Source organism: Pseudomonas sp. QTF5 (genome assembly GCF_000512695.2).
Taxonomy (GTDB): Bacteria; Pseudomonadota; Gammaproteobacteria; order Pseudomonadales; family Pseudomonadaceae; genus Aquipseudomonas.
Genome location: NZ_AZRW02000019.1, coordinates 57,452 through 99,947, shown reverse-complemented (window position 1 = coordinate 99,947; position 42,496 = coordinate 57,452). Strand labels below are relative to the sequence as shown.

Genomic DNA, 42,496 nt, shown 5'->3' with positions numbered 1-42,496 from the left:
CTGCGAAAGCTTAGTGGGCGATCGCAGGGGGCGGCGGGGGTAGCCATTTCATTATTTGATCTCCGGCGTACACAAAATCCATGTTCACTGGAGACCCCATGTGGGAGCGAGCCTGCTCGCGATGGCATCAGCACAGACACCATCACATCAACCGAGCACCACCTCACACATCGGATTTCTGGCGTACACAAAACCCATGCTCACTGGAGACCCCATGTGGGAGCGGGCTTGCTCGCGAAGGCGCTAGTCGCAACACCCAAAACCTCAAGCCCACCACTAACTGAGCACCACCACCCCACCCGGCAATTCAGTGCATTTGGCCCCATACGCATCGCGAATCAACAACGCCACCCCCGCCAGTTGATCCAGGCTGAAACGGGCCTGAACCTTGCGCTTGCCTAACTCGCTGTTGAGCAGCAGCAACATACCGGGGCGGTAACGGTTGATCTCGTCGATCACCGTCGACAGCGTAGCGTCGTTGAACACCAGTACTTGCTGGCGCCAGGCAATCACCGCCGAGGTGTCGACCGCTTGCGGCGTGCCGACTCGCTGGGCGTCATAGGTCAGTTGCTGGCCTGATTCCAGGCGAATGCCGCGCCCCTGCACATCGACCTGCAACGCGCCGTCCAGACAGGTAACGCATACGCTCTGATCGGTATTGCGCAGATTGAACCGCGCCTGACTCGCACTCAACCACCCTGCCCCGGCCTGAACCTTGAGCGGCGCCTGAGCACGGGTCAGGACTTCGACTTCGCCGCTGACCAGTTCGAAATTGCGCTCGCCATCGGCACTGTCACGGCGATTGATCCGCGTCTGGGTGTTGAGCTCCAGGCTCACGCCGTCCGCCAGATCGACCCGCCGCTGCTCGCCGACTTCAGTGATGTAGTCAGCGCCCAGCCCGGAAAAACCGCCCGGCACGGTGCCACGAATCAGCAAGAACGCCGCGGACGCCGCGATGGCGCCGCCAAGAAACGCCCGACGGCCCAGATGCCGCGGCGCCTGCAAACCTTCGGCGGCGGGTTGCAACTGCTGCCACAACAGCTTGCTTTGCTCGAATGCACGGGCGTGTTCGGGGCTTTGCGCGCACCACTGGCGCAAGGCACGAGCATCGGCGACGGTCGCCCGGCCCGAGGTCAAAAGGATCAACCAGTCCTGGGCTTCGCTTTGCAGCCGGTCCTGGGGTGTCGCCTCAGGGAATGACATACGGAAGATGTTCAAGCGCGGGGGTACTCACGGATTAATCTGGACTCTTCTATCAAGACGGTTTTCCCGCGCCGGGACCGAACCGCTGAATGACTTTTCTTTCCAGGCGCGCGGCGCAATGGCCCAACGCAGCTTTGATTTCCTTCTCGACCATCCGTGTCGAAATGCCGAAACGCTGGGAGATTTCCAGGTGCGGCGCCTCTTCCAGGCGCGCGGCGATAAAGATCTTGCGCCGACGCGCCGGCAATTCGTACAGCGCTTTGAGCAGCGACTGAATTTCCTTCTGACCGCCCACCACCCGCGCCGGGTCGAGCGCTTCGTCGGACACCTGCAACAGCTCCTCCACCTCACTGCCGGTCAGCAACCGGGCGTCCGACTGGCGCCGGTCGGCAGCAATGTTCAGGGCCATGCGGTAGAGGTAGGCATTGGGTTGTGCGATGTTCGGCGGGGCTTCCATGCGGTCGACCCGCAGGTAGGTTTCGTGCAGGACGTCGTTGACCAGATCCTCCGAACCCAGGCGCCTGCGCAAGCGCACCTTGAAATCGTCATAGGACGTCAGGAACAACCTGACCATCGAACTTTGCCCGGTGTCTTTCATCCCCCGGAAACTCCTTCCCATTGTGTGCATTCCATGCGTTTTCCTGACGATTGCGGTAACAAAAGCAGCGTGACCGGCTGGCCAAGAGAGCTGGGCGCCGGGCGTTCTATTCTGAGGTTGCGTAAACTTTCCACCAGCGCCGAGTCGCGCTGGATGTCACCTGTGGAACTGACCAGGCGGCTGTACTGCACCACACCGTCACGACCGATCCACAGTTGCAACAACGCCCGAAAACTGCCCGGCCGGGTCAAAGGCGAGCGGCACAAACGACGTTCGAGCGCCGTTTGAATCGCCGTCGCATAACTGCCGCCCGCAAGTGGCGCATTGTTTGCGACTGTGCCTGACACCTCGGCGACCTGCGCCACCTGCAAGGTGAACGCATCCGCTCGGGCATACCGCGCCATCAGCCCGCTGCCACTGAGCATCAGACTCAACGCATCGGTAGCATTCAAGTGTCCTTTCACGGCGACCGAACGACGACCGCGGGTCAGCTGGCGATCCACCAGAACGGCCATGCCGGTGGAGCGACTGAACCGTTCAAGCGCGCTGGCCAATGCCTGGGCCGGGATGTCCAGTTCCAGCGGTGTGCGCGGATCGACGGGACCTGCGGACACTGCCGATGACATCAACCAAAACAGCAACGCCAGGCAAGCCTGGCGAACGTGAGTCATTAAAACCTGGCGCCCGTCCCTGGCTCTGCCTCGCTGCACGGCTGACGTACCCCTGAAAACCGTCATCCTGAGGGCTGTATATGAATCTGATGTGACGGCCGGTGCAAAAAAACCATCACGCGCCGTTAAAGCGCTTTGCTCTAGACTCACGCTCCAGAGCGGCCCCTTTGTGGCCGGCCAGGAGGCCTTCAATGAAACATCTATCGAGCCTTGCAGCGGGCGTGTTGCTGATGACCGGGCTGTCGCTGACCCAGGCTGAACAACCGCTGGGTTGCGTCGAAGTGACGGTCGGTGGCTACAAGGCGCCGGACTACAACTGCCTCAGCCAGCAGATGGGCAACAACCCCGAGGGGGCTGCCGCTGCGCAGAAAAATCAGCAGGCGATGAACGTACCGATCAACAAACGGCCGCCCCATCAGTTGGGCCTGGCCACACCGGCCGCCACCAGCACGCGCATGGGCAATACCTTTGGCACATCAGTGAAACCGCAGCGACCGGCGCCGGCGACCGGGACTTCGCCGCTGCTCAATGGCAGGTGATCGGTCACTGCATGGCAGGTGAGATCTTCAAGCCTGCCTGCATCTGTGGCGAGGGGGCTTGCCCTAAATGCCAGTCAGTTAAGCTGTAGAACCTGTGGGAGCGGGCTTGCTCGCGAAGACGGCGGCACAGTCAACATTGATGTCGCCTGACACAATGCCTTCGCGAGCAAGCCCGCTCCCACATGGATTGCGGTGAGCCCCCCTCGCCATAGGTGAGACTCCTCATTGATCAATCACTAGGCATTTGCCGAAAGCTCACCGCCAGGCGATTCCAGCTGTTGATGGTGCTGACCGCCATTGTCAGGTCGACCAGTTCGCCTTCGCTGAATTGCTCCCGGGCCTGAGCGTAAACGTCGTCCGGCACTCGGCTTTCCGAGAGCAGGGTCACCGCTTCGGTCCAGGCCAGGGCCGCCCGCTCCCGAGGGTTGAAGAAGTTGCTGTCGCGCCAGACCACGATCCCATACAGCCGGCGATCGCTCTCGCCGAAGCGGCGCGCGTCCACCGAGTGCATGTCGGTGCAGAAAGCGCAGCCATTGAGCTGCGAGGCGCGGATTTTGATCAGGTTCAACAAGGCCGGTTCAATGCTCAGATCGCGGGTCAAGGCCTCCAGGGCAATCATGGCTTTCATCGCTTTGGGGGATGCGCTGTAGTAATCCAGACGGGCGTTCATGGGGCGACCTCATGGATCGAATCAGTGCCTCCACACTAGCCGCCGACGCCCCCGTGTTACAGACCCAATTCAGCGAAAAAGCCATGGACCGCCCGGCAGCAGGCCAATCGCAGGTTTTTCGCCCACGCAACTTCTGCACAGCCGTTCATGCGGGTAATCTGGCGCGACGCACAGTCGCCTCAACCGCCCCAGGAGCCCCGCCGGTATGGAACTTCATGTTGTCATCAACGGCCGCAAGGACCTGGCAGGCCAGTTGTACCGGCAACTGCGCGACGCCATCGAGTCCGGCCGCCTGACAGCCGGGACTCAGCTGCCGCCCAGCCGCTTGCTGGCCGAACAACTGGGGATTTCGCGCAAGACCATTTCCGACACGTATACGCAATTGACCTATGAAAACTTCCTCACCGGGGTGATCGGCAAAGGCACTTACGTCAATGCCCGGCCGGCAAAAATCGTCCGCAAGCAGAGCCATTCCGAGCTGGCGAGCTTTGAGGTCATCGAACGCTGGCGCAGCCTGCCGACATTCTTGCGCCACCCGACGCTGGAAGGCTCGCTGCGTTACGAGTTCATCGGTGGCGCCACCAGCAAGGGCCAGTTTCCGCAGGACGATTGGCGCCGCTGCACCTCCCATGCCTTGCGCCAGATTGCCGGTTCCAAAGGTTTCTATAGCCTGCCCGAAGGCCTGCCGGCGCTGCGCAATGCGATCGCACGGCACATAGCATTTTCCCGCGGGGTCAATTGTCAGGACGAAGACGTGGTGGTGTGCAACGGCGCACAGCAGGCGCTGGACCTGATTTCCCGAGTGCTGACCCAACCGGGCGGCCTCGTTGCCATGGAAGATCCCGGCTACCCGCCAGCGCGCCTGTTGTTCGGGAGCCATGGCGCAACGGTGGTCGGCGTGCCGGTGGATGAGCAAGGCATCCAGGTCGAGCACATTCCCGACGGTACCCGGCTGATTTACGTCACCCCGTCCCACCAGTTCCCTTTGGGCATGCCCATGAGCCAGCCCCGCCGCGAAGCCCTGCTCGCAAGGGCATACGAGCTGGGGGCGATCATCATCGAAGACGATTACGACAGCGAATTCCGCTACGAAGGCCGGCCCACTGACTCTTTGCAAAGCCTGGATCAGCGCGGCATCGTCGCCTACGTCGGCACGTTCTCGAAGACCTTGTTGCCGGAGCTGAGGCTCGGGTACGCGATTTTGCCGCCAGCGATTCTCGAAGCGGTGATCCGCGCCAAGCAGCTCACCGACCTGCACACCTCTACCCTGCCCCAATGGGCCCTCGCCAAGTTCATCGCCGAAGGCTGTCTGCTCAAGCACATCCGGCGCTGCCACACGATTTACGCCGGGCGCCGTGAACGGATCCTGGCGCGCATGGCGGGCGACCTTTCGCCGTGGTTTGAAGCGGTGCCGACCACGGCCGGGTTCCACATGGCGGCGCTGTGCAAGGTCCCGGTCGATATTCCATTGGTGATCGAATTGGCAAAAAAAGTCGAAGTGGGGCTCTATGCCCTGGACGACTTTTTTTACCAGCAAGCGCCGCGGGCCGGGCTTTTCCTGGGGTTCGGCGCGATCGAAACCCTGGACATCGACATCGCCCTGGACCGGCTAAGGGACATTTTGCAGCAGCTCGGCTGAGGGATTGGTCTGCGGCTTTATCCGGTGATTGGCTATTGGCGGTCTGGGGGTGCAGGCCTATCCTGATTGGGCGTTATCCCTCAATGAGCAGGATTCGTCCGGCCTGATTCAGGAGTGTGAGCAATGTCCAACGAAGTGATCAACACCGTAAAGGTGCAGGCCGCCACCGGCCGCTCGGATGAGCTGGGTAAGCAACTGCAAAAGATTGTCGAAACCCTGCGCGAACTTCCGGGCTGCGATTCCTATATGGTCGACCGCTGCCCCGAGGACGACACCCGCTGGACGGTCAGCGCCCGCTGGCAATCGGAAGCGGCCATGCACGCGCATTTCAACTGCCCCGAAGTGCAAGGCTTTATCGGCCTGATCGACAGCCGACTGGCCAATGCCGTCGACTTCAACAGCTTTCCGATCGTCTGACAAACACCTGTGGCGAGGGAGCTTGCTCCCGCTCGTCTGCGCAGCAGACGTAATCCGGCGAACGCAGTCTGCCTGATCCTGCGCGCCCACCGGTTTTGGGGCCGCTTCGCAACCCAGCGGGAGCAAGCTCCCTCGCCACAGTTCATCACCCTTTAGCCCTGCGCACTCTGTGATTGGTCCCCTCACCTTCCCGAAAATTGGCCGTTTGATTGCCCGATAGCGCGGCTTACTGTGGTCGCTGACGACTCACCACCTCAGGTAATCAACCATGAAAACACTTCGTTTTTTTGCCGCTCCTCTCGCCGCCCTGACGCTGAGTGTTTCAGCCCCGGTATTCGCCCACGACACCGCTCCCCCTTCAGAAAAAGTCACCGTTCTGCAGGACCAGATGCTGAAAAACGCACCCGGCAAAAAAGCCTTGATGATCGAAGTCGATTACCAACCGGGCCAATCGTCCATCGCCCATAAACACCAGGGCACGGCCATGGCCTATGTGCTTTCGGGGGAGATCATTTCGCAAGTCAAAGGTGAAAAAGCGATTACCTACAAGGCCGGTGAGTTCTGGTACGAACCGGCCGGGTCGGAACATCTGGTCTCGAAAAACGCCAGCGCCACCCAACCCGCCAAGCTGTTGGTGTTCATGGTGTTGGCCCCGGATGAGAAAGTGTTGATTCCTTTGGAGAACTGATCGCGGAGGTGATGCTGATGGCCTCTTCGCGAGCAAGCCCGCTCCCACATTTGAACGTGGGTGTATGTGGAATATGTGCACAACAGAAATCTACTGTGGGAGCGGGCTTGCTCGCGAAAGAGCCCGACCAGACACCACAAAACCTTCAGACAAAAAAAAACCCCATCTCTTTCGAGACGGGGCTTTTTCATTCAACGCCTATCAGGCAGCCGGCTCCAGCTCGGCACTGGCAGTTGTGGTGGCAGTGGCAGGCACCACCGCTTGACCGCTCAACGCCAAGTCCAGCAGTTCACGGTTGGCCACCGCGTACATGGCGTAGTCAGTGCCGCTGGCGGCACGGATTTCCACCAGCATCGCGCGCCAGCGTTCGATCATGCCTTCGTGCTCTTCCATCCACAGCGCCAAGCGTGTTTCCACGTCCTGGGTGCCATCGCCCTGTTGCAGGACGGAGATGGTGATCGCACGTTGTTGCCAGTCGACATCGTCGCGGAACGCTTCACGGGCCAGGGCCTGCCAGTTGTTTTCAACTGGCAGGGCGCTGATCTGCTGCAAGTACCAGGTGATGTCCAGCGCGCTGCCCACGGCGAAGTAGGCCTTGGCCACATCCGCAGGATTCTGCCCGGTCACGTCGGAGGCCTCGATGATCGGCAGCAGCGTGTACAGGTGCGAGGTGCCAGCCACCATGCGCGCGAGCAACTCCGGCACACCGGCTTCGACGTACGCCTCATAGCGGGCCTGCCAGTTCTCGTGGATCTCGCCGCTCAGCAGTTCGTCGAGCTTGAGACCCAATTCCTTCAGATGCGGACCGAAGTGCGCGACGTCACGGGCAGCATTCTGCTCGTTGCGGCGGGCACGCAGGAACCAGCGCGTAGCGCGGCGGCCCAGACGCATCAGCTCATCCATCAGCTCCAGTTGAACGTCGGCCGAAACCTGGTAGTCCAGGGCTTCGATCTGACGGAACCAGTGCGGGAGGTGGAAGATGTCACGCACGATCACATAAGCACCGGCCACGTTCGCCGGGCTCATGCCGGTCGACTCTTTGAGTCGTTGAACGAAGGTGATGCCCATGTGGTTCACCAGATCGTTGGCGATCTGGGTGCTGACGATTTCACGCTTCAGACGGTGACGGCGCATGGCAGCGGAGAACTTGCTCACCAGCGACGGCGGGAAAGCGGTTTCCATGTCGCGCGTCAGGTAATCGTCATCCGGTACCAAGGAGTTGAGCAGCGCTTCCTTGAGGTCGATCTTGCTGTAGGAGATCAGCACCGACAGCTCGGCACGGGTCAGGCCATGGCCCGCCGCGACGCGCTCGTTGATCGCCTCTTCAGCCGGCAGGAACTCGATGGCGCGATCCAGCTTGCCGCGGCCTTCCAGATCGTTCATCAGACGCTTGTATTCGGCAATCCGCGGCAAGGCACGACGTGCCGCCAGGGACAGGGCCTGAGTCTGCTTATAGTTGTTGCCAAGCACCAGGTTACCGACTTCGTCGGTCATGCTCGCCAGCAACTGGTTACGTTGCTTGTCGGTCATGTCACCTGCGTGTACCACTTCGTTCAGCAGGATCTTGATATTCACTTCGTGGTCGGAGCAGTCCACACCACCGGCGTTGTCGATGAAGTCGGTGTTGGAACCGCCGCCATTGAGGCCGAATTCGACACGACCCAGTTGAGTCATACCGAGGTTACCGCCCTCGCCCACGACTTTGCAGCGCAGTTCGTTGCCGTTCACGCGCAGTGCATCGTTGGCCTTGTCGCCGACATCGGCGTGGCTTTCGGAGCTGGCTTTCACGTACGTACCGATACCGCCGTTCCACAACAGATCCACCGGTGCCTTGAGCAAGGCATTCAGCAGTTCGGTCGGGGTCAGCTTGTCCGCCTGAATGTCGAAACGCTCTTTCATCTGCGGGGAAATCGCGATGCTTTTTGCGCTGCGCGAGAAGATCCCGCCGCCTTCGGACATGATGCTGGTGTCGTAGTCCGACCAGGCCGAACGCGGCAAGTCGAACAGACGCTGACGCTCGGCGAAGCTGTTGGCAGGCGCAGGATTCGGGTCAATGAAGATGTGCAGGTGGTTGAACGCTGCGACCAGTTGCAGCTTGTCGGACATCAGCAAGCCGTTACCGAACACGTCACCGGCCATGTCGCCGACGCCCACCACAGTGATGCTGTCTTCCTGAACATTGATGCCGCGTTCACGGAAGTGGCGCTGTACGCCAACCCACGCGCCCTTGGCGGTAATGCCCATTTTCTTGTGGTCGTAACCGGCCGAGCCGCCAGAAGCGAACGCGTCACCCAGCCAGAAGCCGTAGTCGATGGCGATGCCGTTGGCGATGTCGGAGAAGGTCGCAGTGCCCTTGTCCGCCGCTACTACCAGGTACGGGTCATCGTCGTCATGACGCACGACGTTGGCCGGCGGTACCAGTACGCCGTCTTTCAGGTTGTCGGTGATGTCCAACAGGCCCGAGATGAAGATGCGGTAGCAGGCGATGCCCTCGGCCGCGATCTCGTCACGGCTGCCGCCCAGTGGCAGGCGACGCGGCAGGAAGCCGCCCTTCGCACCCACGGGTACGATGACCGAGTTCTTCACTTGCTGGGCTTTTACCAGGCCCAGGACTTCGGTGCGGAAGTCTTCTTCACGGTCGGACCAGCGCAGGCCACCGCGAGCAACGTTGCCGAAGCGCAGGTGCACGCCTTCAACGCGAGGCGAATAAACGAAGATTTCGAACTTCGGAACCGGCTTCGGCAGCTCTGGAATCTGGTGCGGGTTGAACTTGAAGCTGAAGTAGGACTTGTTCTGACCGTTGGCGTCGGTCTGGTAGAAGTTGGTCCGCAGGGTCGCTTTGATCAGGTCCAGGTAACGACGCAGGATGCGGTCTTCGTTCAGCACCTGAACATCGTCCAGTGCCGCCAGAATCGCGTGTTCCAGACGTTGCTGCTTGTCTTCCAGATCGTCAGTACCGAGCTTGCGCGCCAGGTAGAAACGGGTCTTGAACAACCGGGTCAACTCGCGAGCGATGTCGGTGTGGTTGTTCAGGGTGCTGGCGATGTAACCCAGGTCGAAGCCCAGGCGAATCTGCTTCATGTAACGCGCGTAGGCACGCAGCAGCGCCACATCGCGCCATGGCAGACCGGCGGTCAGCACCAGGCGGTTGAATGCATCGTTCTCGGCATCGCCACGCACGATGTGGACGAAGGCGTCCTGCAAGGTGTCGTTGAGTTGCTGGATGTCGAGTTCCAGGCCTTCGGCGGCAGTGAACGCGAAGTCGTGAATCCAGAATTCGCGGCCATTGTTGTGACGCAGGCGATACGGGAATTCACCCAACACGCGCAGGCCAAGGTTTTCCAGAATCGGCAACACGTCGGACAACGCCAGCGGCGTATCGGCGTGATACAGCTTGCAGTGCAGCATGCGCTGACCGGAGACCTGAGCCAGCGGCTGATAGAAGCTCATGACCAGCGGATTTTTTTCGTTCAGGCTCAGCAGGTGCTGCATGTCGACCACAGCCGAGTGGGCGGCGAAACGCTCGCGGTAACCGGCCGGGAAGCCTTTCGGGAAGTCGGCCAGCACGTTGGTGCCGCTGGCCTCGCCGAAACTTTCAACCGTCAGGCTCGCGTAGTCGTCCTGCCAGCTGCGGCAGGCCTGTACCACTTCTTTTTCCAGCAGCAGCGGATCGATGTCCAGACGATTCTTCGGATCGACCCGCAGAATCAGTTGCACACGGGCCAGCACGGACTCGGAGAAGAAAGTCCAGAACTCGCAGTCCGAGGCTTTCAGACGATCCATCAGCACTTGCTGGATCTTCTGGCGCACTTCGGTGGAATAGATGTCGCGCGGCACGTAGGCCAGGCAGTAGCAGAAACGGCCGTACGGGTCTTTGCGCAGGAACACGCGGATCTTGTTGCGTTCCTGGATCTGCACGATCGACATCACGGTGGCGAACAGTTCGTCCACCGGGGTCTGGAACAAGTCGTCGCGCGGCAACACTTCAAGCACCTGGGCCAGTTCCTTGCCCAAGTGAGCCTTGGCCTGGAAGCCCGAACGCTGTTCGATGATCTCGACCTTGCGACGGATGTAAGGAATGACCCGCACGCTTTCGCCATACACCGAGGAGGTGTACAGGCCCATGAAGCGGCATTCTTTAACGACTTTGCCATCGGCATCGATCTGGCGAATCGACACGTAATCCGGGTAAGCCGGACGGTGGACACGGCTTGGGTGTGCAGCCTTGGCGAACGACAGCGGGGTCGGTTCACGCAGGTAGTTGACGGCGTAGTCTTCGATGCGCAGATCATCGACGGTCAGGCCGGCGCGCAGCAGTTTGGTCAGGCCAAGGAACGAGTTCTGGTCATATTCGATGTGACCGCCGTTCTGATCTTCGCCCACCACGAATTCTTCGTAGCCCAGGAAGGTGAAGTGGTTGCCCACCAGCCATTCCAGGAAGCTCTTGATTTCGGACTTTTCGTCGGCGTTGATGATGAACCGGCTGTTGTCGATGCCTTCGATCAGCTCCTGGACCTTGGCTTTCATCGGTTCGAAATCGGCGACCGCGACGCGGACTTCACCGAGAACCTGCTCCAGCTCTTTGGTCAGGACGTTCAGTTCGGCCGTGTTGGCGCAACGGTCGATTTCCAGGTACATCAGCGATTCTTGCAGAATGCCTTCGCCCTGGGTGCCTTTCGGCAAGATTTCCAGCAGCTCACCCTTGCTGCCGCGACGCACGCTCAGCACAGTGGTTTGCAGGGTATGAATGCTGTAGCCGCGGCGGTTCAGCTCGGTACGCACCGAGTCCACCAGGAACGGCAGATCGTGGTGCAGCACTTCGACCGCGGTGTGGGTCGACTGCCAGCCGTGGCGTTCGTAATCGGGGTTGTAGACGCGCACTTGCGGATGCGCGTGATCGAAGCGCTCAAGCAGGCGCCACGCAGAAAGGGTGCAGCCGGCGAGGTCGGACAACCGACGCTGGGTCAGCTCGTCCAGGGAAATGATGCCGAAGAATTGTTCGGCGAACAGCGCCACTTGTGGCAGTGCCTGTTCACTGATGTGCTGCGCCAGTGCCGCTTGCAGTTGGTGCTGGAAGTCGGCTTTGCTGGCTGCGGTGAAGAACGCCATCTGTGGTACTCCGCTTGGGCTTGTTATTGATGGAAGCGTCGCGTGCAAACCCCTTTCGGGGCAATCCGTCACCCTGTTCCTGATTCTCGGGCAGAGGAAACAGGATGACAGGTGGGTGAAGCTGGACGAGACACTCAGGTCACATTCACCTTCCATTGAATGGGCATCTGCAAAAACGACTGCGCGACATATAGCGCAATGCCTTTACGGGTGCTCATCCGTAGCGCAGCTTAACGAGTGCGGCAAGGGCCGTGCTTGCAGCGCTGCGACATATTCGGTCATCGGCACGTAACTCGCGGCACGTGCCTTGAACAACACTAGCAGCCGTGTAGCAAAACGGGCGCTTTATGCCCGGTTTTACGGTACATGCGTGCCAAAAATGACCAGTAACACCCAGAATGTTCACGACACATCTTCTGACACTCAGCCGAGCAGAAATTCCCCGGGGCTGGCAGAATTGCTTTTTGTTACGTTCACCACGCTCGCCGAGCCAGGATTTTCCCATGCAAATGACAACTGACCTCTTGATCGTCAACCCGTGCGACGAAGAAGAAGACAACTTGGCCATGCTCTGCTGCACCAGCGCCGAGGGTGAAATGTTCCTGATGAGCCGCTTTCCGGACGAGGATGAGCTGGAGATCATCTTCCACGACAAGCCTTCGGCCCTCAACGGTGTGAAAGTCACCCTCAGCCCTGACCGCCTGCTGATCGAAATCGCCGCCGCGGACGTCGATGTGCTCGATGGTGAAGATTCGCTGGAAATCCTGCACAGCACCGATGCGGCGGACCTGGATGAAGTGGAAGAAACGCTGCAAAACATTCTCAAGGGGACGGGTACTTACATTAGCGAACTCTGATGGTGGCTGAACGGGCTCCTTCGCGGGCAAGCCTCGCTCCAGGTTTTGAGTCGGACACCCTATCGCGGCAGCCTTTGTACTGTAGGAGCGAGGCTTGCCCGCGAAGGCGTACGAAAGAACAGGCTATTCCTACGCGCTCTACAAACTTCCAACTAATCCCCCCATCCATTCCCGCACTTTGCACAAATGCTTACCCCCTACCCGCGAAGGTTTAAAGAATGGACATTTACAAAAAACAACTGGATTGCTTGCAACACAATGCAACGCAACGCAACGCAACGCAACGCAACGCAAGAAAATGACTATCAAACACCTGCACCAAGACCGCCAATGTAGACGAACAATATCTCACCCTCTAATACCAATAGCCAGTTCACTCAATGTTTTGTCGGGCTCATAACTAACAGAATGAACGGGCTTACTTAACGACTTATCCTTATTAACGCCAAAGTAATAACCCCGCCTTCTAACCTCACCAATTTTTAACTTTTTAAAAACTGGAGCAAAATTGGGGACTCTAACAACTCCTCTGTAACCCTTTACGGGAAGCCCCGTCAAATTCGAAAGCGATTGAGCGAAGGTAGGCCCTGCCGCTTGGGATTGCCAGTTACCAGCCGAGTTACACATCACCATGCGTAGGCTGTCATACCCATCAAAGGATACGCCTGATTTCATAGCTCTATCATAAAACTGCTTGGCATCAAGGTTCGCGCCATTACCGAACTGCACTCTCCCGTCTCCGGTTCCATGAGCTACAAAATTTAGCCTACGTCCTTTATTGGTTTCATCTACAAAGGAAATCACCCCCTTAGAAATCCTCGTTACATTGGATACAGGTTTCACGGGCATTCCTACAGATGCATATGGATTTTCCATTCCAACTAAAACCCTAGGAAAAACAAAAGGAAAACGAAAACTCAAACGAAAAGGAAAATGCCCTGAAGGGTCGCTCTGATTTATAGGATCACCAAGACAGTAGGTATATGCGTTCAATCCACCCTTATCAAACGGACTCAAACTATCAGGACTGTTAAATCGCATCAGCACCGGATTAAACGCCCGATAGCCATTGCCCAATAAATAATGCCCGGTCATCGGGTCCGGCCGTTGACCATTGAAACCCAACATACTGCTCAACCCGTTTTCCCGGGGACGATAACCATAGGGAGAGTAAGCGATGGCGTTCGGACTTTCCCCTTGGGTCACGTTTAGCACAGAACGCTGCAGGTCTGTGGCCAACAACGTGCTTTCAAGCCGACCGCTGACTAGCATCCGTTGCGCCAACAGCTGAACGCCGTGCTGGACGATTGAATGCCGTTCTACGCCTTGTAACTCCGTAACCAAATGGCTTTCACAGTAAAAGCGTTGAGAGCCGAGCCTGTCAGGCTCCCTATGAACGCTCAGTCGGTCCAGTGCATCGTATTGATAACGAGCGAGCAGTGTTTTCAGCTTGTTGAGCACGGGAAACTACTCCAATCAGCAAGACCAGGGAGGCTTGATTATCGAAGTGTTTCCAAGAGCCAGCTACTAGCAGAACTGTTAGGTGTTCAATACCTGATCAGGCCATGCCCGCCTGCCACAGCGATCAGGTTGAAATGTTCCTGATGAGCCCCTATCCGGACGAGGATGAGCTGGACTCTGGATGGTGAACCTTCGACGCTGAGCCCCACCCTGCTGCTGATCGAAATAGCTGCAGGGGATGCCGATGCGTTGAATGGTGATGATTCGCTGGAAATCATTCACAACACTAATGCGGGGGATTTGGCGGAGGTGGAAGAAACGTTGCGCAATACCCCGCGCTTGCGTTGGACGAGGTCCCTGTGAGCCGCCGCAGGCTGGGATCTTTTGGTTTTCGCCCTACCCAAGATACTTTTGAAACGCCGAATCCGAAAAAAACAACAAATCTCGCGCACCTCTTAAACACGTCAAACCATTGAAACAGAAACAATAAAGTAAAAAAAGCAACATAAACGCCAATTCCCACATCTTCATCCTACGTACCGACAAGACCTCACCCACATTCTCACCAGACCTTTCGGCTATCCGACCAGTAAACTCGCTGCTATTAATAAATCACTTGCGAAAAGAATATCGCAAGTGCGGTACTTACTTACGAGTACCGCTCAATCAATACAAGGAGTTAATATCATGGGTAAAAAGCGCACTGAGATAGGCCCTTGGGATGGCCTGCTACAGGTGAAAAGCACATCAAACGGCTTTTTGGCAACTGAAGCAATCTTTTTTGCCTCGCTAGCTAACTGACACTCGTTGAGACAGCACCTGTAAATAATGCCGAAAGGGCGCCCTTTCGGCATTCTAGAATCCTATGAGGCTCTATATGTCAGAACGTGAATTCTGCGCTTCCGCAGCATTGTTGAAAATTGAGAAAATCATCCACTCATTAGACTTGAAGGCCGTTACACGACATATCGATAGCGAAAAGCTTGTAGCTACCGCCGAACTATTTGACAACAATAATAACCTAATCGAATCTGGCGCAGGAAAAGGCCCCGAATCGCTCATCGGAGCACTAGCAGAAAGCATCGAACACTTCAGTACTTTTCAACAAAATACAAATAACCTGAGCATTCAGCGCTGCGATTTTATCACCAATCAAAAAGGGGCGGAATGCGACGGCTTTCTAATAGGCCTACCCTGTACAACTGAGTCAATCGAAGTCTTCAGACTCACAACATTTGATAAAGAAAAAACGCTTTTTGTGCCACGCATCCTTCTTTGCCCCAAGCTGGAGGGTAACTTGTGGCAATGTGCGAACATGCAATTTCTGTCTCGCTACTCCTCCAATTCCGGGATCGCATTTGGTTGCACCAAAGCCGAGGCACTGCTGCACGGAACTAACGAAGTGATCGAAAGACATATCCTGTCTAGTTTTTTTATGGCGATCTGTGGACTCGGCCCGACCATGAAACTTTATGCTCCCTCTAAAGCGCTCCTCGACAAAGCGCTACAAAGCAACCCTTACGCTTTGGCGCTGGCTGAAAAGCTGCAAATCATTATCATAAAGGATGTGTTGAACGTATATTTTTCTGTGGCATTCCCGAAATCCGGCCCTGGAGACCTCCATATCTCCCCTGTCGGTTCTGGCTGTTCGCTAGACATTTGCATTGCTGTTCAAAGAGCAATCACTGAACAATTTCAAGTCAACGCACTTTATGACGACTCACAAGAGGTGACCGATAGAAAAACACATGATTTCCTGGCAAGCTCAAACACACTTAAATCTCTTATAGATTTCGAACCTGTAAAAAATCTAAGCCTTCCCATACTCGATCTGCCATTGGCAAATTTTAGGAGCGTGCCATTGCAACTGACAACACTTGAGAAAAATTTATTCACTACTGGCAAAACTATTTATCACCGAGTTGTAGCCAAGTACGGCGACCATGGCATTGTTTGTCAGTCGTATATTCCCGGCCTCGAGCGTTTCAACATCATAAGAAATGGTTGCCTTGTTGCCCCACAGAGAATACTTAATCAAAAAGCAGGCTAAAAATATCAATAGGCGCCAGATGAAAACCCTCATTAAAACAGCCTGCAAAAAACATGCAACACTACTGACATCGACGATAGCCACGATAATAACGCTAAAGATCATAGCACTAGCACCGCCATTGCTTTTGGGGAAAGTGGTCGACGCGCTAAGCGCAGACAACCATGAAACAATTAATACACTACTATCTCTAACAGCGGCCTTTGCTATCGCTGGGTGCATCCAGGCGGTCGTTAATCCACTACAGATCTTCCTTTTATCCAAACTGGTGCAACAAGTTGTAATGAATGCCTCAATTGACTGGATTGCGCAACTCTTGCGCAAGGAATTCCTCCAGTTCAATTCCTGGCGCATCGGCCACTTTATAAAATCTGTAGAGCGCGGAATTACAGCGCATGAACAACTACTCACCTTCTTCGTGACCGTCGGATTTCCTTTGTGTCTGGAATTCCTGATCGTCGGAGGTGCTTTTGTTTATATGGGTGGCACAGGCATTTTCTTTTCGATGACTGCCCTCGGCGTCATCTACCTGTGCGTTGCTCATCGGATTATCAGATGGCGCCGAAAACACATTGATGCTGTCAACGAGCAAGAGGACGAACTAAGCGCTCTTCTGTTCAACACGCTGAATACAGGTAAATCGATAAAACTCGAAGGTGCGGAACTCACGGCAGCTCAGCCGTTGAACCGGGCTTTTGCGCAATACGCCAAAGCGGCCGTCACCGTGGCAAGCTCCGGCGGTTTCTTGAGTGGGTCAAAAGTTTTGTTTATGAGCCTTGCCACTGGAGGACTGCTTGGGTGGGGAGTCCTTGACCAGCTGTCTGGCGAGCCAAGTATCACTGTCGGGCAACTGGTCGCCATATTTTCCATTGCGGGCAGTTTTTTACTCAACATCACTGCGTTGACCGAAGGCTACCGGGTGCTGGACCAATTCCTCGCGGATCAACGTCGGCTCCAGCAACTATTGTCGTTGCCAAATTTTGATGACGATAACCGACAGGGCAACTCCATGCCCACGCAGAATTCGACACTGATGCTCGAACCCTGCGTTTTGACCGACGATGGGGTCCGCCGACTGTCCATCAAGAACGCCATCACGTTCAACCAAGGCGACTCGGTCGCCATCACCGGCCCAAGCGGCGCGGGAAAATCCACCCTGCTGCAAGTACTGGCGGGATTGAACGCTCCAGTAAGAAGGCACTTGAGCATTGATCACACACCGATATCCAGCCTGTCCGCCAAAACCCACTTGAGACTCCTCAGGTATTGCCCGCAGTCACCTCAGTTTCTGGAGGGAAGCTTTGACCGGTCAGTGCTGTTCGGCGTCGCCCCATCGCCAGACCTGAACCAGGCAATAACACGACTCAAACTCGAAGACATCGTCTCCAATCGCCACCTCACGGAAAACGCATCGAATATTTCAGGCGGCGAAGCTAAACGTCTGTCATTGCTGCGCCTGATCAACCGACCAGGCCGGTTCAACCTGTTCGACGAGCCCAGCGCATCGATCGAACCGAAGCTGGCCGACCCTGTGTGGGACTTGCTGTTCGACACTTTTGCCGAGCGCGGTCTAATTTGTGTCACCCATGATGTCCACCATTTGTATCGCTTTGATCGAGTCATTGTGATGCATGAAGGCGTGATTATTGGCGACGGTAGATGGTGCGATTTGGCCAACAAGACGGCAATCAATTCACTCCTGAGCGACCTTCAGCCTGAGGTGGGCGTTTAGTGTGCAAGCTCGTCCATTTGGATCACATGCTCCCAAAACAACCCGCCCCCCCTGTGGGAGCGGACTTGCTCGCGATGAGTTCGGATCAGGTACCGCCCCCCTCCTTACGAAAAATTAGACAATTGCTCTAATCATTTCCCGCACTTTGCACAAAATGCCGTTAGTCGCCGCCCCCCGCGATGGATTAAAGTAACGCCCCCAGCCCTGGCGTTATTCGAACGTCTTCGGCCACCCTTTCCAGGAACAGTCAATCGATGGAACATCGTGAAGCGCTGCTTGCGCTGCGAACCTTTCTTTCAACGCAGATTCTCGGCCAGGAAAAACTCATCGAGCGCTTGCTCATCGCCCTGCTCGCCGACGGCCACATGCTGGTCGAGGGAGCCCCGGGGCTGGCCAAGACCAAGGCCATCAAAGAGCTCGCCGAAGGCATCGAAGCCCAGTTCCATCGCATCCAGTTCACCCCCGACCTGCTGCCGGCCGACATCACCGGTACGGAAATCTATCGCCCGGAAACCGGCAGCTTCGTGTTCCAGCAAGGCCCGATTTTCCACAATCTGGTGCTGGCGGACGAAATCAACCGTGCTCCGGCCAAGGTCCAGTCGGCCCTGCTCGAAGCCATGGGCGAACGTCAGGTCAGCGTCGGGCGCAGCACGTACGATCTGTCGCCGCTGTTTCTGGTCATGGCCACGCAAAACCCTATCGAGCAGGAAGGCACCTACCCGCTGCCCGAAGCCCAGCTCGACCGGTTCCTGATGCATGTGAAAATCGGCTTCCCTGACGCCACCGTCGAACGGCGGATTCTGCAACAGGCTCGCGGCGAAGCGTTGCACGGCGAAACCAAGCCTGAGCGCCGGGTCAGCCAGCAGGCAATTTTCGCCGCGCGCAAGGAGATCCTCGGGTTGTACATGGCCGACGCCGTGGAGGAATACCTGGTGCAACTGGTCATGGCCACGCGCATCCCGGCCAAGTTCGACCCGGAAATGGCCGAATGGATCGCCTACGGCGCCAGCCCGCGTGGCTCCATCGCCCTCGACCGTTGCGCCCGGGCCCACGCCTGGCTCGCCGGTCGCGACTTCGTCAGCCCGGAAGACATTCAAGCGGTGCTGTTCGATGTGTTGCGCCACCGGATCATTCTTTCCTTTGAAGCCGAAGCTGCTGGCATCGACCAGGACCGGGTGGTCCAGCGGATTCTCGACGTCGTAGCCGTCGCTTGACCCCGATGAACTCCCTCCTGCCCCCCGAGCCGGGCATCCGTATCAGCCTCGCCGAGCTGATCGAGATGCGCCATCGCGTGCGTGAAGTACAGCTGTTTTCCACGCCGAGCCAGCGCAGCCCGCTGATCGGCCTGCACCACTCCAAACTGCGCGGGCGCGGGGTGGACTTCGATCAGGTGCGGGTCTATCAGGCCGGTGATGATGTGCGAAGCATCGACTGGCGCGTCACCGCCCGGACCCAGGAGCCTCATACCAAGCTATTCCATGAAGAACGCGAGCGGCCGATTTTCATCATGGTCGAACAGAGCCGCCGGCTGTTTTTCGGCTCGGGGCTGATGTTCAAATCGGTACTTGCCGCCCAGGCAGCGAGCCTGATTGGCTGGGCCGCGCTGGGCCATAACGACCGGGTCGGCGGGCTGGTGTTCGGCGACGACGAGCACTACGAGATCAAACCGCGACGCAGCAAGCAGAGCCTGCTGCAATTGCTCAATCGGCTGGTGCGGGTCAATCAGTCGCTGCACACCGAACGCGAGCCGGACCGCGACGCCTTCGGCATTGCCCTGCGCCGCACCCGGGAAGTGTTGCGCCCCGGCAGCCTGGTGATCGTGATCTGCGACGAACGCGCCTTGTCCGACAGCGCCGAACAGCAGCTGAGTCTGTTGTCGCGCCATTGCGACCTGTTGCTGCTGCCCGTGTCGGATCCGCTGGATCACGCCCTGCCCGCCGCCGGCTTGCTTCGTTTTGCCGAGCGCGGGGCGCAACTGGAACTCGACACGTTGAATTTCGATTTGCGCCAAGCCTATCGCGCACAAGCTGAAGCACGTATCGCCCGCTGGGAACTGCTGGCGCAGAAACTGCGGGTATTGCTGATGCCGTTGAGCACCCAAAGCGAAATGGTCGAGCAACTGCGCGAATACCTGAATCCGCAACGTCCGGGGAAAAGTCGATGAGCAGCGTCGATCAACTGCAACCGCTGATTTCCCCGCCACCGATCGGCTTCTGGCCGCCGGCGCCGGGCTGGTGGCTGCTGCTGTTGTTGCTGCCGCTGATCGGTTTCAGCCTGTGGCAGTTGCGCCGCTTCATTCCGAACAAGCGCCCCATTGTCCGCGCCGAACAACCGCTGGACCCGGTGCGCCTCGCCGCCCTGGCCGAACTCGCCCGGATGCCCAAGCCCTACGACGGCGCCCCGGCGGGAGCCTGGCTGCAGCAACTCAACGGATTGCTCAAACGTCTGTGCCGCAACCATTACCCCTACAGCCAGAGCCACACCCTTAACGGGCGCAAATGGCTGGCGTTCCTTGATAACCGCTGCCCGGCCGCCGGCCTCACGCGCTGGATGGTGCTGGTGGAAGGCGCCTACAAACCCGAATGCAAACTCGACGACAAGGCCATCGCTGGCCTGACTCAAGCCGTTGACACCTGGATTCGCAAACATGTTTGAGTTCGCCTGGCCGTGGATCTTCGCCCTGCTGCCACTGCCCTGGGTGATGCGGGTGCTGCTGCCGGTGGCCGACAGCGGCGAACCGGCGCTCAAAGTCAGCTTCCTCAACGACCTCGAAGGCCTGGCCCGCCGTCGCGCCCGGGCGAATTTGCCAGCGTGGCGTCAGCAAGCCCCGTTCATTTTACTGTGGCTGTTTTTGCTGATCGCCGCGGCGCGCCCGCAATGGCTCGGCGACCCCCTGCCGGTTGCCGCCAGTGGCCGCGATCTGCTGGTGGCGGTGGACGTGTCCGGCTCCATGGACTTTCCCGACATGCAGTGGCAAGGCGAAGACGTCAGCCGACTGTCGCTGGTGCAACATTTGCTCGGTGATTTTCTTGAAAGTCGCGACGGTGACCGGGTCGGCTTGATCCTGTTCGGCAGCCAGGCCTATCTGCAAGCGCCGCTGACCTTCGACCGACACACCGTTCGCGTGTGGCTCGACGAAGCGCGGATCGGCATCGCCGGCAAGAACACCGCGATTGGCGATGCCATCGGCCTGGCCCTCAAACGCCTGCGTCAACGCCCGGCACAAAGCCGTGTGCTGATTCTGGTCACCGATGGCGCCAACAATGGCGGCGAAATCGATCCGCTGACCGCCGCACGCCTGGCGGCCACAGAAGGCGTGAAAATCTACCCTATCGGTATCGGCGCCGATCCGGAGCAAAGTGGCACCCTGGGATTTCTGGGCGTCAACCCGAGCCTGGACCTCGACGAACCGGCCTTGAAAGCCATCGCCCAAGCCACCGGTGGCCAATACTTCCGCGCCCACGACGGCGAGGAACTGCAGGCGATCAAGCGCACCCTCGACAAACTGGAACCGGTGACCCAGCAACCCACGCAGGCCCGCCCGGCCCAAGCGTTGTATCACTGGCCTTTGGCGATGGCGTTGCTGTTGAGCCTGCTGCTGGTTGTGCGCGTGCGTTGGCCGGATAACCCGTTGCAACGGCTGTTAACCAAGGAGCTGTTTACCAAAGAGCGGTTTGTGCAAACGCAACGGCCCGACTGGCGTCAGCGACTCAAACGCCTGCGTCTGCGGAGGCGCCGATGATTGCGCTCTGGCCGCACTGGTTCCGCCCTTGGTGGCTGCTGTTGTTGCCGTTGCTGGGCTGGCTGCTCTGGCAACTCTGGCACCGGCAGAAACGCGCCGGCCGCTGGCAAATGATTCTGCCGCCGGCCTTCCATGCCGCGCTGCTCAGTGGTGGCAGCGGTCGCGAGAGCAAACTGCCGTGGGTTGCTCTGGGCCTGGCTTGGGTGCTGACCGTGCTGGCCCTGCTGGGGCCGAGCTGGCAGCGCGTCGAGCAAACCGGTCAGAAACCCGCTGATCCGCTGGTGATATTGCTTGAACTGACCCCGGAAATGCTCGCCACCGACGTGGCGCCGAACAGACTGGAACAGGCCCGGCGCAAACTGTTCGACCTGTTGCAAAACCGCAGCGATGCGCAGACCGCAATCGTCGTCTACGCCGGCAGTGCCCACACCTTGGTGCCGCTATCGGATGACCTGTCGACCAGCCGCAACCTGCTGGATGCGCTCAAGCCTTCGCTGATGCCCCAGGCCGGTCATCGTGCCGATCTGGCGGTGGCCAAGGCCTTGGCGCTGCTGGATCAGGGCGCCCTCGGCCAGGGTCGGATCCTGCTGATCGGTTCGTCGCTGACAGAACAGGAACGCCAAGGGATTCGTCAGGTGCTGGACGACAGGTCCACGCCATTTCTGATGCTCGGTATCGGCACCGCCGAAGGTGCGCCGGTCGCGCAGGACGACGGCAGCTTCCTCAAGGACGACCAAGGCGCGATTCTGCTGCCGCACCTGGACGGTCCCAGCCTGAAAGCCTTTGCCAACGGCTTGGGCGGACGTTATCGCCAGGCGCGTCTGGACGATGCCGACCTGCGCGGCCTTGGCCTGCTCGATGGCCCACGGGATCTGCGCAACGACGGCCAGACACTACGCCTCGACACCTGGGCCGATCAGGGTTACTGGCTGCTGCTGCCGCTGTTATTACTGGCCGCCTGTGCCGGGCGCCGTGGCTGGCTGTTCTGCCTGCCGCTGTTGTTCCTGCTGCCGCAACCGAGTCATGCCTTCGATTTCGAAGACTTGTGGCTGCGTCCCGACCAGCAGGGCCTGCATTTGCTCAAACAAAAGCGTCCGGCTGAAGCCGTGGAACATTTCGAAGATCCGCAATGGCAAGGCGTGGCGCTTTATGAAGCCGGCGACTACAGTGGCGCCGCCCAGCGGTTTGCCCAAGGCAGCGATGCCCACGCCCACTACAATCGGGGTAATGCCCTGGCCAAAAGCGGTGAGCTGGAAGCCGCGCTGGACGCTTACGATCAAGCGCTGGAACGTCAACCGGATCTGCGCCCGGCCTTGACCAACAAGGCGCTGGTGGAAAGTCTGCTCAAACAGAAAACCTCAGTGCCACCCGTCGAGCCGGATAAAACCGCCGATGGAGAAACCGAAACCATCACCCAGGAAACGCCGCCGGGCAGCGCCACCCAACCCAGCAATGGCGAACCGAAAACCGACGCCCAGCAGACCACTCCGGACGCCGAGCAGCCGCCCACGACGCCACCGCAACCGGGCGCCAATGAAGTCCCAGGCAGCGAGTTGGGGGATGAGCAAAGCACCACGCCACCGCGGCGCCCGGCCAGCGACATGCTCGAAGGCGAACAGCGCCAGGCGCTGGAACAATGGCTGCGCAAGATCCCGGATGACCCCGGCGAATTGCTCAGACGCAAATTCTGGTACGAACAGCAACAACATCAGGATCAGGAAAAAACTCGATGACCCGCTTCACCGCTTTCTTGCTCGCATTGTTGCCCGCCCTGTTGCTCTGCACCGTTCAGGCCCAGGCTGCGGAACTGGTCGCCAGCGTCGATCGCAGCCGCCTGAATTCCGGCGAGACGGTCGAACTGACCCTGGAAACCAGCGACGTGACCCAGTTCGGTAAACCCGATCTGACCCCGCTGGAGCCGCTGTTCGACGTGCGCGGCACCCGTCAGGTCAACCAATTGAACACCCTCAATGGCGATACCCAAGCGACCACCCGCTGGATCATCACCCTGCTGCCCCGGCAAAACGGCAGCGTGGTGATTCCACCTCTGCAACTGGGCGATGTCCAAAGCCAGCCGATTACCGTGCAGGTAATCGAGAGCGAAACCCAGGACAGCAGCAACACACTCGCGCCGGTATTCATCGAGGCCAGTCTCGACCAGAACAGCGTCTATGTGCAGGCTCAGGTGATCCTGACCTTGCGCATCTACCATTCGGTGTCGCTGTATGACGACAGCAGCCTGACCCCGTTGCAGATTCCCGATGCGCGCATCGAACAGCTAGGCGAGTCGCGCACCTACGAAAAAGTCATCAACGGATTGCGCCATGGCGTGATTGAAATGCGCTACGCGATCTACCCGCAGCACAGCGGTGAATTGACTATTCCAGCGCAGATGTTCAGCGCCACACTGGTCGATACCCTGCCGTCCCAGGACTCAACACCTCCAGGGCCGAAGCCGGGCAAGCTGATGCGCGTCAAATCCGCCGAGATCCCGTTGACGGTCAAGGCCAAACCCGGCACGTACCCGGCCGATGTTCCATGGCTGCCGGCCCGCAGCTTGAGCCTGAGCGAAAGCTGGAGCCCGGAACCGGATCTTGCGCAGGTCGGCGATTCGCTGACCCGCAGCCTGACCTTGAACGCCGAAGGCCTCGCCAGTTCGCAACTGCCACCGTTGCCCGCCACGGAGATCAACGGCCTGCGGCGCTACCCGGATCAACCGGTGCTGGGCAACCAGAGCAGTGAGCGCGGCTTGATCGGCAGTCGCGAGGACCGTGAAGCCCTGGTGCCGACCCGCACCGGCAACATTGAATTGCCGAGCGTTGAAGTGGTCTGGTGGAACACCTTCGAGGATCACCTGGAACACAGCAGCCTGCCGGCCCGCACACTACAAGTGGCGAGCAATCCGAGCCTGATCGTCGATACTCCGACGGGCAGCCCGCAGGTGATGTCCGGCGCCAACAACGAAGCCCTCTGGTGGTGGAAACTCAGCACTGTGATTCTGGCCTGCACCACCCTGCTGGGCTTCGGCCTCTGGTGGCGCGCCCGCTGGCAACCGGCGATCCTGCGTGCCGCGCAAACCGGCCCGAGCCCACGCACCTTGCTCGACGACCTCAAACGCGCCTGCCAGGCCAACGACTCCCACGCTACCCGCCAAGCCCTCGACGCCTGGGCCCGACAACAACCGGAGACCCTGGCCGACATGGCCGCGCGCTTCGTACCCTTGTCCGATGCCCTCGACGGTCTGAACGGCGCGCTGTACAGCGAAACCGGCCAGTATTGGCAGGGCGAAGATCTCTGGCGCGCGATTCGCGCGATCCCGACGGCCGAGGGGGTTCAAGACTTGGTCGGCGACACCGGGTTGCCACCGCTTTATCCGAAATAATCACCTCGCCACAGGTCTTTGGTTCGATCAGATCCATCGCGCCATCCCATGTGTTTGCCAGTAAACTCTCCCCTCTTTAGTCGCCACCATTTTCCTCGCGACCATCACCTTATTTCCTACGGAGTACGCCTTGCGTCTGTTTCACACCTCCGACTGGCACCTTGGGCAGAACCTGCACGGCCAGGAGCGCGATTTCGAGCACGCCTGTTTTCTTGACTGGCTGCTGCGCCAGATGAAACTCGACCAGCCCGATGTGCTGCTGATCGCCGGCGATATCTTTGACACGGTCAACCCGCCGGTCAAAGCCCAGGAACGCCTCTACGATTTCATCGTCAGCGCCCATGAGCAGCAGCCGTTGCTGACCATCGTGATGATCGCCGGCAACCATGACTCCGGCTCGCGGATCGAACTGCCTGCGCCGTTGATGCGGCGCTTGCGCACTCACGCCCTCGGTCGCGTGCTGTGGCTCGATGACGGTCAACTGGATGCCGAACGCCTGTTGTTGCCGTTGCCTGATGTCAGCGGCGAAATTGCCGCCTGGTGCCTGGCGCTGCCGTTCCTGCGCCCAGCCGAAGTGACCGGTGCGCAGTTGGGCGACAACTATTTGCGCGGTATCGGCCAGGTTCATGAATGGCTGATCGAAGCGGCCAACGCCAAGCGCAAGCCGGGTCAGGCACTGATCGCCATCAGCCATGCGCACATGGCCGGCGGTTCGGTGTCGGAAGATTCCGAGCGCAGCTTGATCATTGGTAACGCCGAAGCCCTGCCCGCCAGTCTGTTCGGGCCGAGCATCAGCTATGTCGCCCTTGGGCATTTGCACAAACCGCAGAAGGTCAACGGTGAAGAGCGCATCCGCTACTGCGGCTCGCCAATTCCGCTGTCATTTTCCGAAATCGGTTATCAACATCAGATTCTCGATATCCAGCTCGATGGCGAAACCCTCGTCAGCATCGAACCAAAACTGATTCCCCGAGCAGTCAATCTGCAACGCCTCGGCTCCGCGCCGTTGGCGGAGATCCTGCTGCAGCTGGCCGACCTGCCCAACATCGACCTGCTCGCCGACATCCAGCGCCAGCCGTGGCTGGAAGTGCGGGTCCGTCTCGACGAACCGCAACCGGACCTGCGCCATCAAGTGGAAACAGCGCTGCAAGGCAAGGCTGTGCGGCTGGTGCGAATTGCCGCCGAATACGCAGGCAATGGCAGCAGCGACGGCGTCGATGACGGCACAACCTTGATCGAACTGGATCAGCTTTCGCCCCAGGAACTGTTCAGCCGCGCGTGGCAGGACAACTACGGCAGCGAGGTCGACGAGCAAACGCTCAAGGACTTCGCCGAGCTGTTGCAAGACGTGCAGATGGAGAGCGAACAGCCATGAAGATTCTCGCGATCCGCCTGAAGAACCTCGCCTCCCTGGCTGGGCCTTTTGAAATTGACTTCACCGCTGAACCCTTGGCGAGTGCCGGTCTATTTGCGATTACCGGGCCTACCGGTGCGGGCAAAAGCACGCTGCTCGACGCGCTGTGTCTGGCGCTGTTTGGCGCCGTGCCGCGGCTGAACAACGCTCAAGCGTCCGCCAAAACTCCGGACGCCGATGGTGAAATCAGCACTGGCGACCCGCGTACGCTGTTGCGTCGCGGCACCGGTGAAGGCTATGCAGAAGTGGATTTTGTTGGCATCGATGGCCGCCGCTATCGCGCTCGCTGGGAGGCCAATCGCGCCCGGGAAAAGGCCGGTGGCAAGCTGCAAGCCAGTCGTCAGAGCCTGCGCGACATCGATCAGGATCAACTGCTCGCCAGCCAGAAACTTGAATTCAAAAGCCAGATCGAGTCCGTACTGGGCCTGAATTTCGAACAGTTCACCCGCGCCGTAATGCTGGCCCAGAGCGAGTTCAGCGCCTTCCTCAAAGCTGACGACAACGACCGCAGCGAACTGCTGGAAAAGCTCACCGACACCGCGCTTTACACCCGTCTCGGTCGTCGGGCTTTTGACAAGACCAAAGAAGCTCGCGAAACCCACAAGCTGTTGCAGGACCAAGCCACCGGGGTCACGCCGCTGTCGCCGGAAGCCCGGGCCGAACTCGATGAGCGTTTCAACGACGCTCAGCAGCAACTCAAGACCCAACAGGCGCAGCTCAAACAGTTGGAGTTGCAACACACCTGGCTCAAGGACCTGCGCCAGTTGCAGGACGCGCAACACAGCGCCACCGAGCAACTGCACTCCGCCCAGCAACACTGGAACAGCCTCGCCGGCGAGCGCTTGAAACTGACCCGCCTGGAGCAACTGGCCCCGCAACGGCATCAGTTCGCACGCAAAACCGAACTCACCGCCCAGCTCACGCCGCTGGCGGCGCAGATTCAGCAACACACGCAACAGCAAAGCGATCTGACCGAGCGACAGACTCAACTCGAACAGAGCCTGAGCACCGCCCAAACGGCGCTGACCCAAGCGCAAAGCCAACACGCCTCCAGCGCGCCCCTGCTGCGTCAGGCCTTCGAAGAGCAAAGCACCCTCGCCCGTCTGGTCAAGGACGCCAGCCTCAGTGCCGACCTCAAGCAGCAGGCGGAACTGGCGTGCACTCAGGGCCAGGGGACGATTCAGGGTTTGCTCGACCAACAGAAACAGGTCGCCGAACGGTTGCAGCGAATTGCCGGTGAGCTTGAGCAAAGCATCCACCTGGCGCCGCTGAGCGATGCCTGGAACGCCTACCGCGATCGCCTGCAACAACTGATGCTGATCGGTAATCGCCTGAACAAGGGCCAGACTGAACTCGCCGCCCTGGAGCAAAGCGCCGCCCGCGCCGCCGAGGAATTGGCCACCCAGCGCCAGAGCCTTGAGGTGCTGTACAAAGAGGCCGGCGCCGAGCCCGAAGCGGTGGCCGAGCAGATTCAGATCCTCGGCAGCCTGCTGCAGGACAACCGCAAGCAACTGCGGGCCTTTGAAGAGTTGACGCGACTGTGGGCCAGCCAGCAGGAACTGGACAAGCGCGGCGCCGAGCTGCAGCAGCGACAACTCGCCGCCCAGCAAGACCGCGATCGTCTGACCCAGGATGGCGTGAAGACCAAGGCAGAACTGAGCGTCGCCGAACAGACCCTGACCGTCACCCGCGAACTGCTGGAGCGTCAGCGTTTGGCGCGCAGTGCCAGTGTCGAAGAACTGCGTGCGCAGTTGCAGGACGATCAGCCGTGCCCGGTTTGTGGCAGCCCGGACCATCCTTATCATCAGCCTGAAGCCTTGCTGCAAAGCCTCGGCCGGCATGATGAAAGCGAACAGGCCAACGCTCAGAAAGCAGTGGACCTGCTCAAGGAAAAACTCACCGATCTGCGCGCCGAAGTCGGCGGTTTGATTGCTCAGCAAAAGGAATTGCTGCAACAGCAAGAACAGCTCGCGACTCAGCAACAAAGCCTGGCGCCGAGTCTGGAAGCGCATCCTTTGTCCGCTCAACTGTTGGCCCAGGACGGAAGCAAACGCGATACCTGGCTAACCCAACAAAGCAGCCAGTTGAACCAGAGCATCACGCAGGATGAACAACGGCAAACCGCCCTGCTCACCCTGCAGCAGGACGCCGCACGCCTTGCGCAACAACTGCGCAGCGCCGAAACGGCGAACCAACAGGCAACCCAACACCTGATCAACCAGCAACGCGAGTTGAGCAGCGATAGTAAACGCCTGGACGATGAGCTGGCGGCGTTCAGCACCCTGCTCCCGGCCGACACGCTGGAGGCCTTGCGCAACGAACCCGCCGCGACCTTCATGCAGCTCGACCGGCAGATCGCCCAGCGTCTGGAACAACTTGACCAGCAGCGCGATGAACTCGGCGAACAGCAACAACGTCAGCAGACGCTGGAGAAAGAACAGGACCGCCAGCAGACTCGCATTCAGCAACAGGAAGCTGCGCAGCAGCAGTTCACGGCGCTGGCCGGGCAGCAACAGGCTTGCCAGGAAAAACTGACGCAACTGCTGGGCGAACACGCCAGCGCCGAACAATGGCAGCAGCAACTGGATCAGGCCGTCGAACAGGCGCGCACTGCCGAAGCGACGGCCAATCAGGAATTGCAAACCGTGCGCACACGGCTAGTGCAATTGGCCGCTGAACTCAAAGCGCAGCAGGAGCGTTCGCAGGCGCTGGAAATCGAAGACCGCGAGTTGAGCGGCAAAATTGCCGACTGGCGCGCGCAGCATCCAGAGCTGGATGACGGCGGACTGGAAGATCTGTTGAGCGTCGACGACCAACACGTCAGCGAACTGCGTCAACGATTGCAGCAGAGCGAAAAAGCCATCGAGCAAGCCAAGGTGCTATTGCAGGAGCGGGATAAGCGCTTGCTCGATCATCAGGCGCAGCACAACGGCAATCTCGATACCGAACAACTGACCACGGCACTGGCCGAGCTGCAAAACCTGTCCGCCGCCAGCGAACATCGCTGCGCCGAATTGCGCGCAGAACAGACCGAGGATCAGCGTCGACAGAATGCCAATCAGGCACTGGCGCAACAGATTGCCGACGCCTACACCGAGTACCAGCGCTGGGCGCGATTGAATGCGCTGATCGGTTCGGCCACCGGCGACACCTTCCGCAAGATCGCCCAGGCCTACAACCTCGACCTGCTGGTGCATCACGCCAACGTCCAGTTGCGGCAACTGGTGCGACGCTATCGCCTGAAACGTGGTGGCAGCATGCTCGGGTTATTGGTGATGGACACCGAGATGGGTGATGAACTGCGCTCGGTGCATTCGCTGTCCGGCGGCGAGACGTTCCTGGTGTCGCTGGCGCTGGCGCTCGGTTTGGCGTCGATGGCGTCGAGCACGCTGAAAATCGAATCGCTATTCATCGACGAAGGCTTCGGCAGCCTCGATCCGGAATCCCTGCAACTGGCCATGGACGCCCTCGACGGTCTGCAAGCGCAGGGCCGCAAGGTCGCGGTGATTTCCCACGTGCAGGAAATGCATGAACGGATTCCGGTGCAGATTCAAGTCCACCGCCAAGGTAACGGCCTGAGTACGCTGGAGGTGAAATGAATACGCTGTATTCATTCCGCCGCTGCCCCTACGCCATGCGCGCACGCATGGCGCTGCGTTATTCAGGGGTTGCGGTGAATATCGTCGAGGTCAGTCTCAAGGCCAAGCCTGCCGAAATGCTCGCACTGTCGAGCAAAGGCACAGTGCCGGTGCTGAGTGTGGATGGGCGGGTGATCGATGAGAGCCTGGAAATCATGCGCTGGGCACTGGCGCAGAACGATCCGCAGGACTGGTTGCTCAAGGATGATCCGCAAGGACAGCAACGCAGCACCGCACTGATCGAAGAGAACGATCAAGTGTTCAAGGTGCATCTGAATCACTACAAGTACGCCGAACGTTATCCCGAGCAGCCGATGGCGTTTTACCGCGCCGAGGGCGAGGTATTCTTGCGCAAGCTGGATGAGTCGCTGGAGGGGCGTGACTACTTGCTGGCCGGGCATCCGAGCCTGACGGATGTCGCCCTGATGCCATTCATACGGCAATTCGCCCACGTGGATCGCGAGTGGTTCGGGCAGACGCCTTATGTGCGATTGCAGGCGTGGTTGCAGCGCCTCATCGAGTCAGACCTGTTCACCGGTGTGATGCAGAAATAACACCGCGCACTTGTGGCGAGGGAGCTTGCTCCCGCTCGGCTGCGTAGCAGTCGTAGATCAGCTGATGAAGGCTGTCTGAAACAATGAAGTGGCAGGTTTTGGGGCTGCTGCGCACCCCAGCGGGAGCAAGCTCCCTCGCCACATTAGGGTGGGGGTTCATGCCAATACTGCGCACATCCCCAACGCCGAGCAATCCACCTGGAACGGCCCGAAGAATTCGCCATTGAATTTGATCGGCGGATTACCCACCAACAGTTCCAGAGCCTTGGCCGTCTGAATGTTGTGGGCGATGTTGTGGTTGCATTCGATGGCCCGCGCCACCGACCCCGCCGAGCCCTGCCCGATCCCCAACAAAGAAGCACCATTGGTCATGAACGCCAGGAAGGCAATGACCCAGAGTTTGCGTCCTTTCATGCCCCCACCACTCCCGCCACGTCGGCATGATCGACCCTTAGGTTTTGCGCGCGGTGTTCGAATTGGATGGCGGGATAAGCGACCTGGATCGGTGCTTGAAGACTTTGTTGCGATTGAGCCGATAGGCTGATGACCAACACCATGGCCACGTAAAGACCGATGGCCAGGTAGGCGCCGTATTTGGCAGAAGTGATGATTGCGCTGGCCATGGTGTTCTCCGTGGGCATGTTTCAGTGCCCACAGAATCGATCAAAAAACAGAGGATAACTAGCGACCTTTATGCATAGTAGCTATCAGTTTTATTGATCATGAATCCAGCGTGTTTCAATCCTCGATGAAGCTCATCAAGCGCTCGCGGGCCGCCTCCGGCTCGCTGGGAACGGGCTCGGCGGCCGATAGAATCGGGGTGGAATAGAGAAACAGGAGAACTACTGCCAGACGCATCGCCATGCTGTCGATCCTTTTAGAGAAGGAGTCAAAAAATCAGCGTCAAATTTAAACTAATGGCTATGTGATATCAATCAATACATTGATGGCAATATGATGCTGTCGTAAACGCGTTATGCAGGAGCGGCATCACTTGGGGGCTTTTCGATGCGTTACAGCTCGATCGGCAAGTGACTTCGCTTCTGCATAAAAGGTGCAGGGCTTACATTTCAGTGTTGGATTTTGTGATCCAGCGCGGCGTAGAAGTTGGCGCTCTGTTGCAGGTATTTCTGGGTGTAGCTTTGGGTGTGGGATTTTTTGTCGCTGATTTCAACGTTGGCATTGGCGGGCAGTGCAACAGTGGCGGAGATAGCGGAAGCGGCGATCACGGAGAAGAGATTGAAGTTCATGGCGGTGTTCCTCGATTCAGTTGGCTTGCTTGCCCGATGGGGCCGTGAACCAAACTTAACTCCCGAGGGTCGGCGCCTTGAAATGCTTTGTAGCATTAGCCGATATCAGTCTCATTAATAGAAGGTTGCAGGCCCCATTAACCGGGGCCTGCGGTTTATTGACGCACCAGAAACTTGAGGTCGCTGGGGGCATCCATCGGCAGTTTCTGCACGGTTTTACCCAACAGACCGGTCTTGGCATCACGCTCGACGACAACAATCTGGTGGCTCTTCTGGTTGGCAATCAGCACGAACTTGCCACTTGGGTCGAGGCTGAACTCGCGCGGGTGATCACCGTCCACCGAGCGGCGCTGAAGCTCTTTCAAGTGCCCGGTCGCCGGGTCGATGGCGAACACCAGCAACTGATTGGTGGTGCCACGGTTGCTGACGTAAAGGAACTTGCCATCGGCCGAGGCGTGAAGCGCAGCCGCAGCTTTGCCCGATGTGGGCAGACCTGCCGCCAGATCGACCAACTGCGTTTGCTCAAGCTTGCCGTCCCGGTAATCGAACACCGCGACTTGCGCGCTCATTTCCAGGGTCAGCCAGGCGTGTTTGCCATCGGCGCTGAACAGCAAGTGTCGCGGCCCGCTGCCGGGTGGCAACTGGACGGACGCCGGTTTGGCGGCGGTCAACGGCCGTTCCGGGTTGGCCTTGGGATCGAAGCGATAGACGAAGATCTTGTCCGCCCCCAGGTCGTTGGAAAACACGTACTGGCCATCCGGCGATGAAACCACCGAATGCACGTGCGCCGACTTCTGCCGCTCGGGGTTGACCCGGCTGGACGGATGACTGCTCATCTGCACCACCGGTTTGAGCGTGCCATCGGCGCCCACTGGTAACACCGCCAGGGTGCCGCCCGGGTCCTCAGCCACCGAGTAGTTGCTGACAAATACGTGACTGGCGTCGCCGCTGACGCTCGAGTGCGTCGGCTCGTTGCCCAGGGTTTGCACCTGACTGATCAGGCTCAACTCATGGGTCTTGGGGTCGATCGCATAGCTGCTGACACGCCCTACCGGATCGGCCTGACCCGGGCCGTTTTCGTTGACCGCGAACAGGCGCTGTTGATCCTTGGACACGGTCAGCCAGGACGGGTTGGCGCTCTTCACCACTTGCAGGGGGTTGGCGTCGATCTGCCCGGTGCGGCTGTCGAAGTTCAGACGATAAATCCCCTGACTCTGGCCGGCGGTGTAGGAGCCCACCAGCAATTCGTAACTGTCGACCGGGGCCGCTTGCACGCCCATTGCGCCAACGCTGCCGGCCATCAACAGTGGCCAGAAGTTACGCATCCTCATTCGTTTCGTCCTCGTCGTCACCGCCGCCGAACGCTTCCAGGGGCACCAACCGGTGCTCGCCGGAATCGCCGGTAATGATCCAGCTCTTCAAGCCGGGATCGAAAGTCGCCGCCGCGATCTGCGCCATGCTGAACTCCCAGCGCTTGAGCGCCCGACCGTCCATGCATTCGATGTGCAGGTTATCGTCTTCATCGAGGGAGAAATCGAAAGCGTGCAGCCCGTCGATCTCCAGCATGTCGCAGTGTTCGAGGGCTTCGATCAAGGTGTTGGTTACGGCAGTCATGGCAGTCAATCTTTGAATGGGAAAGTGGCAATGATAGCTCATGCACTAAAGGATCGTTCCACTCGACCCTGTGGGAGCGGGCTTGCTCGCGAAGACGGCGGCACATCCAACATCGCAGTGACTGTCAGATTGCTTTCGCGAGCAAGCCCGCTCCCACAATGAGCCAGTGCCGATCACAACATTCGCGAACGGCACCGAACACCTGTGGGAGCGGGCTTGCTCGCGAAGGGGCCGCCACATTCAACATCAATGGTGACTGACACTCCGCCTTCGCGAGCAAGCCCGCTCCCACAGGGATGGTGATCGGCCGTTAGAGTGCGTCGCGCGATGGCTTGCCATCCACCAGGCGCTGGATGCGCAGCGGATTGCCATTTTTCAGTGCTTCCGGCAGCAGGCTGTCGGGGTAGTTCTGGAAGCACACCGGACGCAGGAAACGGTCGATGCCCAGGGTGCCCACCGAAGTGCCGCGCGCATCGGAAGTCGCCGGATAAGGCCCGCCATGGACCATCGCGTCGCAGACTTCCACGCCCGTCGGATAGCCGTTGAGCAGGATCCGTCCGACCTTCTGTTCCAGCAACGCCGTCAGCTCGCCGAATTGTTCGAAGTCCGCCGGCTCGCCGATAATGGTCGCCGTCAGCTGCCCATGTAAACCGTTCAACGCAGCACTGAGTTGCGCCTGATCCGCCACTTCGACGAACACCGTGGTCGGGCCGAACACTTCCTCTTGCAGCACTTCATCGCCATCGAGCAACAGGCTGACATCGGCCTTGAACAGTTGCGGTTGCGCCTGATTGCCTTGTTGCGGACTGCCCGCCAAATGCTCGATCTTCGGATGCGCGAGAAGCTTCTGCAGGCCCTTGCCGTAGCTGCTCAACGTACCGGCATTGAGCATGGTTTGCGCCGGCTGATCGCCAATCAGCCCCGCCACTTGCTGCACAAACGCACTGAACTGCGGCGAACGAATGCCGATCACCAACCCCGGATTGGTACAGAACTGACCACAACCCTGCACCACCGAAGCCGTAAGGTCACGGGCGATGCTTTCAGCACGAACTTGCAGCGCTTGAGGCAACACGATCACCGGGTTGATGCTCGACATCTCGGCAAACACCGGTATCGGTTGCACCCGTGCCGCGGCCATGTCGCACAGCGCACGGCCACCCTTCAGAGAGCCGGTAAAACCGACCGCCTGAATCGCCGGGTGCTTGACCAGCGCTTCACCCACCCCGCCGCCGTAGATCATGTTGAACACACCGGCCGGCATGGCGGTTTTCTCGGCGGCGCGGATCACGGCGTCAGCCACCCATTCAGCGGTTGCCATGTGGCCGCTGTGCGCCTTGAACACCACCGGACAACCGGCGGCCAATGCCGAAGCGGTGTCGCCGCCAGCGGTAGAGAATGCCAACGGAAAGTTACTCGCGCCAAACACGGCGACCGGCCCTAGGCCGATGCGGTACTGACGCAGATCCGGACGCGGCAATGGCGTACGTTCAGGCAGCGCGCGATCAATCCGCGCCCCATAAAAATCACCGCGCCGCAGCACCTTGGCGAACAGACGCATCTGGCCGCTGGTGCGCCCACGCTCACCTTGAATACGACCGGCCGGCAGCGCGGTTTCGCGGCAGACCACGGCCACGAACTCATCACCCAGGGCGTCCAGTTCATCGGCAATCGCATCGAGGAATTGCGCACGCCGTTCGGCGCTCAGGCTGCGATAGGCCGGATAAGCAGCGGCGGCAGCCTTCGCGGCGGCGTCGACTTCTTCAAGGGTGGCCTGATAGAAATCGTGGGGCAAAGCCTCGCCAGTGCTGGCGTCGACGCTCTGGAGTTTGACGGTGCCGGTAGCGCTGCGCTGACCGCCAATGTAGTTGTGACCAAGAATCCGGGTCATGGGTGTCTCCTTAAAGTGTGCCGACGGTGCCGGGTTCGAACGCCGCTTCAACGGGCTCAATGCCGTTGATCAAGGGCGCGCCGAACTCGGCCTGACTGATCTCGAACACATCACCCGGTCGGGTGCGGATGCCGTCAGCGAAAGACAGGGTCGCGGTGCCGAAAAAGTGAATGTGCACATCGCCGGGGCGAAGAAACTGGCTGTACTTGAAATGGTGGTACTCGAGGTTTTCCAGGCTGTGGCACATGTTCGCTTCGCCACTGAGGAACTCGTTCTGCCATAGCACTTCACCCTCGCGCAGGATGCGGCTGGTGCCAGCCAGATGCCGGGGCAATTCGCCGACCCGAAGCTCCGGGCCATAGCTGCAACTGCGCAATTTCGAATGGGCCAGATATAGGTAATTCTTGCGCTCCATCACATGATCGGAGAACTCGTTGCCCACCGCGAAACCGAGGCGATACGGTTTGCCGTCGTGACCAATCACATAGAGACCGCTGAGCTCGGGTTCCTCCCCGGCATCTTCGGCGAAGGGAGGCAGCGGGAACGGTTTGCCCGGTCGCACAACGATGCTGCCGTCACCCTTGTAGAACCACTCCGGTTGCACGCCAGCCTGGCCGGTCGCGGGCTGACCGCCCTCCACGCCCCACTTGAAGATGCGCATGGTGTCAGTCATGGCGGTTTCGTCGCCGACCTGCTGATGCATTTTGTCCCGGGCCGAAGCGCTGCCCAAATGGGTCAGGCCGGTGCCGCTGACCAGCATGTGCGCCGGGTCCGGGTGATCCAGCGGTGGGAGGATTTGCAGATTGGCCAGCAGCGCTGAATAGTCATGGCTGATGCCCAGTCCCAGGGTTTGAACCTGCTGCTCAAGATTGACACCCGCCTCGATCGCCGCCAGCGCCAGATCGCGCACCGTGCACGCATCCTGCACTTCGCGCACCAGGTCGTCTTCGACCACGCCGACACGACGCTCGCCGTTACTCAATTCGAACTGAACTAAACGCATGATTTTCTCCTGTAAAACAATTCTTCAAAACACCGCAGGACCCATGTGGGAGCGGGCTTGCTCGCGAAGAGGCCATCACATTCAACATCACCGGTGACTGACACGACGCCTTCGCGAGCAAGTCGGATCGCCGCACCGCCGCTCCCACATTTGAATTGTGTTGACCTCAGGTACGGGTAGCCCCACGCGCACTGGCCGCAAATTCATCGGTCGGCAGCACGTGTTTACGCTCCAGCAGCCGATAAACCACACCCGTCAGGACCAGGCCGAACACCATCACGCAAGACAAGAAGTACAACCCCGACGCCAGATTGCCCGTGTATTCCTTCAGCGCGCCGATCACGAACGGACCGATGTAGCCGCCGAGGTTGCCCACCGAGTTGATCAACGCGATCCCCGCTGCCGCACTGGCACCGGCAAAGAAACGACCCGGCAAGGTCCAGAACACCGCGGTGCAGGAAAACAGCGCGAACGCCACCAGGCACAGCGCCGCCAATTGCAGCACCGGCACCGTCAGCCAAGCGCTGAGGAACAGACCAATGGCGCCCAACACATACAGCACCGCCAAATGACCGTAGCGATCATTCAAGCGATCTGAGCTGCGCGGAATAATCAGCAAACCGATGATCCCGAAGATGTACGGCACCGATGACACAAACCCGGTCACCAGGTCAGTGCCACCGAACTGCTTGATCAACGTCGGCAACCACAAACCGAGACCGTAGATGCTCAACGTCACCGGCAGATAGAACAGCGCCAGCAGCAACACGCGTTTGTCCTTCAACGCGTGCAGCGGATTGCCGTGGCGGGTCTGGCCGTACACCTCCAGGTCTTTTTTCAGTTCGCCGGCCAGCCAGTCTTTCTCGGCCTGATCCATCCATTTCACCTGTTGCGGGCCGTCCGGCAGGTAACGCAGCACCGGCCAGGTCAGCAGGATCGCCGGAGTACCGATGACGATGAACAACCACTGCCAACCGTGCAGCCCAAGAATCCCGTCCATGCCGAGCAAGCCGCCGGACACCGGGCCGGTGATCATCATCGCGATGGGTTGGGAAAGGATGAACAACCCGAGGATCTTGCCGCGATGGCGAATCGGGAACCATTGGGTGATGTAGTACAGAACGCCCGGGAAGAACCCGGCTTCGGCAGCGCCGAGCAGAAAGCGCATCACATAGAAGCTGTTCGGTCCCTGGACGAACGCCATGCCGATGGTGATGGCACCCCAGGTGACCATGATCCGCGCGAACCAGCGTCGGGCGCCGAAGCGATCGAGCATCAGGTTGCTGGGGATTTCCAGCAGGAAATAGCCAATGAAGAACAGCCCGGCGCCAAGGCCGTAAGCCGCATCACCCAGGCCGATGTCGGCGCCCATGTGCAGCTTGGCGAAACCTACCGCGGAGCGATCCACATAGGCGATCAGGTACAGCAGGATCAGGAAGGGAATCAGTTTCAGCGTGATGCGACGAATAAGCCGCAATTCCTGGCTCATGAGTTCGGTCTCCGATTGTTGTTGTTATAGAACCTCGGGGGACGCCTCTCGCAGAAAACCGCCAGGGCCATCCCTCCGCTGAAAACGACTATATAGTAATACTATTTAACCAACAACACTTCCAAACAGCCGAAATTGCGCTTATGTTACGCCATATCTCGAACAATATAGTCATACAATAAGAGAACCGATCATGTCTGATAAGAAACCCACCCTGCGCTCCGCCCAATGGTTTGGCACCGCCGACAAGAACGGCTTCATGTACCGCAGCTGGATGAAGAATCAGGGCATCGCCGACCATCAGTTCCACGGCAAGCCGATCATCGGCATCTGCAACACCTGGTCGGAACTGACCCCGTGCAACGCGCATTTCCGGCAAATCGCCGAGCACGTCAAACGCGGGGTGATCGAAGCCGGCGGTTTTCCAGTGGAATTCCCGGTGTTCTCCAACGGCGAATCGAACCTGCGCCCCACCGCCATGCTCACCCGCAACCTGGCGAGCATGGATGTCGAGGAAGCCATTCGCGGTAACCCGATCGATGGCGTGGTGCTGCTCACCGGTTGCGACAAAACCACTCCAGCGTTGCTGATGGGCGCAGCCAGTTGCGATGTGCCGGCAATCGTCGTCACCGGCGGGCCGATGCTCAACGGCAAGCACAAAGGCCAGGACATCGGCTCGGGTACGGTGGTCTGGCAGCTCAGCGAACAGGTCAAGGCTGGCACCATCACCATTGACGATTTCCTCGCGGCCGAGGGCGGCATGTCACGCTCGGCCGGCACCTGCAACACCATGGGCACGGCCTCGACCATGGCCTGCATGGCCGAAGCACTCGGCACTTCCCTGCCCCACAACGCGGCGATTCCAGCGGTCGATGCACGCCGTTATGTGTTGGCACACATGTCGGGCATGCGCGCGGTGGAAATGGTGCGCGAAGATTTGAAACTGTCGAAAATCCTCACCAAGGAAGCCTTCGAAAACGCCATCCGGGTGAACGCCGCCATCGGCGGTTCGACCAACGCGGTGATCCACTTGAAAGCCATCGCCGGGCGCATCGGCGTCGAGCTGGACCTGGACGACTGGGCCCGCATCGGTCGCGGCATGCCAACCATCGTCGACCTGCAACCCTCCGGGCGCTTCCTGATGGAAGAGTTCTACTACGCCGGCGGCTTGCCCGCGGTGCTGCGTCGCCTCGGCGAAGCCAACCTGATTCCCAATCCGAACGCCCTCACCGTCAACGGCAAAACCCTCGGCGAGAACACCAAGGACGCACCGATTTACGGCCAGGACGAAGTGATCCGCACCCTCGATAACCCGATCCGCGCCGACGGCGGCATCTGCGTTTTGCGCGGCAATCTGGCGCCATTGGGTGCGGTGCTCAAGCCCTCCGCCGCGAGTGCCGAATTGATGCAACACCGTGGTCGCGCGGTGGTGTTCGAGAACTTCGACATGTACAAGGCGCGGATCAACGATCCGGAACTGGACGTGGATGCCAATTCGATTCTGGTGATGAAAAACTGCGGGCCGAAGGGTTATCCGGGCATGGCCGAAGTCGGCAACATGGGGTTGCCGGCCAAGCTGCTGGCTCAGGGCGTGACCGACATGGTGCGAATTTCCGATGCACGCATGAGCGGCACTGCGTACGGCACGGTGGTCTTGCATGTGGCACCGGAAGCCGCAGCCGGCGGGCCTTTGGCGGCGGTGAAGGAAGGCGACTGGATCGAGCTCGATTGCGCCAACGGGCGATTGCATCTGGACATTGCGGATGCGGAGCTGGCGGCGCGCATGGCCGATCTGCAGCCGCCACAGCAGTTGATCGTGGGCGGTTATCGTCAGTTGTATATCGATCATGTGCTGCAAGCGGATCAGGGTTGCGACTTCGATTTCCTCGTCGGTTGCCGAGGATCCGAGGTGCCGCGCCACTCCCACTAACACCATCAATCTAATGTGGGAGCGGGCTTGCTCGCGAAGGGGTCATCACATTCAACATTGATGTTGAATGATCCACCGCTTTCGCGAGCAAGCCCGCTCCCACATTTAATCCCCGTATGCTTCAGGACTGTGCTTGCTCTGGCGACCGTCCTCGCCGCGCCTGCTATCATGCGCGGCACCCCATCGCACAGGATCGCGCCGTTCCCCATGGATTACCGCAAACCCTCCGACCGCAAAAGCATGCACTCGCGCATCGTCCAGGAACTGGGCATGCAGATCGTCTCGGGACGGTTCAAACCGGACGACAAATTGCCCGCCGAAGCCCTGTTGTGCGAGGAGTACGCAGTCAGCCGGCCGGTGCTGCGCGAAGCCACGCGCGTGTTGGTCGCCAAGGGCCTGGTGTATTCCCGTCCGCGGGTCGGCACGGTGGTCAAGCAGCGCCGCGAATGGCACATGCTCGACCCGGATGTGCTGCACTGGCTGATGCAAAGTAGCCCGCAAAATGAATTCTTTGATTTGTTGACCAGTGTGCGCAGCATCATCGAACCGGCCGCGGCTGCGTTGGCCGCACAGTTCGCCACTGATGATGACATTGCTTCCATCGGTGAGGCCTACCAACGCATGGAAGCGGCGCCGACCCCGGAAGCCTTGCTGCAACCGGACCTGGATTTCCACAGCCGGATCGCAGACGCGACCCACAACGACTTGCTGGCGAACCTGTGCAACATGCTGTCGGTGGCGATTGCAGAAGCCTTGAAGCATTCCAACCAACGACCGAATCTGCATGAATTGGCGATGCCACGGCACAAAGCGATTCTGACTGCTATCGAGAATCGTGATGCATTGGGCGCGCGGCATGCGACGCTGGTGCAGCTGGATGATGCGCGCAGTGCGTTGAATGTGGTGCTGGGAACCGATCCCTCATAACCACCACAAATCCAATGTGGGAGCGGGCTTGCTCGCGAAGGCGGAGTGTCAGTCGACATCAATGCTTAATGTACAACCGCATTCGCGAGCAAGCCCGCTCCCACAAGGGGTTTAGTGTCGAATTTGAGATACAAAAAAGCCGCAACCAAGGTTGCGGCTTTTCTGTATCTGCCAGGGATCAGTGAGCAAACAACGAGTTGCCCTTCTGCCCTGCCAGTTTTTCCGGCTTGATCAGGAACCGCGCCAGCGCTGGCAGCAACCACAATGCGCCGAACATGTTCCAGAGCAGCATGAAGGTCAGCATCAGGCCCATGTCGGCCTGGAACTTGATCGCCGAGAAGATCCAGGTGCACACGCCGATCGCCAGGCACAGACCGGTGAACAGCACGGCTTTACCGGTGGACTTCAGCGTCTGGTAGTACGCCTCTTGCAGCGGCAGACCGGCACGCAGGAAGCTTTCCAGACGGCTGTAGATGTAGATCCCGTAGTCCACGCCAATCCCCACCCCGAGCGCCACCACCGGCAAGGTCGCCACTTTCACGCCGATGCCCATGAAGGCCATCAATGCGTTGCCGAGGACCGAGGTCAGTACCAGCGGCAGCACGATGCACAAGGTCGCCGCCCAAGAGCGGAAAGTGATCATGCACATGGTTGCGACACAGATGTACACCAGAATCAGAATGGTCAGTTCGGAGCGTTTGATCACCTCGTTGGTGGCCGCTTCGATCCCGGCATTACCGGCGGCGAGGATGAATTCCAGGCCTTCCTTGTTGTTGTCTTTGGCGAAGTCCTGCACCGCATGCACCGCACGATCCAGGGTTTCGGCCTTGTGGTCGTTGAGGAACACCAGCACCGGCGCCAGGGAGCAATTGTTGTTGTACAGGCCATCGGCACGGGCGATGGAGTTGTTCAGCACGTCCGGGTTGCGCGACAGGGTTTCCCATTTCAGGTTGCCCTCGTTCATGCCCTTGATCATCTGCTTGGACACGGTCACCAGCGAGATCGCCGACTGCACGCCCTCGGTGTTCTGCATTTTCCACATCAGCTCGTCGATCGGCGCCATGGCCTCATAACGCGAGCAACCTTCGGACTTGGTCTTGACCATCACCACCAGCACGTCGGAACTGGTGGAGTAGTTATTGATGATGAAGCTGTTGTCCTTGTTGTAACGCGAGTCCGGACGCAGCTCCGGCGCGCCTTGGTCGAGGTCGCCGATTTTCAGGTTCTGGCTGTACCAGAGGCCACCACCGAAAGCGATCAGCGCCAGGGCAATGGAAATCGGTGCGACTTTGGGGCTGGCGAAATTCGACAGCAGGCGCCAGAACGGATGCTCGCGGTGCGCGTCTTTCTTGCTGCGTTCGACCGCGCGTTTGCTGATACCGACGTAGGAAATCGCCACCGGCAGCAGGATCAGGTTGGTGAACACGATCACCGCCACACCGATGGACGCGCCGATGGCCAGTTCACGAATCACGCCAATGTCGATGATCAACAGCGTGATAAAGCCCACCGCATCCGCGAGAATCGCGATCATCCCCGGCAGGAACAGCTGACGGAATGTGCGGCGTGCGGCTGTCAGCGCGTTCTCCGCCTCGCTGGACTGCAAGGCGATACCGTTGATTTTCTGCACGCCGTGGGAAATCCCGATGGCGAAGATCAGAAACGGCACCAGCATCGAATACGGATCAAGCCCGAAGCCGAAGAAGTGCATCAAACCGAGCTGCCAGACCACCGCCACCAGCGTCGTGCTCAATACCGCCACGGTGCTGCGCATGCAGTTAGTGAACCAGTACAGCAAGATCAAGGTGATGACGAAGGCGACGCCGAAGAACATCACCACCATGACCAGCCCATCGATCAGGTCGCCGACTTTCTTGGCGAACCCGACAATGTGGATTTTCACGTTGGGGTTCTGGGCTTCGAACTTGTTGCGGATCTTGTCTTCGAGTTCGTGAGAGAACTTGCGGTAGTCCAGCGCCAGCAACTTGCCCTGGTCCTGCGGGTCCGGGTAGGACTCCAGCAGCGGGA

The 42,496-nt window shown here is 59.3% G+C and carries 34 protein-coding genes and 1 pseudogene (1 of these 35 only partly in view); 19 read left to right on the top strand and 16 right to left on the bottom strand.

The window, feature by feature from the left end:
* Positions 1-276: 276 nt before the first annotated feature.
* Genes IC37_RS16605 through IC37_RS16595 form a run of 3 tightly spaced genes read right to left on the bottom strand, consistent with a single transcriptional unit; the run spans position 277 to position 2,472 of the window.
* A complete protein-coding gene (locus IC37_RS16605; protein ID WP_030130477.1) occupies positions 277-1,218 on the bottom strand; it encodes a FecR family protein in 942 nt (313 codons plus the stop codon).
* 37 nt (positions 1,219-1,255) lie between these two features.
* Positions 1,256-1,801 carry an RNA polymerase sigma factor gene (locus IC37_RS16600; protein ID WP_030130478.1) on the bottom strand — a complete coding sequence of 182 codons (546 nt, stop codon included), beginning with the start codon at positions 1,799-1,801 and terminating at the stop codon, positions 1,256-1,258.
* A complete protein-coding gene (locus IC37_RS16595) occupies positions 1,798-2,472 on the bottom strand; it encodes an STN domain-containing protein (protein WP_030130479.1) in 675 nt (224 codons plus the stop codon). Before IC37_RS16595 ends, IC37_RS16600 begins: the two co-directional genes overlap by 4 nt.
* 191 nt (positions 2,473-2,663) lie before the next feature.
* Between IC37_RS16595 and IC37_RS16590 the strand changes: the two genes are divergently transcribed.
* The gene (locus IC37_RS16590; protein WP_030130480.1) at positions 2,664-3,011 is read left to right on the top strand and encodes a hypothetical protein; all 348 of its coding nucleotides are present in this window, start codon (positions 2,664-2,666) and stop codon (positions 3,009-3,011) included.
* Between the two features lie 229 nt (positions 3,012-3,240).
* Here IC37_RS16590 and IC37_RS16585 read toward each other — a convergent pair whose 3' ends face one another.
* Complete coding sequence (locus IC37_RS16585; RefSeq protein ID WP_030130481.1) at positions 3,241-3,681, bottom strand: carboxymuconolactone decarboxylase family protein; 441 nt, start codon at positions 3,679-3,681, stop codon at positions 3,241-3,243.
* A gap of 205 nt (positions 3,682-3,886) precedes the next feature.
* Here IC37_RS16585 and IC37_RS16580 point away from each other — a divergent pair, with 205 nt between their 5' ends.
* From IC37_RS16580 to IC37_RS16570, 3 genes are all read left to right on the top strand, one after another.
* Complete coding sequence (locus IC37_RS16580) at positions 3,887-5,320, top strand: PLP-dependent aminotransferase family protein (protein WP_030130482.1); 1,434 nt, start codon at positions 3,887-3,889, stop codon at positions 5,318-5,320.
* 123 nt (positions 5,321-5,443) lie between these two features.
* On the top strand, positions 5,444-5,737 hold the full coding sequence (locus IC37_RS16575) for an antibiotic biosynthesis monooxygenase family protein (protein ID WP_030130483.1): 294 nt from the start codon (positions 5,444-5,446) through the stop codon (positions 5,735-5,737).
* Between the two features lie 268 nt (positions 5,738-6,005).
* Complete coding sequence (locus IC37_RS16570; RefSeq protein WP_030130484.1) at positions 6,006-6,425, top strand: cupin domain-containing protein; 420 nt, start codon at positions 6,006-6,008, stop codon at positions 6,423-6,425.
* Positions 6,426-6,626: 201 nt separating this feature from the next.
* Here the strand turns inward: IC37_RS16570 and IC37_RS16565 are convergent, their stop codons facing one another.
* A complete protein-coding gene (locus IC37_RS16565; protein ID WP_030130485.1) occupies positions 6,627-11,534 on the bottom strand; it encodes an NAD-glutamate dehydrogenase in 4,908 nt (1,635 codons plus the stop codon).
* A gap of 503 nt (positions 11,535-12,037) precedes the next feature.
* On the opposite strand from IC37_RS16565, the gene IC37_RS16560 reads away from it, so the two are divergent.
* Positions 12,038-12,391 (top strand): hypothetical protein, encoded by a 354-nt coding sequence (locus tag IC37_RS16560; protein WP_030130486.1) that lies wholly within the window; start codon positions 12,038-12,040, stop codon positions 12,389-12,391.
* A gap of 348 nt (positions 12,392-12,739) precedes the next feature.
* On the opposite strand, the gene IC37_RS16555 is transcribed toward IC37_RS16560, so the two are convergent.
* Positions 12,740-13,852, bottom strand: coding sequence for an RHS repeat-associated core domain-containing protein (locus tag IC37_RS16555; RefSeq protein WP_081729343.1), 1,113 nt, complete (start codon positions 13,850-13,852; stop codon positions 12,740-12,742).
* Positions 13,853-13,941: 89 nt separating this feature from the next.
* Here IC37_RS16555 and IC37_RS16550 point away from each other — a divergent pair.
* The 12 genes and pseudogenes from IC37_RS16550 to IC37_RS16495 all read left to right on the top strand — a co-directional run bounded on the left by IC37_RS16550 (position 13,942) and on the right by IC37_RS16495 (position 30,364).
* A pseudogene (locus tag IC37_RS16550) lies at positions 13,942-14,215 on the top strand (hypothetical protein).
* 514 nt (positions 14,216-14,729) lie between these two features.
* Positions 14,730-15,902, top strand: coding sequence for a YcaO-like family protein (locus IC37_RS16545; protein ID WP_081729344.1), 1,173 nt, complete (start codon positions 14,730-14,732; stop codon positions 15,900-15,902).
* 19 nt (positions 15,903-15,921) lie between these two features.
* Positions 15,922-17,634 carry an ATP-binding cassette domain-containing protein gene (locus IC37_RS16540; RefSeq protein WP_030130488.1) on the top strand — a complete coding sequence of 571 codons (1,713 nt, stop codon included), beginning with the start codon at positions 15,922-15,924 and terminating at the stop codon, positions 17,632-17,634.
* A 254-nt stretch (positions 17,635-17,888) separates the two neighbouring features.
* Complete coding sequence (locus tag IC37_RS16535) at positions 17,889-18,848, top strand: MoxR family ATPase (protein ID WP_008067939.1); 960 nt, start codon at positions 17,889-17,891, stop codon at positions 18,846-18,848.
* Between the two features lie 5 nt (positions 18,849-18,853).
* The gene (locus tag IC37_RS16530; protein ID WP_030130489.1) at positions 18,854-19,798 is read left to right on the top strand and encodes a DUF58 domain-containing protein; all 945 of its coding nucleotides are present in this window, start codon (positions 18,854-18,856) and stop codon (positions 19,796-19,798) included.
* Entirely contained in the window at positions 19,795-20,289 is a 495-nt protein-coding gene (locus IC37_RS16525) for a DUF4381 domain-containing protein (protein ID WP_030130490.1), read from the top strand. Before IC37_RS16530 ends, IC37_RS16525 begins: the two co-directional genes overlap by 4 nt.
* A complete protein-coding gene (locus tag IC37_RS16520) occupies positions 20,282-21,376 on the top strand; it encodes a VWA domain-containing protein (RefSeq protein ID WP_030130491.1) in 1,095 nt (364 codons plus the stop codon). Before IC37_RS16525 ends, IC37_RS16520 begins: the two co-directional genes overlap by 8 nt.
* Positions 21,373-23,109 (top strand): tetratricopeptide repeat protein, encoded by a 1,737-nt coding sequence (locus IC37_RS16515; protein ID WP_030130492.1) that lies wholly within the window; start codon positions 21,373-21,375, stop codon positions 23,107-23,109. Before IC37_RS16520 ends, IC37_RS16515 begins: the two co-directional genes overlap by 4 nt.
* A complete protein-coding gene (locus IC37_RS16510) occupies positions 23,106-24,758 on the top strand; it encodes a BatD family protein (RefSeq protein ID WP_030130493.1) in 1,653 nt (550 codons plus the stop codon). The genes IC37_RS16515 and IC37_RS16510 overlap by 4 nt, the downstream gene beginning before the upstream one ends.
* Positions 24,759-24,888: 130 nt before the next feature.
* Positions 24,889-26,133 carry an exonuclease SbcCD subunit D C-terminal domain-containing protein gene (locus IC37_RS16505; RefSeq protein ID WP_030130494.1) on the top strand — a complete coding sequence of 415 codons (1,245 nt, stop codon included), beginning with the start codon at positions 24,889-24,891 and terminating at the stop codon, positions 26,131-26,133.
* On the top strand, positions 26,130-29,771 hold the full coding sequence (locus IC37_RS16500) for an AAA family ATPase (RefSeq protein WP_030130495.1): 3,642 nt from the start codon (positions 26,130-26,132) through the stop codon (positions 29,769-29,771). Before IC37_RS16505 ends, IC37_RS16500 begins: the two co-directional genes overlap by 4 nt.
* Entirely contained in the window at positions 29,768-30,364 is a 597-nt protein-coding gene (locus tag IC37_RS16495; protein ID WP_030130496.1) for a glutathione S-transferase, read from the top strand. The genes IC37_RS16500 and IC37_RS16495 overlap by 4 nt, the downstream gene beginning before the upstream one ends.
* A 156-nt stretch (positions 30,365-30,520) precedes the next feature.
* On the opposite strand, the gene IC37_RS16490 is transcribed toward IC37_RS16495, so the two are convergent.
* The 9 genes from IC37_RS16490 to IC37_RS16455 all read right to left on the bottom strand — a co-directional run bounded on the left by IC37_RS16490 (position 30,521) and on the right by IC37_RS16455 (position 37,611).
* Positions 30,521-30,778: a hypothetical protein gene (locus tag IC37_RS16490; RefSeq protein ID WP_030130497.1), complete on the bottom strand. Its 258-nt coding sequence runs from the start codon at positions 30,776-30,778 to the stop codon at positions 30,521-30,523.
* Positions 30,775-30,987 carry a hypothetical protein gene (locus IC37_RS16485; RefSeq protein WP_030130498.1) on the bottom strand — a complete coding sequence of 71 codons (213 nt, stop codon included), beginning with the start codon at positions 30,985-30,987 and terminating at the stop codon, positions 30,775-30,777. Before IC37_RS16485 ends, IC37_RS16490 begins: the two co-directional genes overlap by 4 nt.
* A gap of 115 nt (positions 30,988-31,102) precedes the next feature.
* On the bottom strand, positions 31,103-31,228 hold the full coding sequence (locus IC37_RS30560; RefSeq protein ID WP_256580744.1) for a hypothetical protein: 126 nt from the start codon (positions 31,226-31,228) through the stop codon (positions 31,103-31,105).
* 206 nt (positions 31,229-31,434) lie between these two features.
* Positions 31,435-31,614 (bottom strand): hypothetical protein, encoded by a 180-nt coding sequence (locus tag IC37_RS16480; RefSeq protein ID WP_030130499.1) that lies wholly within the window; start codon positions 31,612-31,614, stop codon positions 31,435-31,437.
* Positions 31,615-31,769: 155 nt separating this feature from the next.
* Positions 31,770-32,939 (bottom strand): lactonase family protein, encoded by a 1,170-nt coding sequence (locus tag IC37_RS16475; protein WP_030130500.1) that lies wholly within the window; start codon positions 32,937-32,939, stop codon positions 31,770-31,772.
* Positions 32,932-33,228, bottom strand: coding sequence for a DUF5629 family protein (locus IC37_RS16470; RefSeq protein WP_030130501.1), 297 nt, complete (start codon positions 33,226-33,228; stop codon positions 32,932-32,934). Before IC37_RS16470 ends, IC37_RS16475 begins: the two co-directional genes overlap by 8 nt.
* Positions 33,229-33,538: 310 nt before the next feature.
* Positions 33,539-35,119: an aldehyde dehydrogenase (NADP(+)) gene (locus IC37_RS16465; RefSeq protein WP_030130502.1), complete on the bottom strand. Its 1,581-nt coding sequence runs from the start codon at positions 35,117-35,119 to the stop codon at positions 33,539-33,541.
* 10 nt (positions 35,120-35,129) lie between these two features.
* Positions 35,130-36,122 carry an AraD1 family protein gene (gene araD1 / locus IC37_RS16460; RefSeq protein ID WP_030130503.1) on the bottom strand — a complete coding sequence of 331 codons (993 nt, stop codon included), beginning with the start codon at positions 36,120-36,122 and terminating at the stop codon, positions 35,130-35,132.
* 166 nt (positions 36,123-36,288) lie between these two features.
* Entirely contained in the window at positions 36,289-37,611 is a 1,323-nt protein-coding gene (locus IC37_RS16455; protein ID WP_095920360.1) for an MFS transporter, read from the bottom strand.
* 193 nt (positions 37,612-37,804) lie between these two features.
* Between IC37_RS16455 and IC37_RS16450 the strand changes: the two genes are divergently transcribed.
* Positions 37,805-39,541, top strand: coding sequence for an IlvD/Edd family dehydratase (locus IC37_RS16450; protein ID WP_030130504.1), 1,737 nt, complete (start codon positions 37,805-37,807; stop codon positions 39,539-39,541).
* A gap of 207 nt (positions 39,542-39,748) precedes the next feature.
* Positions 39,749-40,468: a FadR/GntR family transcriptional regulator gene (locus tag IC37_RS16445; RefSeq protein WP_030130505.1), complete on the top strand. Its 720-nt coding sequence runs from the start codon at positions 39,749-39,751 to the stop codon at positions 40,466-40,468.
* Between the two features lie 178 nt (positions 40,469-40,646).
* On the opposite strand, the gene IC37_RS16440 is transcribed toward IC37_RS16445, so the two are convergent.
* A protein-coding gene (locus IC37_RS16440) for an RND family transporter (protein ID WP_030130506.1) crosses the window boundary here: on the bottom strand, positions 40,647-42,496 show its 3' portion. The gene runs 535 nt beyond the window's last position; only the last 1,850 of its 2,385 coding nucleotides appear in the window; the start codon falls outside the window, past its right edge — the gene reads right to left on this strand; the stop codon is at positions 40,647-40,649.

Coding starts and splice junctions, on each gene's coding strand:
- IC37_RS30560 (WP_256580744.1), bottom strand. CDS start 31,228: ATGGCGATGCGTCTGGCAGTAGTTCTCCTGTTTCTCTATTCCACCCCG.
- IC37_RS16495 (WP_030130496.1), top strand. CDS start 29,768: ATGAATACGCTGTATTCATTCCGCCGCTGCCCCTACGCCATGCGCGCA.
- IC37_RS16565 (WP_030130485.1), bottom strand. CDS start 11,534: ATGGCGTTCTTCACCGCAGCCAGCAAAGCCGACTTCCAGCACCAACTG.
- IC37_RS16560 (WP_030130486.1), top strand. CDS start 12,038: ATGCAAATGACAACTGACCTCTTGATCGTCAACCCGTGCGACGAAGAA.
- IC37_RS16450 (WP_030130504.1), top strand. CDS start 37,805: ATGTCTGATAAGAAACCCACCCTGCGCTCCGCCCAATGGTTTGGCACC.
- IC37_RS16520 (WP_030130491.1), top strand. CDS start 20,282: ATGTTTGAGTTCGCCTGGCCGTGGATCTTCGCCCTGCTGCCACTGCCC.
- IC37_RS16575 (WP_030130483.1), top strand. CDS start 5,444: ATGTCCAACGAAGTGATCAACACCGTAAAGGTGCAGGCCGCCACCGGC.
- IC37_RS16465 (WP_030130502.1), bottom strand. CDS start 35,119: ATGACCCGGATTCTTGGTCACAACTACATTGGCGGTCAGCGCAGCGCT.
- IC37_RS16545 (WP_081729344.1), top strand. CDS start 14,730: ATGTCAGAACGTGAATTCTGCGCTTCCGCAGCATTGTTGAAAATTGAG.
- IC37_RS16525 (WP_030130490.1), top strand. CDS start 19,795: ATGAGCAGCGTCGATCAACTGCAACCGCTGATTTCCCCGCCACCGATC.
- IC37_RS16595 (WP_030130479.1), bottom strand. CDS start 2,472: ATGACTCACGTTCGCCAGGCTTGCCTGGCGTTGCTGTTTTGGTTGATG.
- IC37_RS16570 (WP_030130484.1), top strand. CDS start 6,006: ATGAAAACACTTCGTTTTTTTGCCGCTCCTCTCGCCGCCCTGACGCTG.
- IC37_RS16540 (WP_030130488.1), top strand. CDS start 15,922: ATGAAAACCCTCATTAAAACAGCCTGCAAAAAACATGCAACACTACTG.
- IC37_RS16445 (WP_030130505.1), top strand. CDS start 39,749: ATGGATTACCGCAAACCCTCCGACCGCAAAAGCATGCACTCGCGCATC.
- IC37_RS16480 (WP_030130499.1), bottom strand. CDS start 31,614: ATGAACTTCAATCTCTTCTCCGTGATCGCCGCTTCCGCTATCTCCGCC.
- IC37_RS16535 (WP_008067939.1), top strand. CDS start 17,889: ATGGAACATCGTGAAGCGCTGCTTGCGCTGCGAACCTTTCTTTCAACG.
- IC37_RS16475 (WP_030130500.1), bottom strand. CDS start 32,939: ATGCGTAACTTCTGGCCACTGTTGATGGCCGGCAGCGTTGGCGCAATG.
- IC37_RS16530 (WP_030130489.1), top strand. CDS start 18,854: ATGAACTCCCTCCTGCCCCCCGAGCCGGGCATCCGTATCAGCCTCGCC.
- IC37_RS16470 (WP_030130501.1), bottom strand. CDS start 33,228: ATGACTGCCGTAACCAACACCTTGATCGAAGCCCTCGAACACTGCGAC.
- IC37_RS16585 (WP_030130481.1), bottom strand. CDS start 3,681: ATGAACGCCCGTCTGGATTACTACAGCGCATCCCCCAAAGCGATGAAA.
- IC37_RS16590 (WP_030130480.1), top strand. CDS start 2,664: ATGAAACATCTATCGAGCCTTGCAGCGGGCGTGTTGCTGATGACCGGG.
- IC37_RS16600 (WP_030130478.1), bottom strand. CDS start 1,801: ATGAAAGACACCGGGCAAAGTTCGATGGTCAGGTTGTTCCTGACGTCC.
- IC37_RS16515 (WP_030130492.1), top strand. CDS start 21,373: ATGATTGCGCTCTGGCCGCACTGGTTCCGCCCTTGGTGGCTGCTGTTG.
- IC37_RS16485 (WP_030130498.1), bottom strand. CDS start 30,987: ATGGCCAGCGCAATCATCACTTCTGCCAAATACGGCGCCTACCTGGCC.
- IC37_RS16490 (WP_030130497.1), bottom strand. CDS start 30,778: ATGAAAGGACGCAAACTCTGGGTCATTGCCTTCCTGGCGTTCATGACC.
- IC37_RS16455 (WP_095920360.1), bottom strand. CDS start 37,611: ATGAGCCAGGAATTGCGGCTTATTCGTCGCATCACGCTGAAACTGATT.
- IC37_RS16580 (WP_030130482.1), top strand. CDS start 3,887: ATGGAACTTCATGTTGTCATCAACGGCCGCAAGGACCTGGCAGGCCAG.
- IC37_RS16500 (WP_030130495.1), top strand. CDS start 26,130: ATGAAGATTCTCGCGATCCGCCTGAAGAACCTCGCCTCCCTGGCTGGG.
- araD1 (WP_030130503.1), bottom strand. CDS start 36,122: ATGCGTTTAGTTCAGTTCGAATTGAGTAACGGCGAGCGTCGTGTCGGC.
- IC37_RS16510 (WP_030130493.1), top strand. CDS start 23,106: ATGACCCGCTTCACCGCTTTCTTGCTCGCATTGTTGCCCGCCCTGTTG.